Here is a 57,299-nt window from a genome sequence, read left to right on the forward strand (position 1 = left end):
ATTTCCTCCAGCGGCTCATGCAAGGTATCAAGCATCGCCTGCACCAGATCCGCCTTGTTATTGAAATGCCAGTAGATGGCTCCACGAGTCACACCGGCCAGGGCAGCGATATCCGCCAGCGTCGTGCGTGCCACGCCCCGCTCATAAAAGGCTTTTTCCGCCGCTTCGAGTATCTGGCTTCGGGTTTCTTGAGCTTCCTCTTTGGTACGACGGACCATGGCAGTAAAACCTCAATCAGGGGTGCTTCAGCGATGTCTGAATATCTGCTGAATAAAAGTGGGGCGAGCGCTCTCGGGCTTCGTCTCCGGCCTACAATTCAAACCTTTGAACGGCTTTTGTAACTGTGTGGGTACGCCGCCAAGGCCCTTTACAAACAACCATGAACGTAAGTATATTCATTAGCAAGCTACTTATCCACCCGGTAAAAATTTTTTACCCTTCCACCTTTCTTGTGCGCAATGTGCGCGCCTGACCCGAGGATCTTCATGCAATTCAAGCCAGCTGTTACCGCTCTGGTTACTGCCCTCGCCCTGGCATCGCTGCTCAGCGGATGTAAAAAGGAAGAAGCGGCACCAGCCGCACCCCCCCTCAGGTCGGCGTCGTAACCCTGCAACCTCAAGCCTTCACCCTGACGTCCGAACTTCCGGGGCGCACCAGTGCGTTCCGCATTGCCGAAGTTCGCCCACAGGTCAACGGCATCATTCTCAAACGACTGTTCAAGGAAGGCGGCGACGTCAAGGCCGGTCAGCAGCTCTATCAGATCGACCCGTCGGTCTATGACGCGACCCTGAAAAGCGCCGAAGCCAACCTGCGTTCGACCAAGTCGATCTCGGATCGCTACAAACAACTGGTCGACGAACAGGCCGTCAGCCGTCAGGAGTACGACACGGCGCTGGCCAACCGCCTGCAATCGGAAGCATCCCTGCAAAGTGCCCAGATCAACGTGCGCTACACCAAGGTTTACGCACCGATCTCCGGTCGCATCGGCCGTTCGTCCGTGACCGAAGGCGCACTGGTCAGCAGCGGCCAGACCGACGCCATGGCCGTCATCCAGCAACTCGACCCGATCTACGTCGACGTGACTCAGTCCTCGGTGGAGCTGCTTGAGCTGCGTCGTGAACTGGAAAGCGGTCGTCTGCAAAAAGCCGGCGACAACGCCGCCGCGGTCAAGCTGACCCTGGAAGACGGCAGCCAGTACAAAGTGGACGGCAAGCTTGAGTTCTCCGAAGTCTCGGTTGACCAGACCACCGGTTCCGTGACCTTGCGCGCGGTGTTCCCGAACCCTGATCACACCCTGCTGCCGGGCATGTTCGTTCACGCCCAGTTGCAGGCTGGCGTGAACAGCGCCGCGATTCTGGCTCCGCAACAAGGCGTGACCCGTGACCTCAAAGGCACCCCGACCGCACTGGTCGTCGGTCCGGACAACAAGGTCGAACTGCGCCAGCTCAAGGCCAGCCGCACCGTCGGCAGCCAATGGCTGATTGAAGACGGTCTGAAGGCAGGCGATCGCCTGATTACCGAAGGGCTGCAATTCGTCAGACCTGGTGTCGTAGTCAAAGCCACTGAAGCGACTAACGTTGGCGCAAAGAGCCCGGCCCCCGCACAGGCAGCTAATACAGCTGTCGGCGGCAAAGGGGAGTAAACCATGTCGAAATTTTTTATCGACCGTCCGATTTTCGCCTGGGTGATTGCCCTGGTGATCATGCTGGTCGGGGCTTTATCGATCCTCAAACTGCCGATCAACCAATACCCGAGCATTGCGCCTCCGGCCATTGCCATCTCTGTGACCTACCCAGGCGCGTCTGCACAAACCGTGCAGGACACTGTGGTGCAGGTGATCGAGCAACAGCTCAACGGTATCGACAATCTGCGTTATGTCTCGTCGGAAAGTAACTCCGACGGCAGCATGACCATTACCGCGACCTTCGAGCAAGGCACCAGCTCCGATACCGCGCAGGTTCAGGTCCAGAACAAACTGAACCTGGCCACCCCGCTGCTGCCGCAAGAAGTGCAGCAACAGGGCATCCGCGTGACCAAGTCGGTGAAGAACTTCCTGATGGTCATCGGCGTGGTATCGCGCGACGGCAGCATGACCAAGGACGACCTGTCCAACTACATCGTGTCGAACATGCAGGACCCGATCTCCCGCACCGCCGGTGTCGGTGACTTCCAGGTCTTCGGTGCCCAGTACGCGATGCGGATCTGGCTCGACCCGGCCAAGTTGAACAACTTCAACCTGACCCCGGTGGACGTGAAAACCGCCATCGCGGCGCAGAACGTCCAGGTCTCGTCCGGTCAACTCGGCGGCTTGCCCGCCCTGCCCGGCCAGCAACTGAACGCTACGATCATCGGCAAGACCCGTCTGCAGACTGCCGAGCAATTCAAGGAAATCCTGCTCAAGGTCAACAAGGACGGCTCGCAGGTTCGTCTCAAAGACGTCGCCGAAGTAGGCCTGGGTGGCGAGAACTACAGCGTCAGCGCCCAGTTCAATGGCAGCCCGGCTTCCGGTCTGGCAGTGAAACTGGCCAACGGTGCCAACGCCCTCGATACCGCCAAGGCCCTGCGCAAAACCATCAACGACCTGAAGCCGTTCTTCCCGCAAGGGATGGAAGTGGTGTTCCCGTACGACACCACCCCGGTGGTGACCGAGTCGATCAAGGGTGTGGTTGAAACCCTGGTCGAAGCGATCGTGCTGGTGTTCCTGGTGATGTTCCTGTTCCTGCAGAACTTCCGCGCCACCGTCATCACCACGATGACCGTGCCGGTGGTACTGCTGGGTACGTTCGGGATCCTCGCGGCATTCGGCTTCAGCATCAACACCCTGACCATGTTCGGTATGGTGCTGGCCATCGGCTTGCTGGTGGACGATGCCATCGTCGTGGTGGAAAACGTCGAACGGGTCATGAGCGAAGAAGGCCTGTCACCCAAGGAGGCCACCAAGAAATCCATGGGGCAGATCCAGGGTGCGCTGGTCGGTATTGCCCTGGTGCTGTCGGCGGTACTGCTGCCGATGGCGTTCTTCAGCGGCTCCACCGGTGTGATCTACAAGCAGTTCTCGATCACCATCGTTTCGGCCATGGCCTTGTCGGTGATGGTTGCATTGATCTTCACCCCGGCGCTCTGCGCCACCATGCTCAAGGCGATTCCGAAAGGCGAGCACGGCATACCGAAACGCGGCTTCTTCGGCTGGTTCAACCGCAACTTCGACCGTGGCGTCAGAAGCTACGAGCGCGGCGTCGGCAACATGCTCGCGCACAAGGCTCCGTACCTGCTGGCGTACCTGATCATCGTGGTCGGCATGATCTGGCTGTTCACCCGCATTCCAACGGCGTTCCTGCCGGAAGAAGACCAGGGCGTACTGTTTGCCCAGGTGCAAACCCCGGCCGGTTCCAGCTCCCAGCGCACGCAAGTGGTCGTGGATGAAATGCGCGAGTTCCTGCTGCGTCCGAGCAAGGATGGCGGCGAAGGCGATGCGGTGGCCTCGGTGTTTACCGTGACCGGTTTCAACTTCGCCGGCCGTGGCCAGAGTTCGGGCATGGCGTTCATCATGCTCAAACCGTGGGACGAACGTAACGCCGACAACAGCGTGTTCAAACTGGCGGCCCGTGCCCAACAGCACTTCTTCACCTTCCGCGACGCCATGGTGTTTGCCTTCGCGCCACCGGCGGTACTGGAACTGGGTAACGCCACCGGTTTCGACGTATTCCTTCAGGACCGCGCCGGTATCGGTCACGAAAAGCTGATGGCGGCACGCAACCAGTTCCTCGGCATGGCGGCGCAAAGCAAGGTCTTGTCGCAAGTCCGTCCGAACGGTCTGAACGACGAGCCGCAATACCAACTGGAAATCGACGATGAGAAGGCCAGCGCCCTGGGCGTGACCCTCACCGACATCAACAACACCCTGTCGATTGCCTTGGGTAGTAGCTATGTGAACGACTTCATCGACCGCGGTCGGGTGAAGAAGGTTTACGTGCAAGGCCAGCCGGGTGCCCGCATGAGCCCTGAAGACGTCAAGAAGTGGTACGTGCGCAACAGCGCCGGCACCATGGTTCCGTTCTCGGCCTTCGCCAAGGGTGAGTGGATTTACGGTGCGCCGAAGCTGTCGCGTTACAACGGCGTAGAGGCGATGGAAATCCTCGGTGCCCCGGCCCCCGGTTATTCCACCGGTGAAGCCATGGCCGAAGTCGAAGCCCTGGCCAAGAAACTGCCGGCCGGTGTCGGTATTTCCTGGACCGGTCTGTCGTACGAGGAACGTCTGTCCGGCTCGCAAGCGCCAGCGCTGTACGCCTTGTCGCTGCTGATGGTGTTCCTGTGTCTGGCGGCGTTGTATGAAAGCTGGTCGATCCCGATCGCGGTCATGTTGGTCGTGCCGCTTGGGATCATCGGTGCGCTGATGGCGACCAGCCTGCGCGGCCTGTCCAACGACGTGTATTTCCAGGTGGGGCTGTTGACCACCATCGGTCTGGCGGCGAAAAACGCCATTCTGATCGTCGAGTTCGCCAAGGAACTGCATGAACAAGGGCGCAGCCTGCGCGATGCAGCGATCGAAGCCTGCCGGATGCGTCTGCGACCGATCATCATGACCTCGCTCGCATTCGTGCTCGGCGTGGTACCGCTGGCCATTTCCACGGGCGCAGGTTCGGGTAGCCAACATGCGATCGGAACCGGGGTGATTGGCGGTATGCTCACGGCCACGATCCTGGCGATCTTCTGGGTTCCGTTGTTCTTCGTCACCGTGTCGTCCATGGGCCAGCGCAAAGTCGCCGACCAGGATGACGCCATTGAAACTTCTCAAGAGGCTGGCTAATGAGCAAGTCGCTACTCTCCCTCGCAGTCGCCGCCTTCGTGCTGGGTGGCTGCTCGCTGATACCCGATTATCAGCAGCCTGAAGCACCGGTGGCGGGCCAATACCCGCAAGGCCCGGCGTATTCGCCGGCCCAGGCACCCAACCAGGCCGCCGCCGAACAGGGCTGGAAGCAGTTTTTCCACGACCCGGCATTGCAACAGCTGATCCAGACCGCATTGGAGAACAACCGTGACCTGCGCGTCGCGGCGCTGAACATCGACGCTTATGCGGCTCAGTACCGCATTCAGCGTGCCGATCTGTTCCCGGCGGTTTCGGCTACCGGCAGCGGCAGCCGTCAGCGGGTTCCGGCACGGGCTTCGCAAACCGGTGAAGCGGGCATCACCAGCTCCTACTCGGCCACCGTCGGCATCAGTGCCTATGAACTCGACCTGTTCGGTCGGGTGCGCAGCCTGAGCGAAGAAGCACTGCAGAAATACTTCGCCACTGAAGAAGCGCGCCGCAGCACACAGATCAGCCTGGTGGCCAGTGTGGCCAATGCCTACCTGACCTGGCAGGCCGACAAGGAGCTGTTGAAACTGACCCAGGAAACCCTCGGCGCCTACGAGGAGAGTTTCAAACTCACCTCGCGCAGCAACGAAGTGGGTGTAGCCTCGGCGCTGGATCTGGCCCAGTCGCGTACCTCGGTGGAAAACGCCCGCGCGCAACAGGCCAAATACACCCGTCAGGTTGCCCAGGATGAAAACAGCCTGGTGCTGCTGCTCGGCACCGGTATCCCGGCCAATCTGCAAGCGGCCAAGCCACTGTCGGACGACCTGCTGAGCGAAGTGCCGGCCGGCCTGCCGTCGGATTTGCTGCAACGTCGTCCAGACATCCTTCAGGCCGAGTACAACCTCAAGGCTGCCAACGCCAACATCGGCGCGGCGCGGGCTGCGTTCTTCCCGAGCATCAGCCTGACCGCCAATGCCGGCTCCCTGAGCCCGGACCTTTCCGGTCTGTTCAAGGGCGGTTCGGGCACCTGGTTGTTCCAGCCGCAGATCAACCTGCCGATCTTCAACGCCGGCAGCCTGCGCGCCAGCCTGGATTACTCCAAAATCCAGAAAGACATCGGCGTGGCGAACTACGAGAAGTCCATTCAAACGGCCTTCCAGGAAGTCGCCGATGGCCTGGCCGCACGCCAGACCTACACCGAGCAGTTGCAGGCTCAGCGTGATTTCGTCAGCGCCAACCAGGACTACTACCGTCTGGCCGAGCGTCGTTACCGCATCGGCGTCGACAGCAACCTGACCTTCCTCGACGCCCAGCGCCAGCTGTTCAGTGCCCAACAGGCGCTGATCACCGACCGTCTGGCGCAGCTGACCAGTGCGGTCAATCTGTACAAGGCGCTGGGGGGTGGCTGGAATGAACAGACGGCGAAGAACGAGCCGTTGAAAGAAGAAGCGCCGAAGATGAAGTTGTTCTGATAGCGCGGTAAACACGAAGCCCACCAAACGGTGTAATGGCCAAATGGTGGGCTTTTTGTTGGCCATGAAAAAGGTAACGCGTTCGTATTACCTCCCAACCCCATTCACCAGAAACACCGGCTCTTCCAGATAATCGAGCCCCAAGCGGTTTTCGAACATTTCGTCGCGTAACGCCGCCGTGGTGAAACAGCCCAGATCCAAGGCGGTGGCCAGCAGCGAAAAGGTCTGGCTCAGATGCCCGGCATCCATCAGCGCCACCCGCAGTGCCCGGCTGAATTCGTATTTCCAGGCCATCCGTTCGACCCGCGCCGTGGAAACGAACACCGCCGCCGCGTCCTTGATCCACGGCTGCCCGCCACAAGCCTCGCTGATCCAGGCTCGCGGATCTTCCAGGGACAGCAACTCAAGCCCGTGACGACGTACCGAATAGTGGTAAAGACCTCGCTCGAAACCCTGCACATTCATCAGCACCGCATACACCTCGGTGCCTTGCAGTGAACCGCCGGCCGGCGAGGTTTTTTTCAGGAAGTAGTCCCCCATGCGGTTTTGCTCCACGACCGTCGCGCCCCAGGTGTAATAGAGCAACAGAGACAACTGTGCCGAACTCAACGGCTGGTCACTGAAGGTTCGTGACGTGCGGCGATTGCACAGCGAGTCTAGCAACGCCGGCTGAGCAATCGCGCAGGGAGTCAGTAGCGGGTTTTCCAGGGCAATGAACGGATGGGACCCATAGTCCTTGAACGCCGAGGGCTGGCGTTGCGCCGAGGCCCTTTGCTCAAGCTCCGTTTCCAGCTCGGCAACGCTGACATAGGGCGTGTGCGAGCCGGTCCGGGTACTCAGGTAAAACTCCAGCGCCGCATCCCAGTGGGCCCAAAGGTCAAGCGGATGTTTGCACTCGTCGGGCGGGATAATGTCCGATTGATTCGCGACGGGCAGCAAAACCTCGTGGCTGACCAGCGTCCTCAGGAACGCCAGGTTGTCGTCCTGTGCAGGGCTTTGCAAAACACCCGGCAGCAACAAGGCACTCTCCAGCGTCTGTGGGGTCAGGAAGTGGCGCAGTAACGGCAGAAACGTCACGTCGAACGCCAGGCTCAGGTCCTGCTGCCGATCCCGGATAAAAAACGATGCCGAGCCGACACTGAGCCAAGTGTTTTCCCTGAGTTTCAACAGAGTCTGCGCACCCTCCGCTGGCGTCTGTTGCGCGCCCTGTTGATCGCTCCCCTGCCAGAACAGGGCCTTGGGTCTCAAGGACTTGATGGCCTTGATCAACGTCGACAGTTCCGCGTCATCGGCTTTGCGGGAAATATCCCATTCAAGGGTGATCGCTTTCACCGGGGATGTTGCAAACAACTGACGCAAGATATCCCAATCCCGCCGCGGATGACCGGTGTGAATTTCAATCAGCCGGTCCAGCGGCAACGACCGCAAATAGTCGTTCAGGTCGTAACCCTGGGTTCTGGCCGTCGTGATCGCGCTGTCGAGATCCAGCAGAAAGCCCGAGCCGCTGCGCTCCACCACACTGGAGATGAACTCGCCTTCGGACTGCGCTTGTGCATCGTGCAATGAAAACAACCGCGGCGCGTTTTCCAGCACCAGCAGCGTTGCCGTGAGTTCCCGCAGTTCAATGGCATTGGCCACCACCGTGTCAGCCACCTCTTGGGCCAAGGTCGGCAAAATGAAGTGCTGAATGTCGCCACCGTGGAAACGCGACCAGGAAATATGCTCGGCCAGCCACGGCGAACGGGTCTTGTCGCACAGTCGCCGCGTCATGCGCAGAAACTCGCGATCCATCGCGATACCCACGCTGCCCAGGGACAAACTGGACGAATGCAGCAAGCTCGGCACTTGGGCGCTGACCTCAAGCAGACGAGGTTCCAGAATGCAGTGCGTCGGCTGAAACTCGACGTAATCGAAATGCGGTAAACCCTCGGCGAGAATCCGTTCGACAGTCTGGTCGAGTCCATGCTCCGACAGATCATCCTGAAGGCTGTGCCGTGGCAAATGGTATTCCAGCCCTACCCCGGCCTCGGGATAGGGCGAGGCATCAAACATCCCCATGTGAGCCTCCCTGGCATCAAGCGGTCATACCCAGCAAGCGTTGTTGCTCAGCCTCAGCCCCCGATATCGCCAATAGCCCGGCATACTGGCTTTCCAGCGATTTGACCTCTTTGACCAGGTTTTCCATCAGCTGACGTCCCTGGGGGGTGAAATCAGTGCTGGCTTCGAAATCCGGCACCGCCTTGATCAAGCCTTGCAGAATGAACACAAGACGGTTTTGCGCCCGTTGCAGCTCCTCGGACGAACGCGAACGAACCCGCCCCAGGTATTTGACCAACGCGATGTACACGAAAAACGCGTGGAAGTAGCCATAAAAGTCACGCTTCTGTCCCGACCACGGCAAGGCGAACAACGGCTCCCGCGAGGTCTCTTCCTTAACGACCGGGCACACCTCGACAATGTGATAGAGCAACTGATGAGTAGCCTCGTGCACCAGAGACTCTTCCAGATCGAGTATCGAATCATCCCGGCTCGACAAGAGGATGATTCCGGTGAAGCGGGAAGCCGAACAGCTTCGAAATGAACCATCGGGTAAATAAAAAATCGACTTGACCAGCTTTTTAAATTGTTCGCGACAGGCAGGCCAGGTGTGTTCTATGCGCAACAGGGCAATATTCACCACATCGCAAAAAAAACGCACGGAGTAACCGCTACGTTCCAACTGTTTGCGGACTGTTTCATCTTCCGGAAACTCATAGCTGGGAGGCATTACTATCGCAACCAGCGGATCGACATCAAACCGATGCACGGGAGGACAATAATGATTCGCGCGAGGACTGTCCGTCGCTTTAACGCGCAGTAGCATCTCTGGAAATTCGAACAACATTTTTTCCAGCTCACCCCTGTCCTCCGTCTTTTTCGTTATGACCAGGTTGGCGTAATGAGCCGTCAGCACATTCCACACTTGAAACACCGGATCATTAATAATCAAACGCTGTTCCCGGGTGGGAGGAACGATAAGATTAAACGCCTGCTCAAAGAAATCCGCCAAATGCGGGGCATTGGGAAACAATTGAAAAAGCTCGGTGTACAGCGCAACAAAGCTGGTGTAGCGATTTCGACTGACACGCTCCAGCAAGACTTCAAATCGCGAAAGCTCCGAATCCGGAAGGAAGGTCGTACCCTGAAATAAATCGTCGACCGATAGCTCACGTTGACCACTGTTACCGATGTCCATTTCTCAACCTTCCCTTAGGCTGGCGGCAATGGCTTCGCCATCGTCAGACTGGCAATGCCATAACCCGATTGTTCATAAAGACGACGCGCCGCATCGTTGCGGCCAAAGACATGCAACCGCACTTCCTCGCATCCCGCCTGGCGTGCCCATGACTCCAGGGCCAGCAGCGATTGCTTTGCATAACCCTGACGACGCACGTCGGGGTCAATGTAAATGTCCAGGATGAAGGCGATCCGACCAGCACCGGCCTGTCGTTCGGCGACCCATAATTCACCGATGCGCCGAGCTTGATCCTTGATCACCCAGAGTTGATTTTTTTCAGTCAGTCGCCCTTGCGGCAACAATTGCTCGAAGACACTTCGTGCTTTTTGCGACGCCTCCTCTCGAACCCACTCGCCCGCAGCGACCATGCCGTCGCCATATTCAGCAAGGGCTCTTTCAGCAAACGTAACAAAGTCCGCGTCATTCATTGGAGCCAAGGTGACAGACATGAGTCATTCACTCCGTGCTCGAGCGCTTTACATCATGAATTCAATAAAGCCATTCGGCGTACCACCGAAAAAGCCAACCTTGCGTGGCACGCCAAATGGCATCGCCGGCCTTTAATCCATTCGCGCCTGTTGCTGCTGGTTCTGTGTATCAAATACCGCGCGGATTCCCAGGTTGCTCCGGATTCCAGCGGAGGCTGCCGTCAGTTTTGCAGCATCCATACCTTTAACCGCCGCGATCTCATCAGTACTTAAGTGCACGCCAATATTTTTAGCGGCACCGGCCGGATCTTTGTGAAGTTCAGTGGCGAATTTCTCGTCCAGCACGGCGCGTCCGAGAACCGAGGCCAAACGTTCCTGATTGACTTTATTACCCATGGCACTTCTCCTTGTTATTTCGGCATGACTAAAAAAACCCCTGACGAAGCATGCGATTTCCCTTTCCCCGCCTGAGGATTTTGAATATAGCAAGGCCTCTTTTCTTTTCCAGCCACATCCACGATTCCCTTTAAATCTTTTCACGATAACCGACAACACCAATCCTTAAGTTTAACTGGCGATTATCGACAGACCTTTAATGACAGAAAGAGCCGTAGGAAACTTCTTACAACCAAAGCATTAAGCACATCCATCCAACTTCAACATAAACAAAGCGCCATTAATAAAACGTAAACCCGGACACCCATTATCGCCCCGGATAACTATTGGATTTAATTAAGAATGCCTCATACCGTCCATGACCGGGCTGGCGCCCATTAGCGTTCGATAATCGCCCAAAACCCCATCCACCCAATTGAATCCCCCCGCCCATCCCTCGCACCATTGCCCGCACCTGCAAAAATCAATAACAACAAGGTCCGACACCATGACTACGCGCCCTCCCCACTCTGGCTGATCTCGCCCGATCCTTTTTCCCGTTCGATTTTTTGTCTGCGACCCCTCGGTTGCGGCTGTGTACTGCTTCATCCCTGACAATTAGAGAGACCCGAGCCCATGACTTCCTCCACCACGCAGTATTTGTTTCCCAGCCTGATCGCCATCGCACTGGCCGGCGCGGCCCTGCCCGCCATGGCCGAGGAAGCCGGTTTTGTCGAAGGTGCCAAGGTCAACCTGAACCTGCGCAACTTCTACATCAACCGTAACTTCACCAACCCGACCAAGACCCAGGGCAAGGCTGAAGAGTGGACGCAGAGTTTCATCCTCGACGCCAAGTCCGGGTTCACCCAGGGCACCGTCGGGTTCGGCATGGACGTGCTGGGTTTGTATTCGGTCAAGCTCGACGGCGGCAAAGGCACCGGCGGTACGCAGTTGCTGCCGCTGGATCACGACGGTCGCCCGGCGGATAACTTCGGTCGCACCAATGTGGCGTTCAAGGCCAAGCTGTCGCAGACCGAAGTGAAGGTCGGTGAATGGATGCCGGTGCTGCCGATCCTGCGTTCGGACGACGGTCGCTCGCTGCCGCAAACCTTCCGTGGCGGCCAGATCACCTCGAAGGAAATCGACGGGCTGACCCTCTACGGCGGCCAGTTCCGCGCCAACAGCCCGCGGGACGACAGCAGCATGAGCGACATGTCGATGACCGGCAAAGCGGCGTTCACCTCAGACCGCTTCAACTTTCAGGGTGGCGAATATGCCTTCAACGACAAGCGCACCCAGATCGGCCTATGGAATGCTGAGCTCAAGGACATCTACAGCCAGCAATACGTCAACTTGATCCACACCCAACCGCTGGGCGACTGGACGCTGGGCGCCAACCTCGGGTTCTTCTACGGCAAGGATGACGGCAGCGCCCGGGCGGGCGAACTGGACAACAAGACCTGGTCGGGCCTGTTCTCGGCCAAATACGGCGGTAACACCTTCTACGTCGGCCTGCAAAAACTCACCGGCGACAGCGCCTGGATGCGGGTCAACGGCACCAGCGGCGGCACCCTGGCCAACGACAGCTACAACGCCAGCTATGACAACGCGAAGGAAAAATCCTGGCAACTGCGCCACGACTACAACTTCGCCGCCCTGGGTGTACCGGGCCTGACCCTGATGAACCGCTACATCAGCGGCGACAACGTCCATACCGCAACCACCAGCGACGGCAAGGAATGGGGCCGCGAAAGCGAACTGGGCTATACGGTGCAGAGCGGCACGCTGAAAAACCTCAACGTCAAATGGCGCAACTCGACCATCCGCCGCGACTTCAGTAACAACGAGTTCGACGAAAACCGGTTGATCGTCAGCTATCCGATCAGCCTGCTGTAAACACAAACTGAATGTGGGAGCGGGCTTGCCCGCGATGGCAATCTTTCAGTCACATCAATATTGAACGGACTGCCGCCATCGCGGGCAAGCCCGGCTCCCACAGGGATCTTCGGTGAACACAACATTTGCATTCACACCGCAGACCTGTGGGAGCGAGGCTTGCCCGCGAAGGCGTCAACTCAGGCAACACAACTTTCGCGGATCACTCCCGCGACTCAATCCCCAACTCATCCCACACCGACTCGGCCAGGTGGAAGGTCGCGTTGGCCGCCGGGATGCCGCAATAGATTGCGCTCTGCATGATCACTTCCTTGATCTCGCCGCGGGTCACGCCATTGTTGGCGGCGGCACGCAGGTGCAGTTTGAGTTCTTCGTTGCGGTTCATGCCGATCAGCATGGCGATGGTGATCAGGCTACGGGTGTGGCGCGGCAGGCCCGGGCGGGTCCAGATGTCGCCCCAGGCGTGGCGGGTGATCATTTCCTGGAACTCCGAGTTGAACTCGGTCAGCGCGCTCAGGCTGCGGTCGACGTGGGCGTCGCCAAGTACTGCGCGGCGGACTTTCAGGCCCTCGTCGTAACGTTGTTTCTCGTCCACAACAATCCCCTCAATGAGCTGACAAAAACGCCAGCACTCGGTCGCTGAACGCAGCGCCGGCCTGGACGTTGGACAGGTGCGCGGCGTAGAACTCGGCGTACTCGGCGCCCCGCACGTGTTCCTGAATGAAATGCCCACCGGACGGCGGCGTGACAGCGTCTTCAGTGCCGGCGATCACCAGCAGCGGCACCTGAATCGAGGCCAACTGATCGCGGAAGTCGGCATCGCGCACCGCCGCGCAATTGGCTGCGTAACCTTCAGGTGAAGTCGCCGCGAGCATGTCGGTAATCTGCTTCGCCACTGCCGGATTGGCCTCGGAAAAATCTGGGGTGAACCAGCGCGCAATCGACGCATCGCGCAGGGCAACCATCGCCGCCGCGCCGTCACGCAGCACGGTTTCGATCCGTGGATTCCACACCGTCGGATCGCCGATTTTTGCCGCGGTGTTGCACACGATCAGTTTGTTCAATCGCTGACCGGCATTGATCCCCAGCCACTGACCGATCAACCCGCCCATGGACAGACCACAGAAATGCGCGCGCTCGATGTGCAACGCATCCAGCAGCGCCAGCACGTCGCGGCCCAGTTGCTCGATGCTGTACGGCCCTGGTGTCACCAATGATTTGCCGTGACCACGGGTGTCGAAACGCAGCACGCGAAAATGTTCGGTGAACGCCGGGATCTGCGCGTCCCACATGTGCAGGTCGGTGCCCAGTGAGTTGGACAACACCAGCACCGGCGCATCCGCCGGTCCATCGAGTTGCGGCCCTTGAATTTGGTAGTGCAGTTCGCCCTCGGCGAGTTGTACGAATGCCACAGCAGTCTCCTTCAGGCTATCAACGCAAAATGTTCAGCCACCGCTCGCTCGACCCAGGTATGGGCCTGACCGAGGTAATGGGCGGGGTCCAACAGACGATCGAGTTCCGCGTCCGACAACTCGGCAGTCACCTGCGGCTCCTCGCCGAGTACCGCGCGCAGATGCCGTTGTTCAGCCACTGCGCGCTTGCAGCATTGCTCCAGCACATGGTGCGCGGTGTCGCGACCGACCCGTTGCGCCAGGACGATGCTCACGGCTTCGGCCAGCACCAGGCCTTGGGTCAGGTCGAGGTTGCGCGTCATGCGCATCGCGTCCACTTCCAGTCCGTCGGCCACCAACAGCGCTTGCTGCAGGCTGCCCGACACCAAACAGCAGATCTCCGGCAGGGTTTCCCATTCGGCATGCCACAGGCCCAGGCTGCGCTCGTGCTCCTGGGGCATAGCGCTGAACAAGGTCGAGAGCAAACCCGGCACCCGCGTCGCCGCACCGATCAGCACCGCCGCACCCACCGGGTTGCGTTTGTGCGGCATGGTCGAGGAACCGCCCTTGCCCGGCGCCGACGGTTCGAACACTTCGCCGGCTTCGGTCTGCATCAACAGGCTGATGTCGCGGCCGAGTTTGCCGAGGCTGCCGGCGATCAACCCCAGCACCGCGCCGAATTCCACCAGACGATCACGCTGGGTGTGCCAGGGTTGTTCCGGCAAGGTCAGTTGCAGTTCTGTGGCCAAGGCTTTGGCAATCGGCATCGCCTGCTCACCGAGCGCCGCGAGGGTGCCGGAGGCGCCACCGAATTGCAGCACCAGCAGGCGCGGTTTGAGTTCCAGCAGGCGCTGGCGACTGCGGGTCACCGCGCCCAGCCAACCGGCGATTTTCATGCCGAGGGTGACCGGCGTCGCGTGCTGCAACCAGGTGCGCCCGGCCAGCGGCGTGGCGACGTAACGCCAGGCCTGGGTGGCGAGGGTTTCCCCCAGTTGCGCCAGATCAGCTTCGATCAGTTCCAGTGCGCGGCGCAGTTGCAACACCAGGCCGGTGTCCATCACGTCCTGGCTGGTCGCGCCCAGATGCACGTAGCGCTCGGCTTCGGCATCGCTCCTGGCGATCTGCTTGCCCAGTGCCTTGACCAAAGGAATCGCCGAATTGCCCGCTGTGGCAATCGCCTCGCCGAGCGCGACGAAGTCGTAATGTTCAGCGAGGCAGGCCGCTTCGATAGACGCAACAGCCGTCTGCGGAATCAGGCCGACCCGCGCCTCGGCCCGGGCCAGTGCGGCTTCGAAATCAAGCATGGCCTGAACCCGGCCCTGATCGCAGAACACCTCACGCATGTCCCGTGCCGTGAAGTAGGCATCGAACAATTGATTGCCCGGTCGCTGGTTCATAAACAGTCCTTGCAGGCGAGGGTCAGTGAGGCCCCCGCGTAAAGATCAAAGGTCGTTTTGCAAATACTTCGCCTGTTTCGGCAGGCGCAAGCTGAACAGGAACGCGACCGCCATCATCACCGTCACGTACCAGTAGAACGAGTTTTCCATGCCTCCGGCTTTAAGGCTCAGCGCCACATACTCCGCCGAACCGCCGAAAATTGCATTGGCCACCGCATACGCCAGACCGACGCCCAAGGCGCGCACCTCTGGCGGGAACATTTCGGCTTTCACCAGACCGCTGATCGAGGTGTAGAAACTCACGATCGCCAGCGCCAGAGTAATCAACACAAAGGCCAGGAACGGACTGCTGACACTTTTCAGGCTCAACAGGATCGGTACGGTGCACAACGTGCCGAGGGCGCCGAACCAGAGCATCGAATTGCGCCGGCCGATCTTGTCGGCGAGCATGCCGAAGAACGGTTGCACGCACATGTAAAGGAACAGCGCGCCGGTCATGATGTAGCTGGCGGTTTTGGCGTGCATGCCGGCGGTGTTCACCAGGTACTTCTGCATGTACGTGGTGAAGGTGTAGAAAATCAGCGAGCCACCGGCGGTGTAGCCCAGCACGGTGATGAACGCAGCCTTGTGATCACGGAACAGTGCACCGATGCTGCCGGCGTCTTTGTTTTCGCGCATTTCCTTGCTGCTGGTTTCCTTGAGCGCACGACGCAGGAACAACGAAACCAACGCAGCGGCCGCCCCGACCACGAACGGAATTCGCCAGCCATAGGCACGCAATTCATCCTCGCTGAGGAACTGTTGCAGGATCACCACCAGCGACACCGCCAGCAACTGCCCACCAATCAGCGTCACGTACTGGAACGACGCGAAGAACCCGCGCTGGCCCTTGAGGGCGACTTCGCTCATATAGGTGGCGGTGGTGCCGTATTCGCCGCCCACCGACAAGCCCTGCAGCAGGCGCGCGAACAGCAGCAGGATCGGCGCCCAGACACCGATGCTGTTGTAGGTCGGCAGGCAGGCAATGAGCAAAGAGCCGAAGCACATCATCAGAATCGAGATCAACATCGAATTCTTGCGTCCGTGTTTGTCCGCCAACCGACCGAAGATCCAGCCGCCGATGGGCCGCATCAGGAACCCGGCAGCGAATACGCCCGCCGTGTTCACCAGCTGCACCGTGGGGTTGTCGGAGGGGAAAAACGCCGGTGCGAAATAGATCGCGCAGAAGGCGTAGACGTAAAAGTCGAACCACTCGACCAGATTGCCGGACGAGGCGCCGACAATCGCAAAGATCCTTTTGTTGCGTTCTTCACGGGTGTAGAGAGCTGTGAGAGTAGTCATTGTTTTTTTACTCTTCTGGGGACCGTGAGAGTCTAGACACATCTAGCAACAGTCCCGTTCCGCAAATGCATTAGCGACGCAGATCCCCTGTGGGAGCGAGCCTGCTCGCGAAAGCGGCGTATCAGTACCATCAATGCTGAATGACTCACCGCAATCGCGAGCAGGCTCGCTCCCACAGGGGGTTGGGTGTTCTCAATAATCGAAGAACACCGTCTCCGCATCCGTCCCCTGCAAAATCACATTCCACTGATAAACACCCGCAGCATCCTGCTTCGCCAGCAACGTACTGCGGCGTTCGGCAGGCACGCACTCCAGCAGTGGATCCGCGACGTTGGCCGGTTCGCCATCAAAGTAAATCCGCGTCAGCAAGTGCTTCACCAACCCGCGAGCAAACACCAGCACCACCAGGTGTGGCGCCTGGGTCGAGCCCTTCAAGCCTTCCACCGTGCCCGGCTTGATCGTGGTGAAGCGGAAGCGCCCTTCTGCATCCACCGGCACCCGACCAAACCCTTCGAAGTTCGGGTCCAGGGGTTTGTCCTGATCGTCTTCGGGATGGTCGTATTTGCCGGCGGCGTTGGCCTGCCAGACTTCCAGCATGGCGTCGTTGACGAAGTCGCCATTGCCATCGACGACTTGCCCGGTGATCGCCACGCGCTCGCCAAGGGTTTGTGCAACGGTCAGGTCTTCGCGGTTCAGCCAGGTCAAGCCGATGTGGTAATACGGCCCGACGGTGTGGGACGTGGTCGCGTTCAGCGTCATCTTATTTCTCCATCGGCGTGGCATCGCGGCCGCGCAAGACGATGTCCCAGCGATAACCGAGGGCGTAGGAAGGAATGGTTTTTTCCAGGTCGAAACTGGCGATAAGGCGTTCTTTGGCGCTGGTATCGGGCACGCAGTTGTAGATCGGGTCGTAGGCCAGCAACGGGTCGCCCGGGAAATACATCTGGGTCACCAGGCGCGTCAGAATACTCGGCCCGAACAGTGAGAAATGGATGTGCGCCGGACGCCAGGCATTGTGGTGGTTGCCCCACGGATAGGCGCCTGGCTTGATGGTCTGGAACTGATACCAACCATCGGCGTCGGTCACGGTGCGGCCGGTGCCGGTGAAGTTCGGGTCCAGCGGCGCGTCGTGCAGGTCGCGGGCATGGTTGTAACGACCGGCGGCGTTGGCCTGCCAGATCTCCACCAGAATCCCCGGCACCGGCAGACCGTTTTCATCCAGCACACGGCCGTGGATGATGATCCGCTCACCCAACGGCTCGCCCGAGTGCTGGGCAGTCAGGTCGTTGTCCCGCTCCTGAATACGCTCGGCGCCGATGGTCGGCCCGGTGATTTCCGACAGCGAATGAGGCAAAAACACCAACGGCTTGGACGGCGAGCGAAGGTTGGTGGATTGATAAGGAGGGTGCAGGTATTCCGGCTGAGTGCCCGCCTGTGGGCGACGGTAACCAGGTTTGTCAGTCATTGCGCTTTCCTCTGTTCTTATTAGTCGACGCTACTTATTCACAGCCAAGCGTGTCAGACCCGTTCAATCGCCAAGGCCAGCCCCTGGCCGACACCGACGCACATGGTCGCCAGACCTTTCTTGCCACCGGTTTTTTCCAGTTGATGCAGCGCAGTCAGAACAAGGCGTGCACCGCTCATGCCCAGCGGATGGCCCAAGGCAATGGCGCCACCGTTCGGGTTGACCTGGGCCGCGTCATCCGCCAATCCCAGTTCACGCAGCACGGCCAAACCCTGGCTGGCGAAAGCTTCGTTGAGTTCGATCACGTCGAAATCGCTGACCGCCAGGCCCAGACGCTCGGTCAATTTACGCACCGCCGGCACCGGGCCGATGCCCATCACCCGTGGTGCGACTCCGGCGCTGGCCATGCCGAGCACTTTGGCGCGGGCCGTCAGGCCATGTTTCTTCACGGCTTCGGCCGAGGCCAGAATCAGCGCCGCCGCACCGTCATTCACACCGGAAGCATTACCGGCAGTGACGGTTTTGTCCGGGCCATTGACCGGTTTGAGTTTGGCCAGGGTGTCGAGCGTTGTGTCGGCACGCGGATGTTCGTCCTGGCTGACCACTGTTTCACCCTTCTTGTGGGCAATGCGCACTTCCACTATTTCTTCGGCGAAAAATCCTGCGGCTTGCGCGACGGCCGTGCGTTGTTGACTGCGCAGGGCGAAAGCGTCCTGATCCTCGCGAGAAACTTCGTAATCGTCGGCCACGTTATCGGCGGTCTGCGGCATCGCATCGACGCCATATTGGGCTTTCATCAACGGATTGATGAAGCGCCAACCGATGGTGGTGTCTTCCAGCTTCATGTTGCGTGAAAACGCCGCGTCGGCCTTGCCCATCACGAACGGTGCGCGGGACATCGACTCGACGCCGCCAGCAATCGCCAGCTCCATCTCGCCGCTGGCGATGGCCCGAAACGCGGTGCCGATCGCATCCATGCCCGAAGCGCACAGCCGATTGAGGGTAACGCCCGGAATGGTTTCCGGCAGCCCCGCCAGCAACAACGCCATGCGTGCCACGTTGCGGTTGTCTTCGCCGGCCTGGTTGGCGCAGCCGAGGAACACCTCGTCCACCGCGCTCCAGTCCACCGACCGGTTGCGTTCCATCAGCGCTTTGATCGGCACGGCGGCCAAGTCATCAGCGCGGACCGCCGACAGGCCACCGCCGAAACGGCCGATGGGGGTGCGAATCGCGTCGCAGATATAAACGTCACGCATCAGGCTTCTCCGGGTGCTTGGCCGTGGGCCGCAGCGGTGCGGGCTTCCAGATCGCGCAGCGCGGTCAGCTCGACATCGGTTGGCTCGGCGGTGTTTTCCACCTGATCGGCGAAGCGAATCGCCCAGCCGGTGGCCGCAATCACTTGCTCGCGGGTCACGCCTGGGTGCAGCGCGGTCACCACGAATTCATGAGTATCCGCTTCGGGTTCCATGATGCACAGGTCGGTAATAATGCCGACAGGACCGGCGCCCGGCAGGCCGAGACGCTTGCGTGAGTCCCCGCCCTCGCCATGGCCTACCGAGGTGATGAAATCGAGTTTGTCGACAAAGGAGCGCGCCGACTGCTTGAGGATGATCAGCACGCTCTTGGCGGAACCGGCGATCTCCGGCGCGCCACCGGCACCCGGCAGGCGAACTTTCGGCTGATGGTAGTCGCCCACCACTGTGGTGTTGATGTTACCGAAGCGGTCGACTTGCGCGGCACCGAGAAAACCGACGTCGATACGCCCGCCCTGCAACCAGTAGCGAAAAATCTCACCGGTCGGGACGACGGTGTCGGCGGTTTCCGCCAGTTCACCGTCACCGATCGACAGCGGCAATACACTCGGCTTGGCACCGATCGGACCCGATTCATAGATCAGGACTACATCCGGCGAGGAAGTCAGACGCGCCAGGTTGGCGGCTTTCGACGGCAGGCCGATGCCGACGAAACACACCGAACCGTTTTTCAGACGGCGGGCGGCGGCGACGGTCATCATTTCATTGGTGGTGTAAGTCATTACTTGGCCTCCGAAGCAGCGGCCAGCTTGGCCTGGAACTCACTGAAGTCAGCGCAACCGTGGATGTACTCGTTGATCCACGCGGTGAAGGTTTCACGGTCGCGGGCAATCGGGTCCCAGGCCTGGTAGAAACGGTTGTCACGCTCGTTGTAGCCGTGAGCGTAGGACGGATGCGCGCCGCCAGGGACGTGGCAGACCGCGCTCAAGGCCCAGGTCGGCAGCACACAGGAATTCATCGGTGCGTTGAGGTCGTCGACGATTTCTTCAACAGTGACGATGCAGCGCTTGGCGGCCAGCGCCGCTTCTTTCTGCACGCCGAGAATGCCCCAGAGCAGCACATTGCCTTGACGGTCGGCTTTCTGCGCGTGAATCACGGTGATGTCCGGGCGCACCGACGGCACCGCTGCCAGCACTTCGCCGGTGAACGGGCACGTGACGGTTTTGATCAGCGGGTTGACCTTCGGCAGGTCGGAACCGGCGTAGGCACGCAACACCGCGAACGGCAGGCCCGAAGCACCCGCGACGTAGGCATTGGCCAGGTCGGCATGGCTGTGCTCTTCGATTTCCAGCGCATGCGGCCACTGCTTCTCGACCGCATCACGCAGACGGTGCAGCGAGCCCACGCCCGGGTTACCGCCCCAGGAGAAAATCAGCTTGCGAGCACAACCGGCACCGATCAATTGGTCGTAGATCAAGTCAGGCGTCATCCGCACCAGGGTCAGGTCTTTCTTGCCCTGGCGAATGATTTCGTGACCCGCCGCCGTAGGAATCAAGTGAGTGAAGCCTTCGAGCGCGACGGTATCGCCGTCGTTGACGAACTGCTTCACCGCGTCATGCAGCGAAAGGATTTCAGCCATGGGGCAGGCTCCCGTTTTTTTATCAACCGACAGTGGTAGAAAAAGGCGCGATGCGCAGCGCCGGAATGACTGAAGATTAAGCCCCTGGAAAAACCCAAACAATCCGATAATCGACTAAGCGTTCGTTTATCGAACATATTGTTGTCTGGCTATCGATCACTAAAAGCATCGCGGGCAAGCCCGCTCCCACAGGTTGATGCGCAATCCTTGCGGGAGCGGGCTTGCCCGCGATGGGGCCGGCAAACTCAACAACAATCTTGAAAGTTGTCCTCAGGTCGCGTCCGCATGACTGACCATGCCCTTGATCACCACCGCCGTGGTCGCCAACGCGGCCGGAATCACCAGCGCCGTCAGCACCTGCTCGAAGTTCCAGCCCAGGCCCAGCAACGTTGCGCCCATCCACGCACCGAGGATCGCGCCGAAACGGCCAATCCCGAGCATCCACGACACACCGGTCGCCCGCCCTTGAGTCGGGTAAAACCGCGCCGCCAGCGACGGCATCGCCGATTGCGCGCCGTTGACACACATCCCGGCCACCAGCACCAAGGTCGCCAGCAATGTGATGTTGCCCAGGCTCTGCCCTACCGCGTAGGCAAACACCCCGGCGAATAAGTAGAAAATGCCGATGACCTTGTGCGGATTGAACCGGTCCATCGCCCAGCCCACACCCACTGCGCTCAACACCCCACCGAACTGGAACAGCGCACCAATGAATGCGGCCTGCTCCATGCTCGCGCCGCTGTCACGCATCAGCGTCGGCAGCCAACTGGTCAGCAGGTAAACGATCACCAGCCCCATGAAGTACGTCAGCCACAGCAACAACGTGCCGGTGCTGTAAGTGCCGGAGAAGATCACCGCAAACACATTGCGCGCCTTCACGGTTTTCTGTTCCGGCACACTGAAGCTCGAAGCCTGGGCCACCACCGTCGGGTCGATCGGCGCCAGGGCCTTGCGCACTTTGTCGGTGCCGCGATTGCGCACCACCAGGTAACGTGCCGATTCCGGCAACCAGAACAGCAATACGACGGCGAGGATCAGCGGCAGAATCCCGCCGATCATCAACAGACTGTGCCAGCCGAAGGCCGGAATCAGTTTGGCCGAGATGAACCCGCCCCCGGCCATGCCGAGGTTGAAGCCGCAGAACATGCTGGTCACCAGCAGGGACTTCTTGCGCTCCGGTGTGTATTCGGACAGCAGCGTGGTGGCGTTCGGCATGCCGGCGCCCAGGCCCAGGCCGGTGAGAAAGCGCAGTACCAGCAGTTGATCGACATTGGTGCTGTAGGCCGACGCCAGGCTGAACGCGCCGAACAACAGCACCGCGCCCACCAGTACGACTTTTCGCCCGAAGCGGTCAGCCAACGGGCCGGAACCCAAGGCACCAAAGACCATGCCGATCAGCGCCGCACTCATCACCGGACCGAGACTGGCGCGGTCGATGCCCCAGTCCTGGGACAGTGCCGGCGCGATAAAACCCATGGCCGCAGTGTCGAGGCCATCGAGGAAGACAATCAGGAAACACAGGATCACCACCCGCCATTGGTAGCGCGAAATGGGTTGAGCGTTAATGAAGGACTGCACGTCGAGGCAGTTTCCTACAGCAGACTGAGGCTGGTTCATTATTTTTATCCCACGCAAAGAACGCAGTCGAACAGGTGCCAGCCGAGGCTGACGCTGTCACAAGAAAAGGAGGTCGGGGATCAGGCGATTCGGTTTCGGCAGCTGAGCCGGAGGGAACAGCGGCAGTCGGGTAACGAGCGCATGATGATGCCTCTTCTCATTATTATTGGGCCGTGATCCGGCGACTGACTGAAGGCCAACAGTGCCGGATGACGCTGCCGCGACATTAATGATCCAAGGGAAAGAGCGTCAATTCGATAAACGCGACTCTGTGCGTTTATCGAACAGCTTAGGCAAAGAGTTGCGCGCTCAGATCACGACTGGCGCTTAGCAGGCCGGGCAGGAAACGCTGCTCCAGCTCGCTGCGACTGACCCGGCCGGCATGGGTGCTGACGTTCAGCGCCGCCACCACTTGGCCGGAAGCGTCGTACACCGGCACGGCAATCGAGCGCAGCCCCTGTTCCAGTTCCTGATCGACGATGCACCAGCCTTGTTGCCGTACCTCTTGCAGGCATTCGAGCAATGCCTCGGGAGTATGCAAGGTGCGACTGGTCTTGGCTTGCAGCTCGGCATGGTCGAGATACTCGCGCAACGACGTGTCGTCCAGCGCGGCGAGAAGAATCCTGCCCATGGAGGTGCAATAGGCCGGCAAGCGTCCACCCACCGAGAGGTCGACGGAAATCAGCCGCTGGGTGGTCGCCGAGCGCGCGATGTACAAAATGTCATCACCTTCCAGGGTGGCCATGTTGCAGGCCTCGTGCAGTTGCTCGCTCATGCGGTCCAGATAGGGCTGGGCAGACACCGCCAGCGGGGTCGACGACAGATAGGCATGGCCCAGGGTCAAGACTTTGGGCAACAGCGAATAGGTGCGCCCGTCGGTGGTGGCGTAGCCGAGCTTGATCAGGGTATGCAGGCAACGTCGCACAGCGGCGCGGGGAATTTCCGTACGGTGGCTGATCTGTGCAATGGTCAGGTGCCGCTTGCGCTCCTGGAACGCTTGCACCACCGCCAGGCCACGAGCCAGGGAGGTCATGAAATCCGGGTCACCGGTCAGGGCCTGAATTCGCTTGGCGGGCGAGGCGACGATCGGCGGTGCTACTGAAGCGAAGGAATTGCGCATTTGATCGTTCATATCAGGTTGTTCCCCACGCGGATCAGCGACTATTACAAGCGGCTGCCGGTCTGGCACACAAGTCACCGGCCGCCAACATTGGGCGATTATCGAACCGCAGGCCGATAATCGCAATCGATAGTGCTTACGGTGAGCCACACGGCTTTCACTCGCCGCACAACACGGTTGTTATTTTCGGTCACTGGCTTAAAGGAGGACGATGTAATAATTTGTTCGGCTTAATGGCGTCAGAATGTCACCGCAGCAACTGGCATCAGCCCACCGTAGTTACTGCTAAAGTTAGGAGCAACAAAACAATCACACATGAGGAACTACTTTTAACTCTCGAGAGATAGTGTTCTTCGGATCGACCGCTATAATGCATCTCAATGGCGACCGGTTTTTTACGTGCCGAATCCGCCAGCCGGCAGCGCAATATCCATTGCCGCTGTCCGCAGCAAGCGCCTGACGCTCATTTCATATGCTCCGCCAACGCGCTCGCTGAAACAGGAGACTGATGCTACGTCAGCTGTTTTTCTCTGGTGCCGTGGCCGCCTGCAACAAGGAAGTATTGATTGCGCCGTGGGAATGATGCCGTGTCAGGCATTATCCTTTCTACGAGCATGGTCAATAGATCGATGCAGCGCGTTTCACCAGAATTAATCTCAACTCAATCAGGTAGCACTGTGACGAAAGACGAACTGCGCGCAGAACTTGAGCGCCAGGAACAACGTTACAAGGAAGTTTACGGCGGGGAAGTCACCACTTACGCCGCTCAGCCCGAACCCGAACGCAAACCCTGGCGTAAACGCGCCACCGTTCAGGATCAGGCCTTCACCCAGGAATTGCAGAAGATGGAAAAGGAACTCAAAGCCGAAGAGCCATGACTGCCTCGGCCTGATTCCTTTCAAGAGCCTGCGTCTACACCCGTTAAAAGCGGGTTGTATCGATGATGCTTTTCGCGCCCGCTACAAGCGGGCGGCGGCTCCTCTCATCCATTGGATGAGGAAAATGGCTCATGTCTGACCCTCTTCTCAGATATTTCACACAAGCGTCCAAGCCTCTCGCCCCGACGAGCGAAACCCTTGTGGCTCCTGCCTTTCCAAGCAAATTCAACGACTTGTAAAGCCCTGAAAAAGCCTGGGACTTAGGGGATTGCCACAAATTAATTCGTTGAAGAATGTTACCGACGAGCAGCTAGTGCATCGATTAGCAGTCTTTTCTGGCATAATCGCGCCCCCTTACGAACGGGTCAGAAAACCTTCATGATCGATTTATTCAGCGGACTGGATGCTTGGGTGCTTGTGAGCCTCTTGCTCGCCCTGGCCTTTGTCCTCGCCTTCGAGTTCATCAACGGCTTTCATGACACCGCAAACGCGGTGGCCACTGTTATCTACACCAAAGCCATGCCGCCTCATCTGGCGGTGTTCTTTTCCGGTGTGTTCAACTTCCTCGGCGTATTGCTGGGCGGTGTGGGCGTGGCGTATGCCATCGTCCATCTGCTGCCGGTAGAACTGCTGATCAATGTGAACACCGGTCACGGACTGGCCATGGTGTTCTCGTTGCTCGCCGCCGCCATCACCTGGAACCTGGGCACCTGGTACTTCGGTATTCCGGCCTCCAGCTCCCACACGCTGATCGGTTCGATCCTCGGGGTTGGCCTGGCCAACGCCCTGATCAACGACATTCCGTTGGCCGACGGTGTGAACTGGCAGAAAGCGATCGATATCGGGGCGTCCCTGGTGTTCTCGCCGATGGCCGGCTTCCTGATTGCAGCCCTGGTGCTGATCGGCCTTAAATGGTGGCGTCCGCTGTCCAAGATGCACAAGACACCGGAACAGCGCCGCAAGATCGACGACAAGAAACACCCGCCGTTCTGGAACCGTCTGGTGCTGGTGATTTCGGCGATGGCGGTCAGTTTCGTGCACGGCTCGAACGATGGCCAGAAAGGTATCGGCCTGATCATGCTGGTACTGATCGGCATCGTGCCGGCGCAGTTCGTCCTCGACCTGAACAGTACCACCTACCAGATCGAGCGGACTCGCGATGCGACCCTGCACCTGAGCCAGTTCTACGAGCGCAACCGCGAATCCCTGGGTGAGTTCCTGGCACTGGGCAAAAGCGTGAAAGGCGATCTGCCGGAGAAATTCCGTTGCAACCCGCAACAGACCGAACCGACCATTTCAGCGCTGCTTGGCACCCTTAAAGGTGTAGCGGACTACCATTCGTTGCCGTCGGAAAGCCGCATCGAAGTACGTCGCTACCTGCTCTGTCTGGACGACACCGCGAAGAAAGTCGCCAAGCTGCCAGGCCTCGCTGCCCGTGAAAAGGCTGACCTGGACAAACTGCGCAAGGACCTGACCACCACCACCGAATACGCCCCGTTCTGGGTGATTCTGGCGGTCGCACTGGCCCTCGGCCTGGGTACCATGGTCGGCTGGAAACGCGTGGTACTGACCATTGGCGAGAAGATCGGCAAGCAAGGCATGACCTACGCTCAAGGCATGTCGGCGCAGATCACCACCGCGTGCATGATCGGCGCGGCGAACATCTTCAGCTTGCCGGTTTCCACCACACACGTTCTGTCCTCAGGCGTGGCCGGCACCATGGTCGCGAACAAAAGCGGCCTGCAAGGCGGCACTGTCAGAACCATCCTGCTGGCCTGGGTCCTGACCCTGCCAGCCACCGTGGCCCTGTCGGCCGGCCTGTTCTGGCTGGCATCGAAGGCACTGGGTAGCTGATCTACCGCTACTGAAAAAGGCGCGTTCCGTGAGGTTCGCGCCTTTTTTATTGCTGCAATCACACCACTGATCCCTGTGGGAGCGGGCTTGCCCGCGATGACGGCGGCAGATCCGACATCGATGTAACAGACCTATCGCTATCGCGGGCAAGCCCGCTCCACAGTTGATCGTGTACCCCGGAAAACCACAGACAAAAAAAAGGGCGACCGAAGTCGCCCAAAATGCCTTGCGTGCTCATTGCTCCAGAAAGACCTACGGCTTCTTGCGCTTATGCGCATCCTTCCAGATGAAAAATCCAAACCCGGCAAAAAACAGAACCATGAGGCCGACTGTCAGCACTCCGGCGATCACCACGTTGTCGAAAAACATGACTGGCCTCCTGCACTTGCCCTGTTGCGATGGGGCTAAGTTAACCAATCGGGCAGGAGAAAAAATTGACCGGGATCAATGCCGCCCAAGACTGGGCGTAAAGGAAGGGAAATAACTGACCTGCATCAACCGATGCAGGGTGTTTCAACGCTTTTTCGGTTTGTTCTTCGGCTTTTTCTTCGCTTTACCCAGCGGCATGGCCTGCTCAAACGCTTGGCGCACTTCGTTCAGGCGTTTTTCATTAAGGTCATGAACCCGTTTGGCACGTTCGGAGTTGAGGTCAATCAGCTTGTCATCTTGGCTCATGGCGTTCAGTGCATCGCTTGGAAATGAATTCAGCTGCCGGCTAAAGGCGGCAGGATTGTGCCAATAATGCGGTCTGGCGCGGGTGCTGACCAGTCATCCGACACTTCAGATCTCGATATCGACCCACAATCCCTGACGTGGCTGATTCTCCATCAACGGCACCACCGGCACGGTGTTGTCGGCATTGAGTTCATTTCCGGGAATCGCGAGGTGTTCTTCAGGATCTTCATCGGCCTCACGACGGCGCCGCTCCCGTTCCTGCCGACGACGCTGTTCCTCGCGCTGCTGCAGGCCCGCCTCTTCCGGATCGCGCTTTTGCAGGTCGATGGTGCTTTCGTTGGAGTTTTCCTGCACCGGCACCACGGGCGGAATATCCGGGCGCTGGCGGATCGGATCCTGCTGTGAAGTGATCGGCACGGCGCTCAAGGGGAGCATCGGTGGCAGCATATTTTTAGTCTCCTGTCAGCAGGCTGTCGGCTGCGGGGATGGCGACTTGAGCCATCGGTCGCAAACTTGTGATCCGTCTGGCACCGTAGGAGCTGGCCCAGTCTGCGATCTTTTGATCTTCATCTCCCGAAAAGTTCGCATCCTCCATCGGCGAGCGCATGTAATCCTTTGGTCCTGAAGGCTCATTCCGTTAAGATAGCCCGCTTTTTCAAGGTGGGAGTCAGGCAGCATGGCGCAGCAGTATCAACCGGGGCAACGCTGGATCAGTGACAGCGAAGCCGAGCTGGGTTTAGGCACCGTTCTGGCACAGGACGGCCGCTTGTTGACCGTGCTCTACCCGGCCACTGGCGACACTCGCCAGTACGCGCTACGGAATGCGCCCCTCACCCGCGTGCGGTTTTCGCCGGGTGACTCGATCACTCACTTCGAAGGCTGGAAACTGACCGTACAAGAAGTCGACGACGTCGACGGCCTGCTGGTCTACCACGGCCTCAACGCGCAAAACGAAGTGGTTACCCTGCCGGAAACCCAGCTGTCGAACTTCATTCAGTTCCGCCTGGCGAGCGACCGTCTGTTCGCCGGCCAGATCGACCCGCTGGCCTGGTTCTCCCTGCGTTATCACACCCTCGAACACACCAGCCGCCAGTTGCAGTCCTCCCTTTGGGGCCTGGGCGGCGTGCGGGCGCAACCCATCGCGCACCAGTTGCACATCGCCCGTGAAGTCGCCGACCGTATCGCGCCGCGGGTTCTGCTGGCCGACGAAGTGGGCCTGGGCAAGACCATCGAAGCCGGTCTGGTGATCCATCGCCAACTGCTCTCGGGCCGCGCCAACCGCGTACTGATCCTGGTGCCGGAAAACCTCCAGCACCAGTGGCTGGTGGAAATGCGCCGCCGCTTCAACCTGCAAGTCGCCCTGTTCGACGAAGAACGCTTCATCGAAAGCGATGCCGCCAACCCGTTCGAAGACACCCAGCTTGCGCTGGTTGCACTTGAGTGGCTGGTGGAAGACGAAAAGGCCCAGGACGCGTTGTTCGCAGCGGGTTGGGACCTGATGGTGGTCGACGAAGCTCACCACCTGGTGTGGCACGAAGACCAGGTCAGCCCTGAATACTCCCTGGTGGAGCAACTGGCCGAAGTCATTCCCGGCGTCTTGCTGCTGACCGCTACCCCGGAACAACTGGGTCAGGACAGCCACTTCGCCCGTCTGCGCCTGCTCGACCCGAACCGTTTCCATGACCTGCACGCCTTCCGCGCCGAGAGCGAAAACTATCGCCCGGTGGCCGAAGCCGTTCAGGAGCTGCTGGACAAAGGGCGTCTGTCGCCTGAAGCGCACAAGACCATCCACGGTTTCCTCGGCAACGAAGGCGAAGCCCTGCTGACCGCCGTCAATGATGGCGACACCGAAGCCAGCGCTCGTCTGGTCCGCGAACTGCTGGACCGCCACGGCACCGGCCGCGTGCTGTTCCGTAACACCCGCGCCGCCGTGCAGGGTTTCCCGGAGCGCAAACTGCATCCGTACCCGTTGCCGTGCCCGGCCGAATACCTCGAACTGCCACTGGGCGATCACGCCGAGCTGTACCCGGAAGTCAGCTTCCAGGCCCAGCCGGACGCCAACGAAGAAGAGCGCTGGTGGAAGTTCGACCCGCGCGTCGAGTGGCTGATCGATCAGCTGAAAATGCTCAAACGCACCAAAGTGCTGGTGATCTGCGCCCACGCCGAAACCGCCATGGACCTGGAAGACGCCTTGCGCGTACGTTCCGGTATTCCGGCCACGGTCTTCCACGAAGGCATGAACATCCTCGAGCGTGACCGCGCCGCCGCCTACTTCGCCGACGAAGAATTCGGCGCTCAGGTGCTGATCTGCTCGGAAATCGGCAGTGAAGGTCGCAACTTCCAGTTCTCGCACCATCTGGTACTGTTCGACCTGCCGTCGCACCCGGACCTGCTGGAGCAGCGTATCGGTCGTCTCGACCGGATCGGCCAGAAGCACGTCATCGAACTGCACGTGCCGTACCTGGAGACCAGCCCGCAAGAACGGCTGTTCCAGTGGTACCACGAAGCGCTGAACGCGTTCCTCAACACCTGCCCGACCGGTAACGCCTTGCAGCATCAGTTCGGCCCACGCCTGCTGCCGCTGCTGGAAAACGCCGACGATGGCGAGTGGCAAGCGCTGATCGACGAAGCCCGCGCCGAGCGTGAGCGTCTCGAAGCCGAACTGCACACCGGTCGCGACCGCTTGCTGGAACTCAACTCCGGCGGCGCGGGCGAAGGCGATGCGCTGGTCGAGGCGATCCTCGAGCAGGACGATCAGTTCGCCCTGCCGATCTACATGGAAACCCTGTTCGACGCCTTCGGCATCGACAGCGAAGACCATTCGGAAAACGCGCTGATCCTCAAGCCAAGCGAAAAAATGCTCGACGCCAGCTTCCCGCTGGGCGACGACGAAGGCGTGACCATCACCTACGACCGCAACCAGGCGTTGTCTCGCGAAGACATGCAGTTCATCACCTGGGAGCACCCGATGGTCCAGGGCGGCATGGACCTGGTCTTGTCCGGTTCGATGGGCAACACCGCCGTGGCGCTGATCAAGAACAAGGCGCTGAAACCGGGCACCGTGTTGCTGGAACTGCTCTACGTCAGCGAAGTGGTTGCCCCGCGTTCGCTGCAACTGGGCCGTTACCTGCCGCCAGCCGCCCTGCGCTGCCTGCTCGACGCCAACGGCAATGACCTGTCGGCCCGGGTGTCGTTCGAAACCCTGAACGATCAACTGGAAAGCGTGCCCCGCGCCAGTGCCAACAAGTTCATCCAGGCCCAGCGCGACCAGCTGACGCCACGGATCAACGCCGGCGAAGAGAAGATCACCCCGCGTCACGCCGAGCGCGTGGCCGAGGCGCAACGTCGCCTGGCGGCGGATACCGACGAAGAACTGGCACGCCTGACCGCCTTGCAAGCGGTCAACCCGACCGTACGTGACAGCGAACTGGTTGCGCTGCGCAAGCAACGTGAGCAAGGCCTGGCCATGCTCGACAAGGCGGCGCTGCGACTGGAAGCGATTCGGGTGCTGGTGGCGGGTTAATCCGCTCTGCTCCACCGCTAAAAAGAAGGCCCGCAGCGATGCGGGCCTTTTTTTGTCTGCTGATCGTTCCCACGCTCTGCGTGGGAACGATCATTTACGCGGTGACCGCCGGAGTCTGCGGCTCAGCCACCGCCACCAACCCTTCCTTCATCCGTTTGGCATCCCTCACAAAACACCGCGATGCCAAAAACAGAAACACCATCGTAAAGAACAATGCCACCGGAATCAGATACATCGCATCATGCAAACCAACAGCCTTGAAGGCTTCAGTCATCTGCTCAGCGCCGGCCGAGAGCATGGCCAAGTGCGCAAAATGATCAGACAATCCGCCCACCACCACCGGCCCCAAGCCACCGCCCAGCAAGTACAACCCGGCAAAGAACAACGCCATCGCCGTGGCCCGCAGGCGCGGTTCGACCACGTCCTGAATCGCCGTGTACACACAGGTGTAGAAGTTGTAGGCGAACAACCAACCCAGGCTGAACACCGCGACAAACACCCCGATCTCGATCCGTCCGGCGTGCAGCGCCCAGGCCGTGCACAAGGTTGAAATGACCAGGCTGAACGCCGCGAACAACAGTCGCCCATTGGCCACCCGCTGATGAATCTTGTCGGCAATCCAGCCGCCGAGTGTAAGGCCGAACAACCCGGTCACCCCGACGATCACCCCGGTCGCCACCGCCGCTTCCTGCAACGGCATCAGGAAATAGCGCTGCAGCATCGGCACCAGGAACGAGTTGCAGGCATAGGTGGCGAAGTTGAAGCACAGCCCCGCCATCACCAGCCACAGGAAAGTCGGCACCGCCAGCACCCGACGGATCGGCCGGTCCACGCGCTCCTGAGACACTTGCACGCTTTCTGCCGCGCCACGTTTCGGCTCTTTGATGAAGAACATGAAGACTGCCAGGATCAGCCCCGGCACCGCCGCGATGAAGAACGGCGCACGCCAGCTGTCGAACGCCTTGACCATCGCGCCAATGGTGAAGAATGCCAACAACAGGCCCAGCGGCAAACCGAGCATGAAAATACCCATGGCCCGCGCCCGACGGTGAGCCGGGAACAAATCGCCGATCAGCGAGTTGGCGGCCGGCGCGTAACTGGCCTCACCAATGCCGATGCCCATGCGCACGATCAGGAAACTCCAGAAACTGCCCACCAACCCATTGACCGCTGTCAGCCCGCTCCACGCCGCCAGGCCCCAGCCCATCAGTTTGCTGCGCGAACCGGTATCGGCCAATCGCCCCAGAGGCAGGCCGGCAATGGCGTAAACGATGGTGAATGCAGTCCCGATGATCCCCAGTTGAAAGTCGCTGAGGTGCCACTCCATGCGGATCGGCTCGATGATGATGGCCGGGATCGTGCGGTCGAAGAAGTTGAACAGGTTGGCCAGGAACAACAGGAACAGAATGCGCCAGGCATTCGCCGCTTGGGTCGAGTTCTGCATGGGTCCGTCTCTTTTATTGTTATTGGGGCTTCATTGCCAACGCATTCGAGCCCGGAACCGTCAATCTAGTCAGGCCCGCCAGCGCTGTCTGTCATTATTCGTAAGGCTGATATCCATCCATGGCAGCCAGCGCGGTCCATGCAACAATTTATTTCCAATAGCTCTAAAAGCCATTCCAAAAGCATTGGCACTAATGTGCCACCACCCCTTGCGCTCCATGCATGGCCTCTATACTGCAAGCATTCGCCCGCGTGCACGACGCAGGCCAGGATGAATCAGAGACGGGGCATGCTATGGAGTGGCTGGGTTTGCATTTCATGACCGGGCTGCCAGAGAGCGGGCAGGTCATACTCGATTGCACCCATAACCCTTTTCTGGTGTTGCTGGCCTATCTGGTCGCCTGCACGGCCGGCTTTGCCACGCTGGATATGACCGAACGGGTCGGGCATGTGGAAAAATCAGCCTCCCAGCGACTCTGGCGCTGGGTCGGCGCCGGGTGTCTGGCCGGCGGCATCTGGGCCATGCATTTCATCAGCATGCTGGCGTTCCAGGCGCCGATCGAAATCCATTACCACCTGCCCACCACCCTGCTCTCGCTGTTGTTCGCCCTGACCGCCTCGTGGCTGGCCATGCACACCCTCAGTCATCCTCAGCCGAGTTTCCGACGATACCTGCAAGCCGCGGTGTGGATCGGCCTGGGCATCGCGACCATGCACTACGTTGGCATGGCCGCCCTGCGATCGAATGCGCGGGTCTATTACCACCCCTTCTTGTTCGCACTTTCCATTGTGATCGCCATCGGTGCCAGCCTGGCCGCTCTGTTGATTTCCAGTCACCTGCGCGATGGCGCCGGTGTGCTACATCAACTGCTCAAATACACCGCCAGCCTGGTGCTCGGAGCCGGCATCGTCAGCATGCATTTCACCGGCATGGCGGCACTCAGCCTGGTGCTGCCCGCTGGCAGCCTTCAACCACTGCCCGAGGACGACAATCACCTGCAACTGGGATTGACAGTGGCGGTGATCACACTGCTGATTATCGGCAGCAGCATCAGTGCCGCGCTGGCGGACAAGAAGCTGCAACACAAGGAGTCCGACCTGCAGCGGGTCAACGCCCTGCTCAGCCAACTGGATCAGGCACGCATGTCGCTGCAACAGGTGGCGCACTACGACCCCTTGACCAACCTGATCAACCGCCGGGGCTTCAATCAGATCTTTGCCGAGAAGCTCATCGAGAAAACCAACGAAGGCGGCATGCTGGCGATGATGTTCCTCGATATCGACCACTTCAAGCGGATCAATGACAGCCTCGGCCATGACGCCGGCGACGAACTGCTCAAAGTCCTGGCCAGCCATATCAAGGCCTCGATACGCAGCCATGAAGACGTGGTGGCGCGCTTCGGAGGCGACGAATTCTGCATCCTCTTCAGCCTGTACGACCGCGAAGAAGCACGGCAAATGGCCCAGCGCATCATGCTGAAAATGAAGGAACCCATCGAGTTGTCCGGACGGCGCATGGTCATGACTACCAGTATCGGCATCAGCCTGTTTCCGGAAGATGGCAAGACTTGCGAGGAATTGCTGAAGAACGCCGATCTGGCGCTATACCAGTCCAAGGACTGCGGTCGTAACGCGCTGCATTTTTTCAGTTCAAACCTGAAAACCCGTGCCACCCTGGAGTTGCAACTCGAAGAAGAACTGCGTTATGCCCTGCGCGAAAACATCGGGTTGATGCTGTATTACCAACCCATCTATGACCTCAAAAACGGCCAGGTCACCAAACTTGAAGCGTTGATTCGCTGGCAACACCCGGTTCACGGATTACTGACGCCGGATCGGTTCATCGCCATCGCCGAGGCCAACGGCCTGATCGCCGAACTGGACAACTGGGTGCTGCGCAAGGCCTGCGAAGACTTGGGTGAGCTGTCCCGCCACGATTGCGAAGGCCTCAAAATCGCGGTGAATTGCTCGCCCCTGAACCTGGCGCGAGAAGAGTTGGCCGAGGAAATCGAACACGCCCTGCGCATCTGCGGGGTAGCACCACAGCGGCTGGAACTGGAAGTGACCGAGAACGCGCTGATGGGCAATATCACCAACACCCTGGTGTTGCTGCGGCAGATTCGCGCCCTCGGGGTTTCGTTGTCGATCGATGACTTCGGCACCGGCTACTCATCCCTGGCCTACCTCAGGCGCCTGCCATTGAACACGCTGAAGATCGACCGCTCGTTCATTCAGGACATCCCCAAGGCCACCCAGGACATGGAAATCGTCATGGCCATTATCGTCATGGCCCACACCCTGCATTTGCAGGTCGTCACCGAAGGCGTCGAAACTTTCGAGCAATACGATTTTCTCGAACGCCACGGCTGCGACTTCGTTCAGGGCTACCTGCTCAGCCGTCCGGTGCCGCTGGCTGAATTGCGTCCGGTGCTGGCCGAAATCAACCAGCGCAAACACACGCACACCGTCAATCCGTTGAGTCTGGCTCGCGGTACAACTGCACTAGCGTCGACGGATCCTTCTCCAGAAACCCCTGCCCCCCATGGAGGCGCATCAGTTGTGCGGCCAATCCGCTGATCGGCGTGGCCGAACCCTGTTCGCGGGAAAACTTCACGGCGGTGTCGAGGTCCTTGAGCAGCGTGCGTACGTGCCATTTCATCGGTTCGAAGCGGCTCTCGGCCATTTGCGGCGCAAGAATCTGCAACGGTTTTGAATCGGCGAAACCACCGACCAACGCCTCGGCGATCAGGCGGGCATCGACCCCGGAACGCTCGGCCAGGGCCACCACTTCGGCAATGACCAGGGCATTGCAGGCGACAATCATCTGATTGCAGGCCTTGGTCACCTGCCCCGCGCCGACGGCCCCCATGTGGGTCACCCGCTGGCCAAGGGTCAACAACACCGGCCGCACCCGCGCAAGGTCTGCCGCCTCGGCGCCGACCACCCCGCCGGACACCGGTGCATCGAGCCAACCCCAGCGAAGGTAACGCTGCCATCATTTAGCCTCCCTTTGATTAAAGATCATCGAATATTGGCCGACTCATCATGATTAAGGAAAGGATTCCCCCGAGCGATGCTCAGGCCAAGGCCCTGACGCTTGGGCCACATTCGCGCAGCAAAAAGACGCGAGATCCCATTCCGTGATGACTCGATGACACTTGTCGCCGAGCCGACCAGTCCAGGTATATGGCGCAAATGACTTCCAAAAATAATCCGGCCACCGCGGTATCCGATCTGACCCTGAGCCCCGCGGCGAACAGCCCCTCATCGTCGAAGCCATTGACCCCGTCGCGTCCACTGGCGACTCAGCAATACCTGTACTTCACCGAAACCAATACCGACCGCATCCTCGACAACCTCGACGGCCTGCGCGATCTGGTGTTCCCGCGCCCGCCCCATCTGGAAGGTGACAACGAACAGCACAACGACCAGGAATTCCCGTCGGTGTGCCTGATCGGCCTGGGCCGCTGTGGTTCGAACATCGCGCTGGACGTGGCGGAGCTGGTGTACAACGCCCGCAAGTTCTACCTCAACGAATTCAACAGCGAAGACCGTCTGTCGCCGGACAAACGCTACGCCGAAAAGGGCTACAGCCCGGCGCAGTGGATTCGCAATAACCTGCGCCTGGGGTCGAACAAGGCCAGCAAACCGGTGTTCCTGGTCGAACCGCTGGTGATGCTCGGCGACCTGGACAAGGACATCGCCGGGCGCATCCGCTTCTCGCGCAAGGGAGAAAAAAGCGGCTTTCTGCGTGACTACAGCAAAATGAAAATCATGGACTTGTCGGAAGTCCACGCCGGTGGCGCCGGTAACGCGCCGATCCTCGGCCAGTACCTGGCCAAGATCATCCTGAACAAGGACACCCAGCGGTTCTCCAGCCCTGACTGGAAAATGATTCACTCGTACCTGATCGACAGCTGCGGGATCAAGGCCAACCAGTCGCGCCTGTATTTCTCGATCTTCAGCGCCGGTGGCGGTACCGGTTCGGGCATGGCCTCGGAATTCGGCCTGGCCCAGCAACACTCGTACATGAACAAAACGTTCGACACCAAGCCGATGGACGAGCACGACGGCAAGAGCGGTCATTCCTTCGTCTTCGAGCCGATCTTCACCAGCGGCATTTGCGTACTGCCGAATATTTCCGATCACCGCAGTGAAATGTCCGAGGCGCTGCACATCAACGCCGGTCGCCTACTGTGCAAATACCTGTCGGAAGAATGGGACTTCTCCTACAACTTCGCCAACGAAGACAGCAGCGAAGCCAGCGTCATGGGGCGCATTCGCCCATGGAACGCGATGATGCTGATCTCCAACGACATCATGCGCTACGCCGAAGAAAGCGATGACGGCAACATCCAGAACATTGACGTCAATGCCATGGAAAAGCACGCCAACCAGTACATCTCACAGCAGATATTCAACATTCTGACAGCGCAGGCGGTGACCACCGACTACGACCAGAACTATTTCCGTCGCGCCGGCATCGACATCGGCGAAACCATTCGCCTGGACGCCAACGACCTGTTCATGAGCCTGGCCGGCCCGGTGGCGATTGCTTACGCCGAGTCCGTGGTGCCGGAAACCCCGCCGCCGAGCAGCGACAAGTTCAAGGTGTTCGAGAAAGAGCCGCAGCGCCTGAACATCGACGACCTGTTCTTCCGCTCCATCGACCTGCCGCACTTCAACAAGGTCACCCAGGCGATCGAAGGCATCAGCCTGTTGCCGATCGAGTCCAAGCGCTATCGCGCTTCGCTGGAGCAGTACAAGAATTCGGGCTACGACGCGGCCGCGTTGCACGACCTGCACTTCTTCAAGAATTGCTCGTCGGTGGTATCGATTGTTTCGTTGCCTAAAGACTACAAGCTGTCCTACATGGACCTGAACCGGTTGAAGACTCACCTCAACAGCCTGTTCCCCAACACCACGCTCAAGCGTTACGCGCTGGTGATCGGCGCCTCGGCCAACCTGTCGCTGACCACCCTGATCGCCAAGAGCCCGTGCCTGTCGGACGACTTCCTGACCCTGATCGTGGCCTTCATCAAGCGTTGCTTTGCGAAAAATCCGTACCGCTTCGACGAGACTCTGGACAACTCGATCCTGGACTTCATCATCAATGAAGACTTCGACGAAGACCGGATCGACGAACTACTCAACGAATTCGAAAACCCGGCGAAGATCCTCGATACCAACTGGTACGCGATCAAACCGATGTACGAGAAGAAGTACCGCGAGCTGATCAACGACAAGGACAAGTTCGTCTCGATCAACGACATCCGCCTGTCGCGGGATTGCGTGAAAAAGGCGATCAAGTACCTGCGCGAGATCTATCGTCACCGGATTGGCAAGACCAAGGTTATTTCGCTTAATAACCACACCGGCAAGACCGCTTAAACCGCGGTGCACCCAATCGCGGGCAAGCCCGCTCCCACAAGGACCGCGTTCTCTTTTGAAAAAACGCAGTACCTGTGGGAGCGGGCTTGCCCGCGATGGCGGCATAAGAATCACCACAAACCCCAACATCCAGAAACAATTAAGCAGCCAATCGGCTGCTCAATAAACTGTTCCCGTTACGTTTACGTCACCCTCGCCAAGACCCTTCTGTGGCCTTTCTCTACGGCAACATGCCATCACGCTACTCGCCTACACACTTTTAACCGGCAACGCCGCGCACCAATCAAGTGCAAGCACTCAGCTCGTCGCTCTTTCCTGGATCAGAATCCACGGCGAAACAACAACGGCCCACAGTTCGGGATCGCGCTCGAAAAGATCCAGCGCCCGCGTTTCAGACAGCTTGGCGACCTTGTCGGCGGCCAGCCAGGCAGCCACTTTCTCGCCTTCATCGGTGGCTACCGCCTCTGCCGCAGCGATCAAATCCAGGCCTGGATCGACCCACAATAGGGCACCCTTGGCGAAGAATGGCTCCAACTCTTTCCAGGTAATAGATGCGGTCTCACCAAGCAGCTTGGCATAGAGGGTGCTAGGTTCTTGAGTCATGGGTTCCTGTCCGCAAAAGAAATCGACGTGAATGATAACGTCGCTAATGCGCCAGAAAAACCCGGATGCAATCGCGTCACCGAATGAGAAACGCAGGAAAGCCAGGGAATGCTGCTGAATCAAGTATTAGCCAGCTGACATCCGCCGCGATTCTGTCTTTTTCTTTCAATAAAGCGACACCCTCAGGTTTTGCCCCCTGGCGCCAGCTTCCCAGGCTAACAATCGGCGCTCTACACTGTACCGGTACAGTTGCCGGGGGCATTTTCCGGAGGATATCGACGATATCTGACCCGGTTCTGCTGCTACGGCGCCAGGACTATAAAAACTACAACAGCAAGAGTGGAGCACTATGACTAAGGCTACTAAGCAGATTTCAAAACTGTTTGCCGCTATGGTTCTGGCCGGGGTTGCCAGCCATTCGTTCGCCGCTGACACCATCAAGATCGGTATCGCCGGCCCTAAAACCGGCCCTGTAGCCCAATACGGCGACATGCAGTTCAGTGGCTCCAAAATGGCCATCGAACAAATCAACGCCAAGGGCGGTATCGACGGCAAGAAGCTCGTCGCGGTTGAATACGATGACGCCTGCGATCCAAAACAAGCGGTGGCTGTCGCGAACAAAGTCGTCAACGACGGCGTCAAGTTCGTAGTGGGTCACCTGTGCTCCAGCTCCACTCAACCGGCGTCCGACATCTACGAAGACGAAGGCGTGATCATGATCACCCCGGCTGCTACCAGCCCGGACATCACTTCCCGTGGTTACAAAATGGTGTTCCGTACCATCGGTCTGGACAGCGCCCAAGGCCCTGCCGCCGGTAACTACATCGCCGATCACGTCAAACCGAAAATCGTTGCCGTGCTGCACGACAAACAGCAATACGGTGAAGGCATCGCCAGCGCCGTGAAGAAAACCCTCGAAGGCAAAGGCGTCAAGGTTGCCGTGTTCGAAGGCATCAACGCCGGCGACAAAGACTTCTCCTCGATGATCGCCAAGCTCAAGCAAGCCAACGTCGACTTCGTCTACTACGGCGGCTACCACCCGGAACTGGGTCTGATCCTGCGTCAATCCCAGGAAAAAGGCCTGAAAGCCAAGTTCATGGGTCCGGAAGGCGTGGGTAACGACTCCATTTCGCAGATCGCCAAGGAATCTTCCGAAGGCCTGCTGGTGACCCTGCCGAAATCCTTCGACCAGGATCCGGCCAACATCGCCTTGGCTGACGCGTTCAAAGCCAAGAAAGAAGACCCGAGCGGTCCGTTCGTGTTCCCGGCCTACTCGGCTGTGCAAGTCATCGCCGATGGCATCAAGGCCGCCAAGAGCGAAGACACTGCCAAAGTGGCTGAAGCTATCCACAAAGGTACGTTCAAAACCCCGACCGGCGACCTGTCTTTCGACGAAAAGGGCGACCTGAAAGACTTCAAATTCGTGGTTTACCAGTGGCATTTCGGCAAACCTAAAACTGAAGTTTCGCCTCAGTAAGGCCTTGGCCTGACTGACTGCCAATAAAGCCCACGGCGTGCCGTGGGCTTTGTTTTACGAACGTATTGGGCCGCGCTGGCGTGATCCGCCAGCCTCCCCACCTGAAAATCTCAAAACCGTCATCAGCGGTTCGCTGGCAAACCTCGAATTCGAAGTGGATGCAGATCCACGGGGCTCGAGCGGGAAAATGACTCCACCAGTGAAATGCGTATCAGGTTTTTAGGAGCGCTGTAATGCCTGACATCTATCACTTCTTCCAACAGCTGGTTAACGGTTTGACCGTCGGCAGCACGTATGCCCTGATTGCCATCGGCTATACGATGGTTTACGGCATCATTGGAATGATCAACTTCGCCCACGGCGAGGTGTACATGATCGGCTCTTACGTGGCGTTCATCGCCATCGCCGGGCTGGCCATGCTGGGACTCGACAGTGTGCCGCTGTTGATGACCGCCGCTTTTCTCGCAACCATCGTTGTAACCAGTGCCTACGGCTATAGCATCGAACGGATCGCCTACCGCCCACTTCGCGGCAGCAACCGTCTGATCCCGCTGATTTCCGCCATCGGCATGTCGATTTTCCTGCAGAACACGGTTCTGCTGGCGCAAGACTCCAAGGACAAATCCATCTCCAACCTGATCCCTGGCAACTTTGCCATCGGGCCAGGTGGCGCACATGAAGTGCTGATTTCCTACATGCAAATCGTGGTGTTCGTGGTGACCCTGGTCGCCATGCTCGGCCTGACGCTGTTCATCTCCCGCTCTCGCCTGGGTCGCGCCTGCCGTGCCTGTGCCGAAGACATCAAGATGGCCAACCTCTTGGGCATCAACACCAACAACATCATCGCCCTGACCTTCGTCATCGGTGCGGCACTGGCGGCTATCGCAGCTGTGCTGTTGAGCATGCAATACGGCGTGATCAACCCGAACGCCGGTTTCCTGGTCGGCCTCAAGGCCTTCACCGCCGCGGTACTGGGCGGTATCGGCAGCATCCCCGGCGCGATGCTCGGCGGGCTGGTGCTTGGGGTGGCGGAAGCCTTTGGTGCCGATATCTTCGGCGACCAGTACAAGGACGTCGTGGCGTTCGGCCTATTGGTCCTGGTGTTGTTGTTCCGGCCAACCGGCCTGTTGGGCCGTCCGGAGGTTGAGAAAGTATGACTAGGAATCTTAAACAGGCGTTATTCAGCGCCTTGCTGGTGTGGGCCGTGGCCTACCCGGTACTCGGTCTGAAACTGACCATTGTCGGCATCAACCTCGAAGTCCATGGCACCAGCACTGCAACACTGATCACCATCGCCGTATGCTCGGTGCTGATGTTCTTGCGCGTGCTGTTCGACCAGCAGATCAGCTCGGCGTGGAAAGCCTCGCCCAACCTGCCGGTGATGCCGGCCAAGGCCAGTACCTTCCTGACCCTGCCGACCACCCAGCGCTGGATCATCATCGCGTTGATCATCGGTGCGCTGGTCTGGCCGTTCTTCGGCTCCCGCGGCGCGGTGGATATCGCCACGCTGGTGCTGATCTACGTGATGCTCGGCCTCGGCCTGAACATTGTGGTCGGCCTGGCCGGCCTGCTCGACCTCGGTTACGTCGGCTTCTACGCCGTGGGCGCCTACAGCTACGCGTTGCTGTCGCATTACTACGGCCTGAGCTTCTGGATCTGCTTGCCGATCGCCGGGATGATGGCCGCCACGTTTGGCTTCCTGCTCGGCTTCCCGGTGCTGCGTTTGCGCGGTGATTACCTGGCGATCGTGACCCTGGGTTTCGGTGAAATCATCCGTCTGTTCCTGCGCAACCTGACCGACCTCACCGGCGGCCCGAACGGCATCAGCAACATTCCCAAGCCAACGCTTTTCGGACTGACCTTCGATAGAACTGCCGCAGACGGACTGCAGACCTTCCACGAGTACTTCGGCCTGACCTACAACCCGGTAAACAAGGTGATCTTCCTTTACCTGATCGCGGTGTTGTTGTCGCTGTTCGCCCTGTTCGTCATCAACCGTCTGCTGCGCATGCCCCTGGGCCGTGCCTGGGAAGCGTTGCGTGAAGACGAAATCGCCTGCCGTGCATTGGGTCTCAATCCCACGGTCATCAAGCTGTCGGCCTTCACCCTCGGTGCTGCGTTCGCCGGTTTCGCCGGTAGCTTCTTCGCCGCGCGCCAAGGCCTGGTGACACCGGAGTCCTTCACCTTCATCGAATCGGCGACCATCCTCGCCATCGTGGTGCTGGGCGGCATGGGGTCGCAACTGGGCGTCGTACTCGCCGCCACGGTGATGATCCTGTTGCCGGAAATGATGCGTGAATTCAGTGAATACCGCATGTTGATGTTCGGCGCCTTGATGGTGCTGATGATGATCTGGCGTCCTCAAGGTCTGCTGCCGATGCAACGCCCTCACATGGAGCTGCGCAAATGAGCCGTGAGATCCTCAAAGTAGAAAATCTGAGCATGCGCTTCGGCGGCTTGCTCGCGGTCAACGGCGTAGCCCTGAGCGTGAAGGAAAAACAGGTCGTGGCACTGATCGGCCCCAACGGCGCCGGCAAAACCACCGTGTTCAACTGCCTGACCGGTTTCTACAAACCGAGCGGCGGCAGCATCCTGCTGGACGGCGAAGCGATCGAAGGCCTGCCCGGCCACAAGATCGCCCTCAAAGGCGTGGTGCGCACCTTCCAGAACGTGCGGCTGTTCAAGGACATGACCGCGGTCGAGAACCTCTTGATCGCCCAGCACCGTCACCTGAACACCAACTTCCTGGCCGGTCTGTTCAAGACGCCGGGCTTTCGCAAAAGCGAACGCGAGGCCATGGAATACGCCGAATACTGGCTGGAAAAGGTCAACCTCAAGGCGTTCGCCAACCGTCCGGCCGGCACCCTGGCCTACGGTCAGCAACGTCGCCTGGAAATCGCCCGCTGCATGATGACCCGCCCACGGATCATCATGCTCGACGAACCGGCCGCCGGCCTGAACCCGAAGGAAACCGAAGACCTCAAGGCGCTGATCGGCATGCTGCGTGAAGAGCACAACGTTACCGTGCTGCTGATCGAACACGACATGAAACTGGTCATGAGCATTTCCGACCACATCGTCGTGATCAACCAGGGCACACCGTTGGCCAACGGCACGCCGGAGCAGATTCGCGACAATCCTGAAGTGATCAAAGCCTACCTGGGGGAAGCGTAAATGCTGCAGTTCGAAAACGTTTCCACCTTCTACGGCAAGATCCAGGCGCTGCACAGCGTCAACGTCGAAGTCCGCCAGGGCGAGATCGTGACCCTGATCGGCGCCAACGGTGCCGGCAAATCGACCCTGCTGATGACCCTCTGCGGTTCGCCGCAAGCCCACAGCGGCAGCATCCGCTACATGGGCGAAGAGCTCGTCGGCCAGGACTCGTCGCATATCATGCGTAAAAGCATCGCCGTGGTCCCGGAAGGTCGTCGGGTGTTTGCCCGCCTGACCGTGGAAGAAAACCTCGCCATGGGCGGATTCTTCACCGACAAGGGCGACTATCAGGAACAGATGGACAAGGTCCTCGGACTTTTCCCACGCCTGAAAGAACGCTTCGCCCAACGCGGCGGCACCATGTCTGGCGGCGAACAGCAAATGCTCGCCATCGGCCGCGCGCTGATGAGCAAGCCCAAGCTGTTGCTGCTCGACGAGCCATCGCTGGGCTTGGCACCGATCATCATCCAGCAGATCTTCGACATCATCGAACAACTGCGCAAGGACGGTGTGACGGTGTTTTTGGTGGAACAAAACGCCAACCAGGCTCTGAAAATCGCTGACCGTGCCTACGTGCTGGAAAACGGCCGGGTGGTGATGACAGGGACGGGTGAAGCGCTGTTGACCGACCCGAAAGTGCGCGAAGCGTACCTCGGCGGCTAAGCCTTACCGATGAACAAAAAAACGGCCTTCGCGGCCGTTTTTTTATGCCTGCCACACCCCACGCACCAATGAAGATCCCCTGTGGGAGCGGGCTTGCTCGCGAAAGCGGCATCACATTCAACAGAGATGTTGGCTGACACATCGCCTTCGCGAGCAAGCCCGCTCCCACAGGGGATTTGTGGTGTTTTGAAGATTTCTGAAAAAATTCGCTGTCAGCTGTAACGCCACGCCCTGTCGTTTCTCTAGAGCGGTAAGCAAGCACAAACGCTTGCCAACCCAAGCTCAATTTCGGAGAAACATCATGACTGCTACCACCCGCACCCTGTCCGCCACCGCCCTGGTTCTGGCCCTCGGTTCTGCCCTGAGCATCGCCGCCGTGTCGACTGCCCATGCCGCTGACGCCAACATGGAAAAATGCTTCGGCGTGGCCATGAAAGGTCATAACGATTGCGCCGCAGGCGCTGGCACCACTTGCGCCGGCACCGCCAAAATGGATCACCAGGCCAATGCCTGGAAACTCGTCCCGAAAGGCACCTGCATGACCACCGAGAGCAAGACTTCGCCAACCGGTTTCGGCCAGATGGAAGCCTACAAAGCCAAGTCGTAATCAGCCCCCAGCCTGAGTGTCGACCATGAACAATTCATTCTCCGGGCTCCCGCCCCGCTCCGGGCTGGGGCTCAAGACCGAGCACTTTCGTGAAGTGCTCGGTGCACAACCGGACATCGGTTTCTTCGAAGTCCACGCCGAAAACTACATGGTGGCCGGCGGCCCGTTTCATCATTTTCTGGGGTTGATCCGCGAGCAGTATCCGCTGTCGCTGCACGGTGTTGGCCTGTCCATCGGTGCCGAAGGTCCGCTGGATGCTCGGCACCTGCAAAGGCTTGCCGCGCTGATCGAGCGCTATCAACCCCAGTCCTTTTCCGAACACCTGGCCTGGTCCAGCCATGGCCCGGTGTTTCTCAACGACCTGCTACCCCTGGCCTACGATGCGCCGACGCTGAACCGCGTCTGCGAGCACATCGATCAGGTGCAGAGCACCCTCAAACGTCCGATGCTGTTGGAGAACCCGGCGACGTATCTGGCGTTCCAGCGCTCGACCCTGGACGAGGCCGACTTCATCAGCGAAGTCGTTCGCCGCACCGGCTGTGGCCTGCTGCTGGACGTCAACAACGTCTACGTCTCCTGCATCAATCATCAAAGAAATCCCCTGGCCTACATCGACGCACTGCCGCTGCACGCAGTGAGTGAGATTCATCTGGCCGGGTTTGCCGAAGACACCGACAGCCTTGGCGACCGTCTGCTGATCGACGATCACGGTGCGCCCATCGATAACGCGGTATGGGCACTGTATCGGCGGGTGCTGGAACGAGTTGGCCCGATCGCCACGTTGATCGAGCGCGACAATCAGTTACCGGCCTTCAGCGTGCTGCATGCCGAAGCCCGTCAGGCTGATGCGTTGCTGCATTGCGCGGGGAGCCGATCATGAGCACTCAAGCCGCGTTTGCCGCCGCCCTGCTCGATCCGCAACGGCCCTGCCCCGACGGCTTGTTCAGTGCCAACGGCGCCGATCCCGCCAGCCGTTTCGCGGTGTATCGCAACAATGTGCAGAGCTCACTGATCAACGCATTGGCGGATAGCTACCCAGTGGTTTTGCAGTTAGTCGGTGATGATTTTTTCCGGGCGATGGCGGGGTTGTATGTGCAGAGTTGCCCACCTCAAAGCCCGCTCATCAACGACTACGGCAAGGACTTCGCCGAGTTCATCGACCGCTTTGAACCGGTAGCCAGCGTGCCTTATCTGGCCGACGTGGCGCGACTGGAGCGGTTGCGCGTTCAGGCCTATCACGCCGCCGACGCCCAACCCCTGAGCCATGAACAGATCACCGCCGCGTTGTCGGACCCGCAAGCGCTGAGCGAGCTGACGGTCGGCCTTCATCCCTCCCTGAATCTACTGACTTCAGCCTTCGCGGTGGTTGCGATCTGGGCGGCCCATCAACAGGACGCGACGCTGACCGGAATCGACCTCGACCACGGGCAAAACGCGCTGGTATTGCGCAATGGGCTGGAGGTTGAGGTGTTCGCCATCGACCACGGCGCCAGCACATTCATTCAGAACCTGCAAAACGGCCAATCCCTGACCCAAGCATTAGAGACAGCGCCCGCCTTCGACCTCAGCCAAACCCTGGCGCTGCTGATCAGCCACCACGTCATCACCCATTTACACCACAAGGTATCGCCATGAACAGTCGCCAGAACCCCATCGCCCGTGCCATCGCGCTGCTGGAAAAAATCCCCCACAGCCTGATCGCGTTTATCGCGCGCTTTTCCATTGCCGCGGTGTTCTGGAAGTCCGGGCAGACCAAAGTGGAAGGCCTGGCCATCGACTTGATCGACGGCACCTTTGAAGTCGGCGTACCACGGCTGGCGGGCTCGACTATTCCGTTGTTTCAGAGCGAATATCACCTGCCACTGCTCTCCCCGGAACTGGCGGCGCACCTGGCGGCCTTCGCCGAGCATTTCTTTCCGGTGCTGATTCTGATCGGCTTTGCCACACGTTTTTCGGCGCTGGCACTGCTGGGTATGACGCTGACTATTCAGCTGTTCGTGTACCCCGATGCCTATCCGACTCACGGTACTTGGGCGGCGGTGCTGCTGTACTTGATGGCGACCGGGCCGGGCAAGTTGTCGATTGATCATCTGATTGCCAAGCGTTACGCCCGCTAACGGCCAACCATTGACGGATAGGGATCCCCTGTAGGAGCTGCCGATCCAATTGCACCAGTTCCCGTTATCGTTGAAGCCGATCCAACGCCTCGCCACTGCGCTTGAACCAACCAATCAAATAATCCGCCAGCACTTGGGTGCGCTTCGGCAATCCGCCCTGATACGGGTGCACCAGATACATCGGCATGCTGCGAGTCTGATAATCGCGCAGGAGCCATCTCAAACGCCCGTCAGCCAACTCCTCTTGCAGCAAGTACGACGGCAAACGCGCAATGCCCGCATCCGCCAGCGCGGCCTTCTTCAAGAGGTTGTAGTGGTTGCTGGCGAACGGTCCCGACACTCGCACCCGCAGTAACTCGTGCTGTTGGTGATAGAGCCATTCTTCGCGACCGCTGTAATGGCTGTTGAGCAGGCACCGGTGTTCGGCCAGCGCCTGAGGCGTCAGCGGTTCACCGCATCGCTCAAGATACGCCGGGCTGGCGCAAGTCATCTCGTGCCAGGCCAGCAGCGGGCGGGCGACCAGGCGATCGTCGTTGGCCACTTCCGAGCGGATCGCCAGATCGAATCCGTCACGGGACAGGTCGCGGTAGTGGTTGTTGAGCTCCAGCTCGATCTGCACCTCGGGGTACTGCCGGGAAAACTCCAGCAATGCGCCGTCAAAGAAGGTTTCCCCCAGTGAAACCGGAACTGTCATCCGCACCGGGCCGGCCATGTCGTCCTTCAGCCGCGCCAACGCCTGACGCGCTCGCTCGACTTGAATCACCAGCGCCTGGGCTTGCGGCAACAGCGCCGCGCCCGCCGCCGTCAGGCTCAAGCGGCGCGTGGTGCGTTGCAGCAACACCACGCAAAACCGCGTTTCCAGCAGGCTGATGCGCTTGGAGAGTTGCCCTTTGCTGCAACCCAGTTGCTGCGCCGCCAAGGTGAAACTGCCCGCCTCGATCAATATCGCGAACGCCGCCAGGTCGTCCATTTCGCTCATGGATTGTTTCCATTTGAAAACCAAAGGTTGCCTATTAGCACGCTTATCAATAAAAAAAACCACACTAAACTTAAATTTAAATCCAACCCATACAGGTACAGCACGATGAAAATTCTCTTGATTGGCGCCTCCGGCACCGTCGGTTCGGCCATTGACCATGAACTGTCCCAGCGCCACAAAATCATCCGCATCGGCCGCAAGAGCGGTGATTTTCAGGTCGACATCAGCGACAGCGCCTCGATCCGCAAACTGTTCGAACAGACCGGCAATTTCGACGCGCTGATCTGCGCCGCCGGCAGTGTCAACTTCGTGCCACTGGCCACCATGACCGCGCAAGACTTCGAGCTCGGCTTGCGGGACAAGCTGATGGGCCAGGTCAACCTGTTGCTGATCGGCCGGGAGTTCGCCAATGACGGTGCGTCATTCACCTTCACCACCGGCATCCTCAGCCACGATCCGATCCGTACTGGCAGCTCGGCGTCCCTGGTCAATGGCGCCCTGGACAGTTTTGTCCGCGCCGCGGCGATCGAACTGCCGCGCGGTTTGCGCATCAACTCGGTCAGCCCGAACGTGCTGGTCGAAGCCATGGGCAGCTATGCCCCGTACTTCCGTGGTTTCAAACCGGTTCCCGCCGCCGAAGTAGCGCTGGCCTACGCCAAAAGCGTGGAAGGCTTACAGACCGGCCAGACCTACCGCGTCGGCTAAACCAAACACGACCCGTAGGAAAGCGAGGACATTGCAGGGTTGTGATGAACGGTCAGGCTGAGTAACGTGGCGGCACTTGTCAGGAGACTCAAAGATGCGTGTTGCCCGTTCCTTAGTGCTTGTTGCCCTGCTTCCGCTGTTCGCCGCGTGCCAGTTGCTGGACGGCCCGCGCGAAAGCGCTTCACATGTGGGCCAGACTCGCATGCAGGGCCAGTTGACGGCGGCCGACGGCAAGTTGCTGTTCCAGCCGTGCAATGAACAGCGTAGTTATGTGGTCAACGACACCGGCGGCACCAGCGTCCTGCAAGAGGCCGCGACCCTGGCCGATGATCAGGGCAAGTTGTTCGCCGACGTGCGCGGTCGGATCGTTGCCAGTGGTGCCGATAGTCGGCTCGATCTGGCGCAGCTGTACCGCGTCGAGCGCTCGGGCACGGCGTGCGACGATCCCAATTTCAAGCGGCTGATCCTGCGTGCCGCCGGCCATGGCCCTGAGTGGAACGTCAAAGTCAGCGGCAAGGGCATGGTCATCGACCGCGCCGGTCAGCCGCCCTTGGCCCTGCCGTACGTTGAAGAGCAACTGGGCGATGGCCGCTTCAACCTCAGTACCGAAGCCAATAATCAGCGCATCGAGCTCTGGGTCGCGCCGCAACGTTGCGTCGACAGCAGCACCGGCAGCGTGCAGCACATGAGCGCCGAGCTGCGCATCGATGGCCAGGTGCAACGCGGCTGTGGGTATTTCGGCGGATCGCGCGACGACTGATCGTTTTAGCCTCACTGGAATCATCCTTTGAGGCTTATAATCGCGGGCTTCAAACGCCTTGGCGCAGTTGTGCGCCCCGCGAACCGGATCCCGTCATGTTACGAATCACTGAACTCAAGCTGCCGATCGACCATCCCGAAGAAGACCTGCGCCCTGCCATCGTGCAGCGCTTGGGCATCGCCAGTGATGACCTGCTCGATTTCACCTTGTTCAAGCGCAGCTACGATGCGCGTAAAAAGTCCTCCGAACTGTGCTTCATCTACACCATCGACCTCAACGTTCGCGATGAGGCGGCGGTGCTGCACACATTCGCCGATGACCGTAACGTCAACGTGGCGCCGGATGTCAGCTACAAAGTGGTCGGCCAGGCGCCGGCCGACCTGAGCCAGCGCCCGATCGTGGTCGGGTTCGGCCCCTGCGGGATCTTCGCCGGCCTGCTGCTGGCGCAGATGGGCTTCAAGCCGATCATCCTCGAACGAGGCACCGAAGTGCGTCAGCGCACCAAGGACACCTGGGGCCTGTGGCGCAAAAGCGTGCTCAACCCCGAATCCAACGTGCAATTCGGTGAAGGCGGCGCGGGTACGTTCTCCGACGGCAAGCTCTACAGCCAGATCAAAGACCCGAAATTCCTCGGTCGCAAAGTCTTGCACGAGTTCGTCAAGGCCGGCGCGCCGGAAGAAATCCTCTACGTCAGCAAGCCGCACATCGGGACGTTTCGTCTGACCGGTGTGGTGGAAAACATGCGTGAGCAAATTCGTGCCCTGGGCGGCGAAGTGCGTTTCCAGCAGCGCGTCACTGACGTATTGATCGAAGACGGCCAACTGGTCGGCGTCGAGCTTGATGGCGGCGAGCAGATCCATTCGAAACATGTGATTCTGGCCCTCGGCCACAGCGCCCGGGACACCTTCCGCATGCTTCACGGCCGTGGCGTATACATGGAAGCCAAGCCGTTTTCGGTGGGCTTTCGCATCGAGCACCCGCAGTCGCTGATCGACCGCGCGCGCCTGGGCAAATACGCCGGCCACCCGAAACTCGGCGCTGCCGACTACAAACTGGTGCACCACGCCAAGAACGGCCGTTCGGTCTACAGTTTCTGCATGTGCCCGGGTGGCACCGTGGTGGCGGCGACCTCCGAGCCGAACCGCGTGGTCACCAACGGCATGAGCCAGTATTCGCGTAACGAGCGCAACGCCAACTCCGGGATCGTCGTCGGGATTACCCCGGAAGTCGATTATCCGGGCGGCCCGCTGGCTGGCATCGAGTTGCAGGAACGCCTGGAATCCCACGCCTTTGTGCTGGGTGGCAGCAATTACGAAGCACCGGCGCAGCTGGTCGGCGACTTCATTGCCGGCAAGCCGTCGACCGAGTTGGGCAGCGTCGAGCCGTCCTACAAACCGGGCGTTGCCTTGGGTGACTTGGCCCTGGCTTTGCCGGCGTTCGCCATCGAAGCGATTCGCGAAGCCTTGCCGGCGTTCGAGAAGCAGATTCGTGGCTACTCGCTGCACGACGCGGTGCTGACCGGGATCGAGACGCGCACGTCGTCGCCGTTGCGGATTACCCGTAACGAGTCGATGCAGAGCCTGAACGTGAAGGGCCTGTTCCCAGCCGGTGAAGGCGCCGGTTATGCGGGCGGGATTCTGTCGGCGGGCGTCGACGGGATTCGAATTGCCGAAGCGGTGGCCCGAGACATTCTTGGTCTCGAGGCCTGATACACAAATACCGAAACAACACATTACCTGTGGGAGCGGGCTTGCCCGCGATAGCGGTGGATCAGTCAACATCTCTGTTGAATTTGAATCCGCCATCGCGGGCAAGCCCGGCTCCCACAAGGTTCTTCAGTGTCTGAAACTTCTCAGATATTGGCGCGCAACACGCTGGCCGGCAGTGGCTCGCCACGCTCGACACTCGCCGCCACGGCATCCATCAAACCACTCAACTCATACCCCTGGGCCTTGAGCCAGGCCTGATCGTAATAGGTGGTGGCATAGCGCTCGCCGCCGTCGCACAGAATCGCCACGATCGACCCCGATTCCCCCGCCGCCGCCATCTGCCGGGCCGCCATCAAGGCGCCGATCAGGTTGGTCCCGCTCGATCCGCCAACCCGTCGCCCCAAACGTTGTGCCAGATAGTGCATGGCCGCCAACGACAACGCGTCCGGCACTTTGACCATCGCATCGATCACTTTGGGCAGGAACGACGCTTCCACCCGTGGCCGGCCAATGCCTTCGATCCGCGAACCGTGATCCAGGCGCAGGCTGGCGTCGCCGGTCTTGTAGTAATCGAAGAACACCGAACGCTCGGCATCGGCGCACAGTACGCGGGTGCAATGCTGGCGATAGCGCACGTAGCGGCCCAGCGTCGCGGTGGTGCCGCCGGTGCCGGGGCTGGAAATCAGCCAACTCGGCTCCGGGTGCTGCTCGAAGCGCATCTGCTGGAAGATCGATTCGGCGATGTTGTTGTTCGCCCGCCAGTCGGTGGCGCGTTCGGCGTAAGTAAACTGGTCGATGAAGTGCCCATCGTGTTCGCGAGCCAGACGTTCGGACTCGGCGTAGATCTGCGTCGGATCATCCACCAGATGGCTCTTGCCACCGTAGAAAGCAATCTGCGCGATCTTTTCCTTGGACGTGCTCGCGGGCATCACCGCAATGAATGGCAAACCCAGCAAGCGGGCGAAGTACGCCTCGGAAATCGCCGTCGAACCGCTGGAAGCCTCGATCACCGGCGCACCAGGTTTGAGCCAACCGTTACACAGCGCATAAAGGAACAACGAGCGCGCCAGCCGATGTTTCAGGCTGCCGGTGGGATGGCTCGACTCATCCTTGAAATACAACTCGATGCCCGGCAACCCCGGCAGCGGCAAGGGGATCAGGTGGGTATCGGCGCTGCGCTGGAAGTCGGCTTCGATGATCCGGATGGCTTCGCGAGCCCACTGTCGGTTGTCGCTCATGATGATTTTCTCGTTGAATCAGGCAAAGAGTCGGCCTTGTCGCAAGGCTCAGCCCACAAGCTTAGGAAAGAACCTACATCATGCACAGATACAGCTGAGGTCCAATACGTCCGGCAACTGCTAGGCTCTGGCCTTTGCTGACTGCCCACGTCGTAACGGCATATAACAAAAAAGAATATAACTTTTGTTTTAACAACTAACAGTACGGGTTAGGGTGTGTCACCTTTTGAATTCATCGATGGAGAGCGACCTTGCCTCTGCGTAGCACATTCACGCGTTTCTTTCAGTTGGAAGCTGCCAGCGGTCTGTTATTGATCGCTGCCGCTGTCCTCGCACTGATCATCAACAATTCATCGCTGTCGTGGCTCTATAGCGGCCTGCTGGACACCCCCGTGGTGGCGCAGATCGGCGCGCTGAAGATCGCCAAGCCGCTGCTGTTGTGGATCAACGACGGTCTGATGGCACTGTTCTTCCTGTTGATCGGCCTGGAAGTGAAGCGCGAAGTCCTCGACGGCCAACTGTCGAAACCGTCGCAGATCGTCCTGCCCGGCGCGGCGGCGATTGGCGGCATGGTGGTGCCGGCGCTGATCTACTGGTTCCTCAACCGCGACAATCCGTCCGCCCTGAGTGGCTGGGCCATCCCGACGGCCACCGACATTGCCTTCGCCCTAGGCGTACTGGCCCTGCTGGGCAAACGGGTGCCGGTGTCGCTGAAACTGTTCCTGATGACCCTGGCGATCATCGACGACCTGGGCGCAATCATCATCATTGCGATCTTCTACTCCGGCGCGCTGTCGACCCTCTCTCTGGCACTGGCCGCGGCCTGCATCGCAGCCTTGATCGGGATGAACCGGCTCGGCGTGGTGAAGCTCGGGCCGTACATGATCATCGGGCTGATCCTCTGGGTCTGCGTGCTCAAGAGTGGCGTGCACGCCACGCTGGCCGGTGTGACCCTGGCCTTCTGCATTCCACTGCGCACGAAAAACGCCGAACCTTCGCCGCTGCTGACCCTGGAACATGCCCTGCATCCGTGGGTGGCCTATGGCATCCTGCCGCTGTTCGCCTTCGCCAACGCCGGCCTGTCCCTGAGCGGCGTGACCGTCGAAAGCTTCACCCACCATGTGCCGATGGGGATTGCTGTCGGCCTGCTGCTGGGCAAGACCGTCGGCGTGTTCGGCCTGACCTGGCTGGCGGTAAAAATCGGCATTGCCGCCCTGCCCCAAGGCGCCAACTGGGGCCAGGTGCTGGGCGTAGCAATCCTCTGCGGCATCGGTTTCACCATGAGCCTGTTCGTCGGTTCCCTGGCCTTCGTGCCCGGCACCAGTGAATACGCCGGGATGGACCGCATGGGGATTTTGACCGGTTCGATACTGGCGGCATTGATCGGTTATGCGGTGACAGCGGCGGCGAGTCGCAAGAACACCGCACTGCCATCCTGAACGATAGAGAACACTCTTAGCGGCATTGAGGATTCGTCCTACAGCCACGATTAGCCACGTTCGTTAACGTCGCGCAGCCCCTCTTTCGGGGGTTGCCGATGGACGAGCGAAAGGACAATCAGTGGCTGGCAACAAGGACATCCCTCGGGTTAAAAACCCACCGTCAGGCGACGGGCATCACATCACCCACCGTTACATGACGGCCACCGAACTGGCCGAGCGCGATGCCAGGCAAAAAGCCTACGAGGTCATGCTCGCCAGGCAGCAGGCCTTCGAAGACAGCCTTCAAGTTGTCGCGAAAAAGGACGATGTTGTCCGCGCGGGATGCGTGTTCGCCAAGTCCTGCAAGTTGCCCGATGCAATCATCGACTACACGAATCCCTCCGGTGTTGTTCCGACCGACAGCCTGAAAGACTATGGCGAACTGGTTCTGCTCGGTGCCCGCGAGGCCGATGAAACCGGTGTCGTGCCGCTCAAGAAAATCAGTGGCACCGCGATTCCGGCAGGTTTCGGCAGCTTTGCTTTGACCGGCTCAGCGTTCGCCGCACTGTCCGCAGCCGCCGCCAGCACCGCTGCGGCCACCTTGGCAGGCCTGGTAGCCCTGGTCATACCGTCGAAGCCTTGGCGACAGCTCGCTCTACACCGAAGATCAACTACGCGCCCTTAAACAGGCCCGTACCCGCGTGCGCCTGCGGGTCGAGCAGCATACTGACGGCAGTCTCAAGGGATACGGGTTCTACACCGGCAAAAACCGTGACTGGGAAATGGTCGATGTCGTGCAATTCACCTTGCGTGGCAGTCAGCAAGTGGCTGAGCTTGGAGATGGTGTCGAGCTGATCTGGACACCGGCGGAGGACGGTTCAAATATCCTTGGCATCCCCGCTTTGGAAGCCGCACCGCAAGCGCCGCATATCTGGGTTTATCCGCCGACGAAGGCGGCTGACAGCATCATCGTGAATCCGGTGTATCCGCCTGAGTACAAGGATTTCATTCTGGTGTTTCCGGTTGGTTCCGGGGTGTCGCCGCTATATGTTGTGGTCAGCGCGCCTCGTAAAGGCTTGCCAACAGCTGGTCACAGGTATCATCCAGCGCCAAAAACTGAGGATATCAGTGCATTTCCTGGTCTAAAAAAAGCCAAGAAAAAGAACCCCGTCGTAGGTGGTGGAGGACTTAGAGAGCGTTGGACTGATGCAAAGGGCAAAACGATCTACGAATGGGACTCGATGCATGGTGAACTGGAGGTATATCGCGCAAGTAATGGGAGTCATTTGGGAGCATTTGACGCCGTAACGGGTGAGCGACGCGATGATGCTAAAAATGAACGAAACATCAAGAAAAAATACTTGTGAGACAAAGATGGGACTGAAGCTACGGTTGGAATGGTATGACAAGCAAACCGAAATTTGTAAGGGCGAAGAGTCCTCTAAAGATTTAGGCGACGATGAGTCAATACTTGATGCTCTCGGCATCCCCGTCGAAAACAATATTAACAATGGGGGTTTTGATGTTGGCAGCCATTGGATCGATATTATTCAACCCCACTTTCGCCACCTAATAGACCTAGGCACCCACGATTACCAACTATCTTTCGATTACCGCGAGAGCTGGTGATCCAGTCGAGGCACTTAGCCTACCTTTAACTGGATGTCCTCAGGAGACACCGAATTTTGATTTATCGCGTAGAAGCGTTCGATATCGAAACCGAATTCCTCGCGTTCGAGGAAGATTTACCCGACGGATCGGATGACCAACTGAAAGTCATCATGGGCTGGACTTCAGACCAGCAAGGCTGGGAAGGCTACAACCTGTCCCAGTTGCAACTTTCAGCGATCGAAGGGCTGATAGGAAAGCCCATTCACGACCCAGACCATTACTTCCAACTCACGTGCAATGCGTGAAGGCAGCAGACACAAAAAACCCCGACCAGTCACCTGATCGGGGTTTTCATTTACCCTTCGTCCCCGCTTAGTGCGTAACGCGGCTGGTCCCACCCACAGTGGAGATCCGCACCCGCTCACCCACGCGGAACACTTCGTTTGGCTGAACTTCCTGCACATAGGCGCGCATGCTGCCATCGTCTTCGCGCACGGTGATTTCAACACCTTGCGTACGGGTCAGGCCTTCTTCGGCCGCCGAACCCACCAGGCCGCCGGCAACCGCGCCGATGACCGCTGCGACGATGCTGCCGCGACCGCCGCCGATGGCGCTACCGCCTACACCACCCACGGCTGCACCCGCGAGGCCGCCGATTGGGGTTTTGGTACCTTCGATTTTCACCGGACGCAGGGCTTCGATGGTGCCCATGCGAATCGTCTGCACGCGACGCGCTTCGTCACGGGAGTAGGAGTCACCGGTCAGGCTCGATTGGCAGCCAGTGAGCAACATCGCCATCGTGGAAAAGGAAGCAACCAGCAGAACAGACTTACGCATAGCATCAAACTCCATAGGACAGGTGTCCATTAAACTCCGCAGCTTGACGCCTGTCACGGTATCGCCCGGATAAAATTGGTTTCATTCAGGCCCGGTACAGGCACTTTTCGAACTCACCACACAGTAGCGTCAAATTACAAAATCTGCGCCGCTGACCCAAGGATTTCCATGGATTACTTCATCATTGTCGTCACGACCGTCGCCGGTTTGTACTTCCATTGGTGGCTGTACGTGCGGATCAAACGCTGGATGGACCGCGACCTGGCCTTGTCACTGGCGGGTAAAGACGAACAGAAAAGAGCCTTCATGCTCCAGCAACTGGCGAACGCTCAAGCGCAGAAGATCAAGCGTCGAGACCTGCCCCAGTGGCTTGAGGCCGCTGCGGCAGGGTATCCCGATCGGTAGACCGTTTAGGGAGCCAGGCGTTCACGAACCCAGTCGGCGCCCTGCAAGCGGTAGTTGAGGCGATCGTGCAGACGGCTCGGACGGCCCTGCCAGAATTCGATGCGCTCGGGTAGCAAGCGATAACCGCCCCAGTGCTCGGGACAGTGAGGCTGGGTGTCGCTGAAACGTTGCTCGGTGTTCTTGAGCAACGCTTCCAGTTCGCCACGATCGGCGATCACCCGGCTCTGGGGCGACGCCCAGGCACCAAGACGGCTGCCCAGAGGACGAACCTGATAGTAGGCGTCGGAATCTTCAGGCGTGACCTTCACCACCCGCCCTTCGATGCGCACCTGGCGCTCCAGGGCCGGCCAGAAGAACGTCATGGCCGCAAATGGATTGGTTGCCAGTTGCTGCCCCTTGTCGCTTTCATAGTTGGTGAAAAAGGTGAAGCCCTGCTCATCCAGGCCCTTGAGCAGCAGAATGCGGCAATGCGGCCGGCCGTCCTGATCGACGGTGGCCAGCGTCATGGCATTCGCCTCCACCGGCAGCTGCTCGGTTTTCACCGCGTCGGCGAACCACTGATGGAACAGCGTGAACGGCTCGGCCGGGGCTTGCGCCTCGGTCAGGCCATCACGGGTGTAATCGCGACGCATATCAGCCAAGGCCTTGGTCATGGCGCATTCCTTTTGGTTAACGAATCACTGCTTTGTAGCATCGGCGGCGGTAGTGCTCTTCGAATCGGCAGCGGCTTTGGCCGGCGCCGTCTTTTTCGCTGGGGTCGCGGTTTTAGCCGGTGCTTTTTTGGCTGGAGCCTTGGCGGCCGCTTTCTTGGCCGGTGCTTTTTTCGCGGCTGCTTTTTTGGTGGCTGCTTTTTTGGTGGCTGGCGCAGGGGTAACAGGCTTGGCCACTGGCTTGACGTCTTGCGCGACAACTTTGGTCACCGGCGCCGGTGCCGGCATGTTGTACTTGTTCAGCAACGCGACCATGGTGTCTGCCGGCGTCACCAACAGCTCGACGCGACGGTTCAAGGCACGACCTTCAGCACTGTCGTTGGCGGCACGTGGGGCCTCACCGCCCATGCCGCGCAGCATCAGGCGATCACGTTGCAGGCCGCTGAGACGGAAGATCGCCGCCACTGCTTGGGCGCGCTCCTGGCTCAGTTTCACGTTGGCCGGTGCGGCACCCGAGGTATCACTGTGGCCGAGTACCAGCACGACAGTCTTTGGATCGGCTTCGAGGATTTTCGCGACACGGGTGAACGGGCCGAGGGTCACCGGCAGCAGCATGGCCGGACGATCAGGGTTGAACGAACCTTCTACCGGGGCCGTGACGACCAGCACATTTTCACGGCGCTCGAGTTTCAGGTTGCTGTCCTTGATGGCCTCGCGCAGACGCGGTTCGTAGTCGTCGAGCCAGGCCTGGGTGACTTTCGGATCGGGCATCGGCACGGCTGCTTTGGCGGTGCTCTGCTCCTTGCCGCCGAACGGCCACCACCACTTGCCACCGGCATCGGCTTCAGCCTTGGTGACAGGTGCTGTGGCAGCAGGTTTCAGGGGTGCCGGGGCCGGGGTAGGTTCTTTAGTCGCAACCTTGTCGGAAGAACCGAACGGCCACCAACTGCTGCCGCCTGCGGCGTCATTTTGTGGGGTTTGTGCACAACCGGTGATAGCGAAGCACAGGGCCAGGGCGAGGGTTTTATTGGACGACATGGGATATCCACAAAATGAAGTAATGAAGAATCAGAC

The 57,299-nt window shown here is 59.5% G+C and carries 50 protein-coding genes and 3 pseudogenes (1 of these 53 running past the window's edge); 26 read left to right on the forward strand and 27 right to left on the reverse strand.

Features of this window, described 5'->3' with window-relative positions; genetic code table 11:
• Positions 1-218, reverse strand: the 5' end (the start) of a protein-coding gene (gene emhR, locus LOY38_RS23255; protein ID WP_258697229.1) for an efflux system transcriptional repressor EmhR. The gene continues 415 nt to the left of window position 1, outside the view; 218 of the gene's 633 nt are visible here — the first part of the coding sequence; it begins with the start codon at positions 216-218; its stop codon lies off the left edge, out of view.
• Positions 219-485: 267 nt separating this feature from the next.
• Between emhR and emhA the strand changes: the two are divergent.
• The 3 genes and pseudogenes from emhA (at position 486) to emhC (ending at position 6,267) form a co-directional block, all read left to right on the forward strand.
• Positions 486-1,642, forward strand: a pseudogene (gene emhA / locus LOY38_RS23260) (efflux RND transporter periplasmic adaptor subunit EmhA).
• Positions 1,643-1,645: 3 nt separating this feature from the next.
• Complete coding sequence (gene emhB / locus LOY38_RS23265) at positions 1,646-4,807, forward strand: efflux RND transporter permease subunit EmhB (RefSeq protein ID WP_258697230.1); 3,162 nt, start codon at positions 1,646-1,648, stop codon at positions 4,805-4,807.
• Entirely contained in the window at positions 4,807-6,267 is a 1,461-nt protein-coding gene (emhC, locus tag LOY38_RS23270) for an efflux RND transporter outer membrane subunit EmhC (protein WP_258697231.1), read from the forward strand. Before emhB ends, emhC begins: the two co-directional genes overlap by 1 nt.
• A gap of 87 nt (positions 6,268-6,354) precedes the next feature.
• Here emhC and LOY38_RS23275 read toward each other — a convergent pair whose 3' ends face one another.
• From LOY38_RS23275 to LOY38_RS23290, 4 genes are all read right to left on the reverse strand, one after another.
• Positions 6,355-8,325, reverse strand: coding sequence for a DUF692 family multinuclear iron-containing protein (locus LOY38_RS23275; protein WP_258697232.1), 1,971 nt, complete (start codon positions 8,323-8,325; stop codon positions 6,355-6,357).
• 16 nt (positions 8,326-8,341) lie between these two features.
• Positions 8,342-9,502: an aKG-HExxH-type peptide beta-hydroxylase gene (locus LOY38_RS23280; RefSeq protein ID WP_258697233.1), complete on the reverse strand. Its 1,161-nt coding sequence runs from the start codon at positions 9,500-9,502 to the stop codon at positions 8,342-8,344.
• A 14-nt stretch (positions 9,503-9,516) separates the two neighbouring features.
• Positions 9,517-9,993 carry a GNAT family N-acetyltransferase gene (locus LOY38_RS23285; RefSeq protein ID WP_258697234.1) on the reverse strand — a complete coding sequence of 159 codons (477 nt, stop codon included), beginning with the start codon at positions 9,991-9,993 and terminating at the stop codon, positions 9,517-9,519.
• 111 nt (positions 9,994-10,104) lie between these two features.
• Positions 10,105-10,368, reverse strand: coding sequence for an Os1348 family RiPP precursor (locus LOY38_RS23290; RefSeq protein ID WP_258697235.1), 264 nt, complete (start codon positions 10,366-10,368; stop codon positions 10,105-10,107).
• A gap of 615 nt (positions 10,369-10,983) precedes the next feature.
• Here LOY38_RS23290 and LOY38_RS23295 point away from each other — a divergent pair.
• Positions 10,984-12,243 (forward strand): OprD family porin, encoded by a 1,260-nt coding sequence (locus LOY38_RS23295; protein WP_258697236.1) that lies wholly within the window; start codon positions 10,984-10,986, stop codon positions 12,241-12,243.
• A 202-nt stretch (positions 12,244-12,445) separates the two neighbouring features.
• Here LOY38_RS23295 and pcaC read toward each other — a convergent pair whose 3' ends face one another.
• The 11 genes from pcaC to pcaR all read right to left on the reverse strand — a co-directional run bounded on the left by pcaC (position 12,446) and on the right by pcaR (position 23,478).
• Positions 12,446-12,838, reverse strand: coding sequence for a 4-carboxymuconolactone decarboxylase (pcaC, locus tag LOY38_RS23300; protein ID WP_258697237.1), 393 nt, complete (start codon positions 12,836-12,838; stop codon positions 12,446-12,448).
• Positions 12,839-12,848: 10 nt separating this feature from the next.
• Positions 12,849-13,655, reverse strand: a complete 807-nt coding sequence (gene pcaD / locus LOY38_RS23305; protein ID WP_258697238.1) for a 3-oxoadipate enol-lactonase — start codon at positions 13,653-13,655, stop codon at positions 12,849-12,851.
• Positions 13,656-13,666: 11 nt separating this feature from the next.
• Complete coding sequence (locus LOY38_RS23310) at positions 13,667-15,031, reverse strand: 3-carboxy-cis,cis-muconate cycloisomerase (RefSeq protein ID WP_258697239.1); 1,365 nt, start codon at positions 15,029-15,031, stop codon at positions 13,667-13,669.
• Positions 15,032-15,076: 45 nt separating this feature from the next.
• Positions 15,077-16,372, reverse strand: coding sequence for an MFS family transporter (locus LOY38_RS23315; RefSeq protein WP_258697240.1), 1,296 nt, complete (start codon positions 16,370-16,372; stop codon positions 15,077-15,079).
• 192 nt (positions 16,373-16,564) lie between these two features.
• The gene (pcaG, locus tag LOY38_RS23320) at positions 16,565-17,131 is read right to left on the reverse strand and encodes a protocatechuate 3,4-dioxygenase subunit alpha (protein ID WP_258697241.1); all 567 of its coding nucleotides are present in this window, start codon (positions 17,129-17,131) and stop codon (positions 16,565-16,567) included.
• A gap of 1 nt (position 17,132) precedes the next feature.
• On the reverse strand, positions 17,133-17,837 hold the full coding sequence (gene pcaH / locus LOY38_RS23325; RefSeq protein WP_258697242.1) for a protocatechuate 3,4-dioxygenase subunit beta: 705 nt from the start codon (positions 17,835-17,837) through the stop codon (positions 17,133-17,135).
• 53 nt (positions 17,838-17,890) lie between these two features.
• Complete coding sequence (gene pcaF, locus LOY38_RS23330; RefSeq protein ID WP_258700782.1) at positions 17,891-19,096, reverse strand: 3-oxoadipyl-CoA thiolase; 1,206 nt, start codon at positions 19,094-19,096, stop codon at positions 17,891-17,893.
• Positions 19,093-19,872 (reverse strand): CoA-transferase subunit beta, encoded by a 780-nt coding sequence (locus tag LOY38_RS23335; RefSeq protein WP_008005876.1) that lies wholly within the window; start codon positions 19,870-19,872, stop codon positions 19,093-19,095. Before LOY38_RS23335 ends, pcaF begins: the two co-directional genes overlap by 4 nt.
• A complete protein-coding gene (locus LOY38_RS23340) occupies positions 19,872-20,729 on the reverse strand; it encodes a CoA transferase subunit A (RefSeq protein WP_258697243.1) in 858 nt (285 codons plus the stop codon). The genes LOY38_RS23335 and LOY38_RS23340 overlap by 1 nt, the downstream gene beginning before the upstream one ends.
• Positions 20,730-20,999: 270 nt before the next feature.
• Positions 21,000-22,346, reverse strand: a complete 1,347-nt coding sequence (locus LOY38_RS23345; RefSeq protein WP_095054391.1) for an MFS transporter — start codon at positions 22,344-22,346, stop codon at positions 21,000-21,002.
• A gap of 289 nt (positions 22,347-22,635) precedes the next feature.
• Positions 22,636-23,478, reverse strand: coding sequence for a pca regulon transcriptional regulator PcaR (gene pcaR, locus LOY38_RS23350; RefSeq protein WP_007903845.1), 843 nt, complete (start codon positions 23,476-23,478; stop codon positions 22,636-22,638).
• 665 nt (positions 23,479-24,143) lie between these two features.
• Between pcaR and LOY38_RS23355 the strand changes: the two genes are divergently transcribed.
• Positions 24,144-24,344 (forward strand): hypothetical protein, encoded by a 201-nt coding sequence (locus tag LOY38_RS23355; RefSeq protein ID WP_007935837.1) that lies wholly within the window; start codon positions 24,144-24,146, stop codon positions 24,342-24,344.
• 378 nt (positions 24,345-24,722) lie between these two features.
• Positions 24,723-26,198, forward strand: coding sequence for an inorganic phosphate transporter (locus LOY38_RS23360; RefSeq protein ID WP_007903847.1), 1,476 nt, complete (start codon positions 24,723-24,725; stop codon positions 26,196-26,198).
• Positions 26,199-26,450: 252 nt separating this feature from the next.
• Here the strand turns inward: LOY38_RS23360 and ccoM are convergent, their stop codons facing one another.
• The 3 genes from ccoM to LOY38_RS23370 form a co-directional block, all read right to left on the reverse strand.
• Positions 26,451-26,567, reverse strand: a complete 117-nt coding sequence (gene ccoM, locus LOY38_RS30220) for a cytochrome c oxidase subunit CcoM (protein ID WP_007926603.1) — start codon at positions 26,565-26,567, stop codon at positions 26,451-26,453.
• A gap of 144 nt (positions 26,568-26,711) precedes the next feature.
• Positions 26,712-26,873, reverse strand: coding sequence for a hypothetical protein (locus LOY38_RS23365; protein ID WP_007935839.1), 162 nt, complete (start codon positions 26,871-26,873; stop codon positions 26,712-26,714).
• Between the two features lie 105 nt (positions 26,874-26,978).
• Positions 26,979-27,320 (reverse strand): aspartate-semialdehyde dehydrogenase, encoded by a 342-nt coding sequence (locus tag LOY38_RS23370; RefSeq protein WP_258697244.1) that lies wholly within the window; start codon positions 27,318-27,320, stop codon positions 26,979-26,981.
• A 229-nt stretch (positions 27,321-27,549) separates the two neighbouring features.
• On the opposite strand from LOY38_RS23370, the gene rapA reads away from it, so the two are divergent.
• On the forward strand, positions 27,550-30,396 hold the full coding sequence (gene rapA / locus LOY38_RS23375) for an RNA polymerase-associated protein RapA (RefSeq protein WP_258697245.1): 2,847 nt from the start codon (positions 27,550-27,552) through the stop codon (positions 30,394-30,396).
• A 94-nt stretch (positions 30,397-30,490) separates the two neighbouring features.
• On the opposite strand, the gene LOY38_RS23380 is transcribed toward rapA, so the two are convergent.
• Entirely contained in the window at positions 30,491-31,840 is a 1,350-nt protein-coding gene (locus tag LOY38_RS23380) for an MFS transporter (RefSeq protein WP_258697246.1), read from the reverse strand.
• A 293-nt stretch (positions 31,841-32,133) separates the two neighbouring features.
• On the opposite strand from LOY38_RS23380, the gene LOY38_RS23385 reads away from it, so the two are divergent.
• Positions 32,134-34,416, forward strand: a complete 2,283-nt coding sequence (locus tag LOY38_RS23385; protein WP_258700783.1) for a bifunctional diguanylate cyclase/phosphodiesterase — start codon at positions 32,134-32,136, stop codon at positions 34,414-34,416.
• Here LOY38_RS23385 and LOY38_RS23390 read toward each other — a convergent pair.
• Positions 34,307-34,810 (reverse strand): annotated as a pseudogene (locus tag LOY38_RS23390) (NAD(P)-dependent oxidoreductase); the annotation flags it as partial. The gene LOY38_RS23385 and the pseudogene LOY38_RS23390 sit on opposite strands and share 110 nt — an antisense overlap.
• A gap of 224 nt (positions 34,811-35,034) precedes the next feature.
• Here LOY38_RS23390 and LOY38_RS23395 point away from each other — a divergent pair.
• A complete protein-coding gene (locus LOY38_RS23395; RefSeq protein WP_258697247.1) occupies positions 35,035-37,230 on the forward strand; it encodes a hypothetical protein in 2,196 nt (731 codons plus the stop codon).
• 297 nt (positions 37,231-37,527) lie between these two features.
• On the opposite strand, the gene LOY38_RS23400 is transcribed toward LOY38_RS23395, so the two are convergent.
• Complete coding sequence (locus LOY38_RS23400; protein WP_033059033.1) at positions 37,528-37,833, reverse strand: DUF2288 domain-containing protein; 306 nt, start codon at positions 37,831-37,833, stop codon at positions 37,528-37,530.
• A 349-nt stretch (positions 37,834-38,182) separates the two neighbouring features.
• Between LOY38_RS23400 and LOY38_RS23405 the strand changes: the two genes are divergently transcribed.
• The 9 genes from LOY38_RS23405 (at position 38,183) to LOY38_RS23445 (ending at position 45,910) form a co-directional block, all read left to right on the forward strand.
• On the forward strand, positions 38,183-39,310 hold the full coding sequence (locus LOY38_RS23405) for a branched-chain amino acid ABC transporter substrate-binding protein (protein WP_258697248.1): 1,128 nt from the start codon (positions 38,183-38,185) through the stop codon (positions 39,308-39,310).
• A gap of 233 nt (positions 39,311-39,543) precedes the next feature.
• Positions 39,544-40,467: a high-affinity branched-chain amino acid ABC transporter permease LivH gene (gene livH / locus LOY38_RS23410; protein ID WP_237883833.1), complete on the forward strand. Its 924-nt coding sequence runs from the start codon at positions 39,544-39,546 to the stop codon at positions 40,465-40,467.
• On the forward strand, positions 40,464-41,720 hold the full coding sequence (locus LOY38_RS23415) for a high-affinity branched-chain amino acid ABC transporter permease LivM (protein ID WP_258697249.1): 1,257 nt from the start codon (positions 40,464-40,466) through the stop codon (positions 41,718-41,720). Before livH ends, LOY38_RS23415 begins: the two co-directional genes overlap by 4 nt.
• Positions 41,717-42,484 carry a high-affinity branched-chain amino acid ABC transporter ATP-binding protein LivG gene (gene livG, locus LOY38_RS23420; RefSeq protein WP_258697250.1) on the forward strand — a complete coding sequence of 256 codons (768 nt, stop codon included), beginning with the start codon at positions 41,717-41,719 and terminating at the stop codon, positions 42,482-42,484. The genes LOY38_RS23415 and livG overlap by 4 nt, the downstream gene beginning before the upstream one ends.
• A complete protein-coding gene (locus tag LOY38_RS23425) occupies positions 42,485-43,186 on the forward strand; it encodes an ABC transporter ATP-binding protein (protein ID WP_007906649.1) in 702 nt (233 codons plus the stop codon).
• A gap of 301 nt (positions 43,187-43,487) precedes the next feature.
• Positions 43,488-43,793: a DUF2282 domain-containing protein gene (locus LOY38_RS23430; RefSeq protein ID WP_019580935.1), complete on the forward strand. Its 306-nt coding sequence runs from the start codon at positions 43,488-43,490 to the stop codon at positions 43,791-43,793.
• A 25-nt stretch (positions 43,794-43,818) separates the two neighbouring features.
• A complete protein-coding gene (locus tag LOY38_RS23435) occupies positions 43,819-44,673 on the forward strand; it encodes a DUF692 domain-containing protein (protein WP_258697251.1) in 855 nt (284 codons plus the stop codon).
• Positions 44,670-45,428, forward strand: coding sequence for a DUF2063 domain-containing protein (locus LOY38_RS23440; protein WP_258697252.1), 759 nt, complete (start codon positions 44,670-44,672; stop codon positions 45,426-45,428). Before LOY38_RS23435 ends, LOY38_RS23440 begins: the two co-directional genes overlap by 4 nt.
• Positions 45,425-45,910, forward strand: a complete 486-nt coding sequence (locus LOY38_RS23445) for a DoxX family protein (protein WP_258697253.1) — start codon at positions 45,425-45,427, stop codon at positions 45,908-45,910. Before LOY38_RS23440 ends, LOY38_RS23445 begins: the two co-directional genes overlap by 4 nt.
• A gap of 64 nt (positions 45,911-45,974) precedes the next feature.
• Here the strand turns inward: LOY38_RS23445 and LOY38_RS23450 are convergent, their stop codons facing one another.
• Positions 45,975-46,889, reverse strand: coding sequence for a LysR family transcriptional regulator (locus LOY38_RS23450; protein WP_258697254.1), 915 nt, complete (start codon positions 46,887-46,889; stop codon positions 45,975-45,977).
• 105 nt (positions 46,890-46,994) lie between these two features.
• Between LOY38_RS23450 and LOY38_RS23455 the strand changes: the two genes are divergently transcribed.
• From LOY38_RS23455 to LOY38_RS23465, 3 genes are all read left to right on the forward strand, one after another.
• Positions 46,995-47,594 (forward strand): short chain dehydrogenase, encoded by a 600-nt coding sequence (locus LOY38_RS23455; protein ID WP_258697255.1) that lies wholly within the window; start codon positions 46,995-46,997, stop codon positions 47,592-47,594.
• Between the two features lie 94 nt (positions 47,595-47,688).
• Entirely contained in the window at positions 47,689-48,354 is a 666-nt protein-coding gene (locus LOY38_RS23460; RefSeq protein ID WP_258697256.1) for a COG3650 family protein, read from the forward strand.
• 95 nt (positions 48,355-48,449) lie between these two features.
• Complete coding sequence (locus LOY38_RS23465; RefSeq protein WP_258697257.1) at positions 48,450-50,063, forward strand: NAD(P)/FAD-dependent oxidoreductase; 1,614 nt, start codon at positions 48,450-48,452, stop codon at positions 50,061-50,063.
• Between the two features lie 143 nt (positions 50,064-50,206).
• Here the strand turns inward: LOY38_RS23465 and LOY38_RS23470 are convergent, their stop codons facing one another.
• Positions 50,207-51,304 (reverse strand): PLP-dependent cysteine synthase family protein, encoded by a 1,098-nt coding sequence (locus LOY38_RS23470; RefSeq protein ID WP_258700784.1) that lies wholly within the window; start codon positions 51,302-51,304, stop codon positions 50,207-50,209.
• Between the two features lie 248 nt (positions 51,305-51,552).
• Between LOY38_RS23470 and nhaA the strand changes: the two genes are divergently transcribed.
• The 4 genes and pseudogenes from nhaA (at position 51,553) to LOY38_RS23490 (ending at position 54,638) form a co-directional block, all read left to right on the forward strand.
• Positions 51,553-52,740, forward strand: coding sequence for a Na+/H+ antiporter NhaA (gene nhaA, locus LOY38_RS23475; RefSeq protein WP_258697258.1), 1,188 nt, complete (start codon positions 51,553-51,555; stop codon positions 52,738-52,740).
• A gap of 121 nt (positions 52,741-52,861) precedes the next feature.
• Positions 52,862-54,089, forward strand: a pseudogene (locus LOY38_RS23480) (colicin E3/pyocin S6 family cytotoxin).
• Complete coding sequence (locus tag LOY38_RS23485) at positions 54,058-54,351, forward strand: colicin E3-like toxin immunity protein (protein ID WP_408980540.1); 294 nt, start codon at positions 54,058-54,060, stop codon at positions 54,349-54,351. The pseudogene LOY38_RS23480 and the gene LOY38_RS23485 overlap by 32 nt, the downstream one beginning before the upstream one ends.
• A gap of 56 nt (positions 54,352-54,407) precedes the next feature.
• Complete coding sequence (locus LOY38_RS23490; RefSeq protein WP_258697259.1) at positions 54,408-54,638, forward strand: hypothetical protein; 231 nt, start codon at positions 54,408-54,410, stop codon at positions 54,636-54,638.
• A gap of 67 nt (positions 54,639-54,705) precedes the next feature.
• On the opposite strand, the gene LOY38_RS23495 is transcribed toward LOY38_RS23490, so the two are convergent.
• Positions 54,706-55,170 (reverse strand): glycine zipper 2TM domain-containing protein, encoded by a 465-nt coding sequence (locus LOY38_RS23495; protein WP_258697260.1) that lies wholly within the window; start codon positions 55,168-55,170, stop codon positions 54,706-54,708.
• A 168-nt stretch (positions 55,171-55,338) separates the two neighbouring features.
• On the opposite strand from LOY38_RS23495, the gene LOY38_RS23500 reads away from it, so the two are divergent.
• Positions 55,339-55,575, forward strand: coding sequence for a hypothetical protein (locus LOY38_RS23500; protein WP_258697261.1), 237 nt, complete (start codon positions 55,339-55,341; stop codon positions 55,573-55,575).
• A gap of 5 nt (positions 55,576-55,580) precedes the next feature.
• Here LOY38_RS23500 and pdxH read toward each other — a convergent pair whose 3' ends face one another.
• On the reverse strand, positions 55,581-56,228 hold the full coding sequence (gene pdxH / locus LOY38_RS23505) for a pyridoxamine 5'-phosphate oxidase (protein ID WP_258697262.1): 648 nt from the start codon (positions 56,226-56,228) through the stop codon (positions 55,581-55,583).
• A 24-nt stretch (positions 56,229-56,252) separates the two neighbouring features.
• Positions 56,253-57,263 carry an OmpA family protein gene (locus LOY38_RS23510; protein WP_258697263.1) on the reverse strand — a complete coding sequence of 337 codons (1,011 nt, stop codon included), beginning with the start codon at positions 57,261-57,263 and terminating at the stop codon, positions 56,253-56,255.
• Positions 57,264-57,299: the final 36 nt, after the last annotated feature.

It is taken from the genome of Pseudomonas sp. B21-015, from assembly GCF_024749285.1.
In the GTDB taxonomy this organism is placed as follows: Bacteria; Pseudomonadota; Gammaproteobacteria; order Pseudomonadales; family Pseudomonadaceae; genus Aquipseudomonas.

What these genes read in the sequence shown, in the direction of transcription:
- pcaR (WP_007903845.1), bottom strand. Translation starts at nt 23,478, where the DNA reads ATGAACGATCAAATGCGCAATTCCTTCGCTTCAGTAGCACCGCCGATC.
- LOY38_RS23345 (WP_095054391.1), bottom strand. Translation starts at nt 22,346, where the DNA reads ATGAACCAGCCTCAGTCTGCTGTAGGAAACTGCCTCGACGTGCAGTCC.
- LOY38_RS23485 (WP_408980540.1), top strand. Translation starts at nt 54,058, where the DNA reads ATGAACGAAACATCAAGAAAAAATACTTGTGAGACAAAGATGGGACTG.
- LOY38_RS23285 (WP_258697234.1), bottom strand. Translation starts at nt 9,993, where the DNA reads ATGTCTGTCACCTTGGCTCCAATGAATGACGCGGACTTTGTTACGTTT.
- LOY38_RS23385 (WP_258700783.1), top strand. Translation starts at nt 32,134, where the DNA reads ATGGAGTGGCTGGGTTTGCATTTCATGACCGGGCTGCCAGAGAGCGGG.
- livH (WP_237883833.1), top strand. Translation starts at nt 39,544, where the DNA reads ATGCCTGACATCTATCACTTCTTCCAACAGCTGGTTAACGGTTTGACC.
- LOY38_RS23425 (WP_007906649.1), top strand. Translation starts at nt 42,485, where the DNA reads ATGCTGCAGTTCGAAAACGTTTCCACCTTCTACGGCAAGATCCAGGCG.
- rapA (WP_258697245.1), top strand. Translation starts at nt 27,550, where the DNA reads ATGGCGCAGCAGTATCAACCGGGGCAACGCTGGATCAGTGACAGCGAA.
- LOY38_RS23450 (WP_258697254.1), bottom strand. Translation starts at nt 46,889, where the DNA reads ATGAGCGAAATGGACGACCTGGCGGCGTTCGCGATATTGATCGAGGCG.
- LOY38_RS23430 (WP_019580935.1), top strand. Translation starts at nt 43,488, where the DNA reads ATGACTGCTACCACCCGCACCCTGTCCGCCACCGCCCTGGTTCTGGCC.
- pcaH (WP_258697242.1), bottom strand. Translation starts at nt 17,837, where the DNA reads ATGACTGACAAACCTGGTTACCGTCGCCCACAGGCGGGCACTCAGCCG.
- LOY38_RS23310 (WP_258697239.1), bottom strand. Translation starts at nt 15,031, where the DNA reads ATGAACCAGCGACCGGGCAATCAATTGTTCGATGCCTACTTCACGGCA.
- LOY38_RS23335 (WP_008005876.1), bottom strand. Translation starts at nt 19,872, where the DNA reads ATGACTTACACCACCAATGAAATGATGACCGTCGCCGCCGCCCGCCGT.
- LOY38_RS23315 (WP_258697240.1), bottom strand. Translation starts at nt 16,372, where the DNA reads ATGACTACTCTCACAGCTCTCTACACCCGTGAAGAACGCAACAAAAGG.
- LOY38_RS23455 (WP_258697255.1), top strand. Translation starts at nt 46,995, where the DNA reads ATGAAAATTCTCTTGATTGGCGCCTCCGGCACCGTCGGTTCGGCCATT.
- LOY38_RS23445 (WP_258697253.1), top strand. Translation starts at nt 45,425, where the DNA reads ATGAACAGTCGCCAGAACCCCATCGCCCGTGCCATCGCGCTGCTGGAA.
- LOY38_RS23440 (WP_258697252.1), top strand. Translation starts at nt 44,670, where the DNA reads ATGAGCACTCAAGCCGCGTTTGCCGCCGCCCTGCTCGATCCGCAACGG.
- emhC (WP_258697231.1), top strand. Translation starts at nt 4,807, where the DNA reads ATGAGCAAGTCGCTACTCTCCCTCGCAGTCGCCGCCTTCGTGCTGGGT.
- LOY38_RS23500 (WP_258697261.1), top strand. Translation starts at nt 55,339, where the DNA reads ATGGATTACTTCATCATTGTCGTCACGACCGTCGCCGGTTTGTACTTC.
- ccoM (WP_007926603.1), bottom strand. Translation starts at nt 26,567, where the DNA reads ATGTTTTTCGACAACGTGGTGATCGCCGGAGTGCTGACAGTCGGCCTC.
- LOY38_RS23495 (WP_258697260.1), bottom strand. Translation starts at nt 55,170, where the DNA reads ATGCGTAAGTCTGTTCTGCTGGTTGCTTCCTTTTCCACGATGGCGATG.
- LOY38_RS23295 (WP_258697236.1), top strand. Translation starts at nt 10,984, where the DNA reads ATGACTTCCTCCACCACGCAGTATTTGTTTCCCAGCCTGATCGCCATC.
- LOY38_RS23280 (WP_258697233.1), bottom strand. Translation starts at nt 9,502, where the DNA reads ATGGACATCGGTAACAGTGGTCAACGTGAGCTATCGGTCGACGATTTA.
- pdxH (WP_258697262.1), bottom strand. Translation starts at nt 56,228, where the DNA reads ATGACCAAGGCCTTGGCTGATATGCGTCGCGATTACACCCGTGATGGC.
- pcaG (WP_258697241.1), bottom strand. Translation starts at nt 17,131, where the DNA reads ATGACGCTGAACGCGACCACGTCCCACACCGTCGGGCCGTATTACCAC.
- LOY38_RS23510 (WP_258697263.1), bottom strand. Translation starts at nt 57,263, where the DNA reads ATGTCGTCCAATAAAACCCTCGCCCTGGCCCTGTGCTTCGCTATCACC.
- LOY38_RS23365 (WP_007935839.1), bottom strand. Translation starts at nt 26,873, where the DNA reads ATGAGCCAAGATGACAAGCTGATTGACCTCAACTCCGAACGTGCCAAA.
- LOY38_RS23435 (WP_258697251.1), top strand. Translation starts at nt 43,819, where the DNA reads ATGAACAATTCATTCTCCGGGCTCCCGCCCCGCTCCGGGCTGGGGCTC.
- LOY38_RS23275 (WP_258697232.1), bottom strand. Translation starts at nt 8,325, where the DNA reads ATGGGGATGTTTGATGCCTCGCCCTATCCCGAGGCCGGGGTAGGGCTG.
- LOY38_RS23465 (WP_258697257.1), top strand. Translation starts at nt 48,450, where the DNA reads ATGTTACGAATCACTGAACTCAAGCTGCCGATCGACCATCCCGAAGAA.
- LOY38_RS23415 (WP_258697249.1), top strand. Translation starts at nt 40,464, where the DNA reads ATGACTAGGAATCTTAAACAGGCGTTATTCAGCGCCTTGCTGGTGTGG.
- LOY38_RS23460 (WP_258697256.1), top strand. Translation starts at nt 47,689, where the DNA reads ATGCGTGTTGCCCGTTCCTTAGTGCTTGTTGCCCTGCTTCCGCTGTTC.
- LOY38_RS23380 (WP_258697246.1), bottom strand. Translation starts at nt 31,840, where the DNA reads ATGCAGAACTCGACCCAAGCGGCGAATGCCTGGCGCATTCTGTTCCTG.
- LOY38_RS23290 (WP_258697235.1), bottom strand. Translation starts at nt 10,368, where the DNA reads ATGGGTAATAAAGTCAATCAGGAACGTTTGGCCTCGGTTCTCGGACGC.
- emhB (WP_258697230.1), top strand. Translation starts at nt 1,646, where the DNA reads ATGTCGAAATTTTTTATCGACCGTCCGATTTTCGCCTGGGTGATTGCC.
- LOY38_RS23360 (WP_007903847.1), top strand. Translation starts at nt 24,723, where the DNA reads ATGATCGATTTATTCAGCGGACTGGATGCTTGGGTGCTTGTGAGCCTC.
- LOY38_RS23370 (WP_258697244.1), bottom strand. Translation starts at nt 27,320, where the DNA reads ATGCTGCCACCGATGCTCCCCTTGAGCGCCGTGCCGATCACTTCACAG.
- livG (WP_258697250.1), top strand. Translation starts at nt 41,717, where the DNA reads ATGAGCCGTGAGATCCTCAAAGTAGAAAATCTGAGCATGCGCTTCGGC.
- LOY38_RS23395 (WP_258697247.1), top strand. Translation starts at nt 35,035, where the DNA reads ATGACTTCCAAAAATAATCCGGCCACCGCGGTATCCGATCTGACCCTG.
- LOY38_RS23340 (WP_258697243.1), bottom strand. Translation starts at nt 20,729, where the DNA reads ATGGCTGAAATCCTTTCGCTGCATGACGCGGTGAAGCAGTTCGTCAAC.
- LOY38_RS23400 (WP_033059033.1), bottom strand. Translation starts at nt 37,833, where the DNA reads ATGACTCAAGAACCTAGCACCCTCTATGCCAAGCTGCTTGGTGAGACC.
- LOY38_RS23405 (WP_258697248.1), top strand. Translation starts at nt 38,183, where the DNA reads ATGACTAAGGCTACTAAGCAGATTTCAAAACTGTTTGCCGCTATGGTT.